This is a genomic window from Streptomyces litchfieldiae (assembly GCF_031845365.1).
GTDB lineage: Bacteria > Actinomycetota > Actinomycetes > Streptomycetales > Streptomycetaceae > Streptomyces > Streptomyces litchfieldiae.
On record NZ_JAVREL010000008.1, the window covers coordinates 115,344 to 170,149 of the forward strand.

A 54,806-nucleotide genomic window follows, 5' to 3' on the forward strand; every position below is an offset into this window, starting at 1 on the left:
TCGTGGCCGTACAGCCACTCCTGGTCGTCGCGGTGCCGGCGGTCCAGGGCGAGGTCGCGCTCGTGCTGGCCCTGCCCGTCGCCGAGGTGGAAGGTCCGCGCGTTGGCCCGGGACATCCGCTGGATCCGGTCGGTGCGCGGCTTGCGCAGCCGCTCGTAACGGGCCAGCGCGGCCGGGACGTTCCGCGGACCGGCCGCGGCCAGGCAGCCGGCGAGCACCACCGCGTCCTCGACCGCCTGATTGGCGCCCTGCGCCATGAAGGGGAGCATCGGGTGGGCCGAGTCCCCGGCCACCGCGATCGCCCGGCCCCGCCAGCGCGGCAGCGGGTCGCGGTCGTGCAGGGCCCAGTGGCCGACGGACCGCAGCGCCCCCAGCACCAGGCCCACCTCCTCGTGCCACCCCCGGTAGGCGCACAGCAGCTCCTCCGGCTTTCCCTCGGCCGTCCAGGACTCCACCGGCCAGTCGCCGGCCGGGGCGGTGGCGCCGACGCTGATCCACCGGCCGGCGGCCACCGGGTAGCAGACGCAGTGCTGTCCGGGGCCGAACCACAGCCGGACCTTCGGCTCGTCCAGCAGGAACGGCAGTTCCCCGGCGGGCACCAGGCCGCGGTAGATGGACTGCCCGGAGAAACGCGGCCGGTCGGTGGCGAGCGCGTCGCGCACCACCGAGCGGATCCCGTCGGCCCCCACCACCACGTCGGCCTCGCGCACCGAGCCGTCCGCGAAGTGCAGCCGGACGTCCTCGCCGTGCTCCTCGACCCGCAGGCACCTGCTGCCCAGGTGCAGGCGGCCGTCCTCGATCTCCGCCAGCAGCGCCCGGTGCAGATCGGCCCGGTGCACCAGGTAGTAGGGGGCTCCCCAGCGGGCCTCGCACGCGGCGCCCAGCTCGCCGCGGCTGAGCAGCCGGCCGTCGTCCCAGCGCCGCATCTCCACGGCCCGGGCCCGCACGGCGACCGCGTCCAGCCGCGGGGCGAGCCCCAGGCGCCGCAGCAGCCGGGCCGCGTTGGGCGCGATCTGCACCCCGGCGCCCACTTCCCGGAGCTGCCCGGCCTGTTCGTAGATCTCGCAGCGGATGCCGGCCCGGGCGAGGGCCAGCGCCAGGGTGAGGCCGGCGATCCCGGCGCCCACCACCGCTATCCGGCCGGGCCCTCCCGCGTGCGCGGTCATGCCCGTCTCAGTAGTAGAGGACGGCATTGTTCCAGTCCTCGTCGGGGCCGAACAGGCTTCTGGGCTTCACCACATCGGGCACCCGGGTCAGGATGTCGTGCGGAACGAGCGTTCCCGGGGCGACGCAGCCGACGCGGCAGGTGACGTCCAGCTCGCGCCGGAGCGCCGCGGCGAGTTCGGCGGAGGCGTCCGCCGCGTGCTCGGCGGGGACCTCGATCTCCACCCGCAGGTGGTCGCCGGCCGTCTGCGCCCGCCAGAACAGCACGCCGTACTCGTACGGCAGCCGGTAGACGATGTCCTCCAGCTCGTACTGGGTGATCAGGGTGGTGCCGACCCGGTGCCCGTAGACCGCGCGGCCCAGCACCTTGACCGTGGGCAACACCCAGCCGCAGGCGCACGGGTCGTAGGACACCTCGACGGAGTCCTCCAGGTTGTACCGCAGCAGCGGCATGGCCTGGCGGTACAGCGGGGTGACGACGAGCTGTCCCGCGCCCTCCCGGGTGATGCGGCCGGTCGCGGGGTCGCACACCTCGACCAGCAGCCGGTCGGCCCACAGGTGCAGGCGGCCCTCGGGGCACTCGCCGGCCAGCGTCCCGGTCTCGGTGGAGCCGTACTCCTCCACCACCGGAACGCCCCACAGGCGGCCGATCCGGGCCCGCCGGGCCGGGCTGAGCGGCTCGCCGCCGACGAACAGCGCGCGGAGCGCGGGGAAGTCGTGCTCGGGGCTGTGCCCCAGGGCCCTGGCCGCCGCGGCCCACAGCAGGCACTCGGTGGGCATCGACCAGGTCATCGTCACATCGAGGTCCGCGAGCGCCCTGACCACCCGGGCGTACGGCATGGCGAGCGAACGGTTGTCGCCCGGGACCACGGTGGCGCCCTTCAGCCGCGCGGCCGCGTGCGCGAGGTGCCCGGTGAGGAGCATCGCGTACGGGGTGCGGACGAGGAGGGTGTCGGAGGCGCCGATGCCGACCCACTTGCGCGCGAAGCGCTCGGCGAGGTCCAGCCAGTCGGCCTCGGTGTAGTAGGAGGGCGTGGGCCGGCCGGTGGAGCCGCTGGACTCGTGGTAGGTGGCCAGTTCGGTGGGCGGCACGGCGAGCATGCCGAACGGGTAGTTGTCGCGCAGCTCCGTCTTGACGGTGGTCGGCAGGGCGTCGAAACGCCCGGGGTCGGTGGGCGGTCCCGCCGGGCCCAGCTTGGCCTGGTAGAAGGGGGACTTCGCGGCCCATTGCAGGACCTGCGGCAGCCTTTCCCGTTGCAGCGCCGCCAGTTCGTCGTAGGTCGACCAGTCGCCCAGGTGGGGCATCCGGACCGTCATCACCACTCCATTCCCAGAAGCCGGCAGGCGTTCCGCCATGCGATCTTCTGCCAGTCGTCGTCGCCGATCCCCGCGTGCCGCAGCTTGGTCAGCTCCACGTCGGGGTGCTGGATGGGGGCCTCGGACCCGAAGAGCACGCGGTCACCGCCCAGTTGCTCCACCGCGGCACGCGCGACGCAGGTGTAGCCGCCCGACGTCTCCAGCAGGATGTTCTCCCGGCGGGCGATCAGCTCGATGGCGTACAGGTCGATGTTGCCGATGCCCGCGTGCCCCAGGACGAAGGTGACCTCCGGATGGGCCGCGGCGAGCGCGACGAGGTCGGCCACCCGGCTGCCGGGCCGGTCCAGGCAGACCGTGTACACGCTGTGGCCCGCCTCGCACGCGACCTCGGCGAGCCGGGCCGTGCGCGGGTCGTCCAGCGGCACCCCGTGCACGGCCGGTGAGATCTCCACGCCGCGGAACTCGGCCGCCCGGTCGCGGTAGATCTCGGGTGGGCGGTGCGGGTTGGCGAAGAAGAACGGGACGAGACGCCCGCCGGACTCCGAACAGGCTATGAGGACCGCGTCGTTGTCCGCGTCGGTCTCGATGTGCCCGCCCTCCACCAGGAACCGGGAGAGCCGCGCCAGCGGCATCGTGCCGCCGGCGCAGACCACCGCCCGGTCGATGCCGCACGCGTCCATCAGCTCCAGCAGGCGTGCGGGCGCGGCGGGCACGGGCGCGAGCCGGACATGGAAGTCGAACACCCGGGGGCGGACCCCTGTCATCTCACGGCTCACTTCTCGAGGCAGAACTCGTTGATGGGGTAGCCCACATGGCGGTCCTCGCTGGGCAGGTAGCCGAGCACCGTGTCACCGGGCTTCAGTTCGGTGCTGTTGAGCACGGCGCCGCCGGGGCCGAGCACGCGCACGTGCCAGTCGTCCTGGAGGATGAGGTTGACCTGTCGGCCGTCGGGCGCGACCGCGTCGATGGAGATCAGCGGGCGGGACTCGATCTTGACCCGGCCGACCGTGACCAGCCGGGTGTGGCCCTTGGTGTCCACGGCCATCACCTTGCTGCCCGACCGGAGTTCGCTCAGGTAGCTGGTGCGCTCGTCCCGGGACAGCGTGTAGGAGTGGATGGCGCCGGCGTTCACCCGGAACGGGCGGGTCGGCATGTAGGGCAGCGGGTGTGTCTCGCTGACGCAGAGGATCATGCCCTTGGAGTGCGAGCCGACCAGGATGCCCTCGTCCTTGCGCAGGTAGGTGCAGGTGTCGACGCAGGCCCGCTCCCCCATGCCGACGTGCGCGGTCTCCACGACCTCCAGCTCGACCAGCTCGAGCGGCGGGGTGTCGGCCTGGGCCGCCGCCTTGAGCCCGGCGGTCTCGCCGACCGCGGCGGGCGCCATCATCACGCCGTCCGAGCCGTGCTCCAGCACGCCGAAGATGATCCGCGCCTCCTCGACGTCCCGCGCGACCGTGATCAGGCTGCCGGTGGCGCGGTCCGCGGCGGCGATGACGATCTCCAGCGGGATCTTGGTGGGGTCGCGGAACAGCAGCAGGCTCCACTTCTCCGTGCGCGCCGACTCGCAGGCGTCCTCCAGGGTCGGCGCGTCCACGATCTCCACGAAGCGCCCGAACTCCACCCCGGGGTGCTTCGGCGCGAGTTCGGCCGGGGTCGTGCCGTGCGCGCGGGGGTCGACGATGACGATGGTGGAGTCCCCGAAGTCCTCGGGCAGCGGCTTGTCCTGGGGGAAGAGGACCTTGGAGAGGGTGGGCGGCAGGTCGGCGAAGTCGGCCGGGTCGTCCGCGACGACGCCCTCGACCCGGTAGTGCAGCGCCTCCTGGAGGATGGCGTCCTTGGTCTCGCCGAGACGGCGGACGTCCAACCAGCTCATCTTCATGGGACTACTCCTACGTGAGGTGACTGCTCGGGCAGCCCGGGAAAGTGGTGTGAGGTCCGCGCGGGGAAGCGCTCAGCCGAACAGCGGCTGGAGCCGGCCCGCGTCCGTGTGAACCAGTTCGGCGATCTGCCGTGTCATCTCGCCGGGGTCGGCGGACTGGAAGATGTTGCGGCCCATCGCCACCCCGGCGGCGCCGCCGCGCAGCGCCTCGTCCACCTGGGCCAGCACCTCGGGCACCGAGGTGCGGCGCGGACCGCCGGCCACGATGACGGGGATGGGCGCGTCCTTGACCACGTCGGCCATCTCGGCGGGGGTGCCGGCGTAGGGCGTCTTGACGATGTCCGCGCCCAGCTCGGCCGCGATCGTGACGGCGTGGGCGACGAGTTGTGGATCGCGGGGGTTGGTGACCTTGGGGCCTCTGGGGTACGCCATGGCGAGCAGCGGAACGTTCCACCGGTCGCACAGGTCGGACACCCGGCCCAGGTCGGCGATTTGCTCCCGCTCCTGGCAGGAGCCGAGGTTGACGTGGACGCTCACCGCGTCCGCGCCGTGGCGCAGCGCCTCCTCCACGCCGCTCACCAGGTACTTGGCGTCCGGGTCCGGGGCCTGCGCGGTGCTCGCGCTCAGGTGGAGGATCAACGAGATCCGGGCGAACCGGTCCGGGTCCACGCGCCGGAGGGCGCCCTTGTGCAGCACCACCGCGTCCGCGCCGTTGTCGGCGAGCTCCCCCACCAGGGCGTCGAGGCCGCCCTTGCGCACGCCGAGCGGACCGTCGCTGATGGGGTGGTCCAGCGGAACGACGAGCAGGCGCGCGTCGCTGTCGCCGTACAGCCGTCTCAGCCGGAGCCGCCGGCCGAATGAGAGATTCGGGAACATCAGCCTGTCCCTCCTACGGGTGTCGGGCACGGGCCTTCGATACGAGGGCTGCCCATAGCCCGTTGACAGGCAATGCTTGTGGCGGGCGGGAGGGAAGACATCGCCCGATCACGTGATCCCACGCCGGAGGGCACGGGAGATTTTCTCGAACGGCTCACTCTGCAACGGCAGTTGCAGGACTGCTCGTCAGCAGTTCGTCGACCGGTTGAGGTAGTTGTAGACCGTGAAACGGCTGACCCCGAGCGCGCTCGCGACCGTTTCCACGCCGTGGCGCATGGCGAACGCCCCGCGCGTCTCCAGGCCGCGCACGATCTGCTGTTTTGTCTTGCGGTCCAGCTCGGCCAGCGGCATCCCGTGCCGCCGCCGGAGCTCGCCGAGGATGTGGTCCAGCGAGGCCGAGAGGTGGGGCAGCCGCACGGCGGCCACCTCCGCGCCCGCCCAGCTCAGCAGGACGTCGTCGGGCCCGGCGCGCTCCGGCGCTATCAGCTCCCCGCCGATGGCGTCCACCAGCGGCTTGACCGCCTCTATGAACAGGTCGTCGGCCCCGCTCATGTCCCCGTCTCCTCCCCGACGTCCGGCCCGAGGGCGTTGACCTGGAGCGATATGCGGGTGGCGCCCACCGCCAGGGCCCGGCGCAGCAGCGTGTCCACGGTGGCGAGCACGGCGTCCGCCGGGCCCTCCGCCGTATTGCCGAAGGGCCCCACGTCCACGGCGTCCAGCGCCGCGTTCTGCACCACCTCCCGGGCGGCCACGGCGTGCGCCGGCGGCTCCTCCAGGTCGAACGGCTCGGTGGTGAATTCGAGTCTCAGTCGCACTCGGTCAACCTAACGCCCCGCGCCGGCCCGTCGAGCGGCTAGTTGTAGTGCGCGGCCGACCAGCCGGTCTCGGTGGGGTGGTGGGGGACGCCGAAGAGCTCGACCGCCTGGCGGAGTTGATGGACTCCGGCCGCGAGCGCGCTGACCGAGCCCGCCGCGGCGGCGATGAGCAGCAGCGCGTGCCCCAGGACGGCCGTGTCGGGCACTCCGGCGGCCAGGGCGCAGTCCAGCGTGGCCAGCTCCCGGTCGGCGACCTCGCGGTCGGCGAGGGTCGCGGGATACGCGCGCAGGTCCCGGCGCAGCCGGTCCACCGCAGCGCGCAAGGTCAGCACTCGGGGGTCCATCCCGCCGGTCGGGACGCTCCGCACCCCCGGGGCGGTTTCAGCTTCTCCAGCCGCCACTCGGCCCTCCCCTGCCGTCTTCATTGACGCCGGCCGCGTCCGCCCGAACACGCCCCGCGATCGGGAACGGTCGGCGGACCGAACAAGGAAAGTAAATATCACTGTCCGCGCATCCCGCCACACAGAGGGCGAGATTTACTGTCACATTCCGGTGAACAAATACGGTGAACGCGGCACAACTAGAGAATGCCAGCATATTGCTGCGCCCGCACCCGCCCGTCGGCGAGACTGTGAGAATCTCGTCGAGAAGTTCCGTCCCTGGAGCGTCAGATGACGAAAAGCGTGCCCGTGCGGTGTCCCACCTGCCGACGGGAGCACACCTACGTCCCGCCGCAGTATCCGTGCGCCTGCGGGGTTCCGGTCACCGTCCCCCTGCCGCGGGAGAGTTCACCCGTATCGGTGCGTCACCGATCGTGGGACGCGGCGTGGACCGAGGTGCCGTGTCCCGCGTGCGGGCGCACGGGTCAATGGCCGCAGCCGGAATTCGACTGCCCCTGTGGGGTGACGGTGCGGCTCGCCGCTGACGAGGGGGAGCGCGTGCCGTCGCCGCGGGAGGGCGGCGGGCGTCCGCCGTTCCAGCCGCTCACCATCAGAACGGCCTATGACGCGATGGCCTGCGCGGCCCAGTTCCTGCGCTGGCTGGGCTTTCTGGACGTGCGCACCGCCGTGCCGCGGCCGGCGTCCGGGATCGATCTGCGCGGCCCCTCGGTGATCGGGCTGGTCAACCCGGCGACCACGCCCACCGCGGTCCGGGAGATCGAGACGCTGTGGCTGCACGGGCTGGTGGAGACGGCGGTCACGGTCGCGTTCTCGCTGTCCGGTTACGACCGGGGCGCCCGCGCTCGCGCGGACAAGCTGCGGCTGCCGTTGTTCGTCCTCGATCTGACGGGCACGCCGCAGCCGGTGAACGACCCGGCCGACGCGCTGCTGCGGCACGGGGCGGACGGGGTCTGACGCCCCGCCCCCGGTCAGAGCGTTTCGGCCCAGCGCAGGTGGTGGGCCGCGTCCGGCGCGTGGAAGGCGAGCAGCCGCGCGCCCTCCTCGGCGAGGTCGGTGCGTTCGGCCGTGGTCAGCGGGTCGAACGGCGCGAGCACGAGCGTGGCGGAGGTGGTCGCGCGGTCGGTCTCGACACGCCAGACGCCGCGCGCGAAGCCGTCGGCGAGGAACACGGGGAAGGCCCGGTTGCCCTGCCAGGTGCGGGCCTTGGCGGCGTCCGAGATGACGCGGGTGCGGTCGGCGTGGCCGATCAGGACGTTGTCGTACTCGGGCAGAAAACGCACCGGTGCGGACACGCCCTCGCCCGGGCGGGAGGCGTCGGGCAGGTCGAACAATTCCGTTCCGCTCGCGTCGCGAAAGCGCGTCAGACGGGGCAGCAGCCGATCGAAGACCTCCCGCAGCCTGGTCAGTCCTGACCAGGTCTGCGCGTCCTTGACCGACGCGGGCCCGAACGCGGCGAGGTAGCGCAGCACCAGCGCGTCGGGTGCCGTCTCGGCGGCCAGTTCGGCGCCGATCCAGGACTCGGCCGTGGTGTGCCGGGCGGCGCCGCCGCGCTGCCACAGGCCGCGCGGCGGGACCTGCACCAGGGCCAGGTGGTGGCGCGCGACCTGGCCCAGCGCCTGCGGGTCGGCCCCGGGCCACTCCCCCGCCAGCAGGGTGCCCAGCTCGGCGAACGTACGCGGCCGCTCCTCTGCCAGCTCCCGCGCGCGCCGGGCCACCGCCGCCTGGTCCACGCCCGGCAGCCGCTTGGCCCAGTTGGAGCGGAACGGCCGCTCGTGGGCGGCGCGCAGCACCGGCCGCAGCGCCAGGCAGTCCCCGGCGGTGACCGTGTGGATGGTGGAGCGCAGCAGGCTGATCCGGACGAACTCCCGGGCCTCGAAGCGCCGGGAGAAGTCGTCCGGGTCGAAGGCCGCGAGCCGCGACCACAGCGCGGTGTAGTGGGTGCCCGGCACCTGGGTCTGGAGCCCGACCAGGTGCTCGACCGCGTCGTGTGCGGGCAGCGCGGCGCGGGAGAGCAGGAACTGCCGGTCAAGCAGCGCGCGGTTGAGGTCGCGCAGGGAGAGCAGGGGAGCCGCCGTCATGAGCCGACCCTACGGCGGGGCTGTGGTGGATGGGGACGGTGGTGCCGGTGAGCGGCGCGCCGGAGCCGCCGCGGCGGACGGCGACGATCTCGGCGGCGATGGACAGCGCGGTCTCCTCCGGGGTCACCGCGCCCAGGTCGAGCCCGACCGGCGAGCGCAGCCGGGCGAGTTGGTGCTCGGGAACGCCGGCCTCGCGCAGTCGCCGCAGCCGGTCGGCGTGCGTGCGGCGGGAACCCATGGCGCCGATGTAGGCGGCCGGCATGCGCAACGCCCGGGTGAGCAGCGGGATGTCGAACTTGGCGTCGTGGGTGAGCACGCAGATCACCGTGCGTTCGTCGGTGCGCTGTCGCTCCAAGTAGCGGTGCGGCCAGTCGACGACCACCTCGTGCGCCCCGGGGAAGCGCTCGGGGGTGGCGAAGACGGGCCGGGCGTCGCAGACGGTGACGCGGTGGCCGAGGAACGCGCCGGCCCGCACGAGGGCGGTGGCGAAGTCGACCGCGCCGAAGACAAGCATGCGCGGGGGCGGCGCGACGGACTCGACCAGCAGAGTGACGGGCCCGGTGGCGGTGGCGAGCCGGACGGTGCCGGTCCTGCCCTGGCGCAGTAGCGCCGCGGCCTCGGCCGCCGCCGGTCCGTCGAGCGTTCCGGCGTCGCCCAGCGTTCCGGAGCGGCTGCCGTCGGGGCCCAGCAGCAGGGCGCCGCCGAGGAGTTCGCGCGGCCCGGCGGCGATCCGGGCGAGCGCGGCGGGCGTCCCGTCGGCGGCGGCGCCGAGCGCGGCGGCGAACGGCGGCCGGGCGGGGGTGCCGGCCAGGACCGGGGTGATGAGGATCTCGATGGCGCCGCCGCAGGTCAGCCCGACGGCGAACGCGTCGGCGTCGCTGTAGCCGAAGCGCTCGGTGCGGGGCGTTCCGTCGGCGATGGCCTCGCGGCACAGCTCGTAGACCGCGCCCTCCACGCAGCCGCCGGAGACGCTGCCGAGCACGGTCCCGGCCCGGTCCACGGCGAGGGCGGCGCCCGGCGGGCGGGGCGCGCTGCCGTGCACGGCGACGACGGTGGCCACCGCGAAGTCGCGTCCGTCGCGGCACCAGGTCACCAGGTCGGCGGCGATGTCCAGCATGGCGGCTCCCCGTTACCGGTCCGGATCCCGGCCGCTGTCGGGGCCGAGGTCGATGAGGTGCTCGGGCCGCACGGGCACCCGGCGCAGGGCGCGGCCGGTGGCCTGGCGGATGGCGGCGACGACCGCGGGGGTCGAGGAGAGCGTGGGCGCCTCCCCGACGCCGCGCAGCCCGTAGGGGGCGTGCTCGTCGGCGAGTTCGAGGACGTCCACCGGCATGCTCGGGGTGTCCAGGATGGTGGGGATGAGGTAGTCGGTGAAGGAGGGGTTGCGGATCCGGCCGTCGTCGCCGACCACGATCTCCTCCAGCACCGCCAGGCCCAGGCCCTGCACGGAGCCGCCGTGGATCTGGCCGACGACCGAGCCGGGGTTGACGGCCTTGCCGACGTCCTGGGCGGCGGCCAGCTCGACGACCTTCACCAGGCCCAGCTCGGTGTCCACCTCGACGACGGCGCGGTGCGCGCAGAACGAGTACTGGACATGGCCGAAGCCCTGGCCGGTGACCAGGTCGAACGGCTGGGTGGGCCGGTGGCGGAACTCCAGCTCCAGATCGATGGCGTCCGTGCCGAGCACGTCGGCGAGGGCGGCCAGCACCTCACCGTCGGCGGCCACGACCTTGCCGCCCACCAGGCGCAGGCCCTCGGCGGGCCAGCCGTGGCGTTCCCGGCCGCGGCGCAGGACCTCGGCGCGGACGGCCTCGCAGGCCTGTTTCACCGCGCCGCCCGTCATATAGGTCTGGCGGGAGGCGGAGGTGGAACCGGCGGAGCCGACGCTGGTGTCGGCCGGGAGGATGGCGACCTGGGTGACGCCCAGTTCGGTGCGGGCGATCTGCGCGTGCACGGTGACGCCGCCCTGGCCGACCTCGGCCATCGCGGTGTGCACGGTGGCGACCGGTTCGCCGCCGGTCACCGCGAGCCGGACCCGGGCGGTGGAGTAGTCGTCGAACCCCTCGGAGAAGCCGACGTTCTTGATGCCGACCGCGTAGCCGACGCCGCGGACCACGCCCTCGCCGTGGCCGGCGTTGGACAGGCCGCCGGGCAGCGCGCGGATGTCGGGGCCCGGCGCGGCGCGCTCCCACTGGCGTTCGGGCGGCAGCGGGCGGTCCTTGACGCGGCGCAGCAGCTCGGCCACCGGGGCCGGGGAGTCGACGACCTGGCCGGTGGGCATGGTGGAGCCCTGGCTCATGGCGTTGCGCCGGCGCAGTTCGACGGGGTCGAGGTCCAGGGCGGCGGCGAGCTTGTCCATCTGTGCCTCGTAGGCGAAGCATGCCTGGACCGCGCCGAAGCCGCGCATCGCGCCGCAGGGCGGGTTGTTGGTGTAGAGGGCCAGCGCCTCGATCTCGGCGTTGGGCACCTCGTAGGGGCCGACGCCGAGCGAGGCGGCGTTGCCGACGACGGCCGGGGAGGAGGAGGCGTAGGCGCCGCCGTCCAGAACGATGCGGGCCCGCACGTAGAGCAGCTTTCCGTCGCGGGTCGCGCCGTGCTCGTAGGTGAGCCGGGCGGGGTGGCGGTGCACATGCCCGAAGAACGACTCGTGCCGGTTGTAGACGATCTTGACGGGGCGGGCGGTGCGCAGGGCCAGCAGGCAGGCGTGGGCCTGCATGGACAGGTCCTCGCGGGCGCCGAACGCGCCGCCGACGCCGGCGAGGGTGAGGCGCACCTTCTCGGGCGGCAGGCCGAGCACGGGGGCGAGCTGCCGGTGGTCGACGTGCAGCCACTGGGTGGCGATGTAGAGGTCGACGCCGCCGTCGTCGGCGGGCACGGCGAGCCCGGACTCGGGGCCGAGGAACGCCTGGTCCTGCATGCCGACCTCGTAAGTGCCGGTGACGACGACGTCGGCCGCGGCGGCGGCGCGGGCGACGTCGCCGGTGACGACGGGCTGGCGGTGCACGATGTTGGGGTGGGCGACGTGCGCCGCGTGGCGGTCGGTGCGGCCGGGGTGCAGGACGGGCGCGCCGGGCGCGGTGGCGGTGGCCTCGTCGGTGACGGCGGGCAGTTCGGCGTAGTCGACGCGGATGCGGGCGGCGGCGCGGCGGGCGGTCTCGGGGTGGTCGGCGGCGACCAGCGCGACCGGCTCGCCCTCGTAGCGCACCAGGTCGCCGGCCAGCACGGGCTGGTCCTGGATCTCCAGGCCATAGGTGGTGGTGGCGGGCAGGTCGGCGGCGGTGAGGACGGCGTGCACGCCGGGCAGCGCGAGGGCGGCGGAGGTGTCGATCTCGGTGATCCGGGCGTGCGGGTGCGGGCTGCGCAGGGTGTGGCCCCACAGCATGTCCTCGTGCCACAGGTCGGAGGAGAACGCGAACTCGCCGGTGACCTTGAGGATTCCGTCGGGGCGCGGTGTGGACTCGCCGACGCCGCCGGTGGCGTTCCCGGTGGTGTCGCCGCGCTGGGTCAGCCGCGCGGGGGCGGGTGTCACGCCCATGGTCAGGCCGTCCCTTCGGGGGCGGCGGGCGTCTCGGCGAGGCGGTGGGGGTACCTCCCGCTTGCGGGGGAGGCCGCGAGGCGGACGGCGTCGAGAATCTTCTCGTAGCCGGTGCACCGGCACAGATTCCCCGACAGCGCCTCGCGGATGTCGGCGTCGGAGGGCTCGGGCTCGCGGGCCAGCAGTTCGTCGGCGGCCATCAGCAGCCCAGGGGTGCAGAAGCCGCACTGCACGGCGCCCGCGTCGACGAACGCCCGCTGCACGGGGGCGAGTTGGGCTCCATCGCCGGCCAGGCCCTCGACGGTGACGACCTCGCGGCCCTCGGCCTGGCCGGCCGCCACCAGGCAGGCGCACACCAGGTCGCCGTCCAGCCGGACCGTGCAGGAGCCGCACTCCCCCTGCTCGCAGGCGTTCTTGGCGCCGGGCAGGCCGAGCCGCTCGCGCAGCACGTAGAGCAGGCTCTCGCCCTCCCAGACGTCGTCGGCCGTGCGGGGCCGCCCGTTGACGGTGAGGTTCACGCGCACGATGCGCCTCCTTGGGGGGCCGTGTGTGCCGTCCAGGTCCAGTCGAGGGTGCGGCGGGCCAGCACCGCGATCGCGCGCCGGCGGTAGGCGGCGCTGCCGCGGACGTCGTCGATGGGCGCGCAGGCGGCCGCGGCCAGCTCGGCGAACCGGGCGGCGGCGGCCGGGGGAACGGGCCGGCCGTGATCCCAGTGCCCGCCCTCGGCCAGCACGCCGGTGAGGAAGTCCTCGGCGGCCCGCGCCCGCACCGGCGTCGGGGCGGCGGAGCCGATGCCGGTGCGCACGGTGCGGGTGCGGGGGTGCAGCGCGAGGGCGAACGCGCAGACGGCGATGACCATGGCGTTGCGCGTGCCGACCTTGGCGAACTGCTGCGGCCCGGTCGCGGTGTCGATGTGCACGGCGCGGATCAGCTCGTCGGGGGCGAGCGCGTTGCGCTTGGGCCCGGTGAAGAACTCCTCGGCGGGGATGAGCCGGGTGCCGCGCAGCGACGCGGCCTCCACGCGGGCGCCGGCGGCGAGCAGCGCGGGGTGCGCGTCGCCGGCCGGCGAGGCGGTGCCGAGGTTGCCGCCGACGCTGCCGCGGTTGCGGATCTGCGGCGAGCCGACGGTGTGCGCGGCCAGTGCGAGCCCGGGCAGGCGGGACCGGAGCCGTTCGATGATGACGCGGTAGGGGACGCTCGCGCCGAGGCGGACGGTGTCCTCGCCGGCCTCCCACGTGTGCAGCTCCTCGATCCGGCCGAGGTCGAGGATCCGCTCCGGGCGGCGCCGGTCGAAGTTGAGCTCGACCATCAGGTCGGTGCCGCCGGCCAGCGGCACGGCGTCGGGGTACGCGGCCTTGGCGGCGAGCGCCTCCTCCCAGCTTGCCGGGCGAAGGAAGTCCATCAGGTGCACTCCGGGGGTCGAACCGTGGAGGGGGTACCTCCAGTACAGCCGGGGCGGGGCCGGGCGGGGAGTCACGGAAGGGCCGAAGCGCCGGTCGCCGCCGCCGCCCATTCTTGTAGATTCGTACGAAGAACGGGGGCTGGCAACGACACGGCATCCGGTGGGCAACACCGGCGACATCTGCGGACGGGCATGCGACTGCGCACACTCCTGGCGACCGAGTCCCTGGGCCTGCGGCTGCTGAGCGGCGACGGGCCGGAGCTGGACCGGCCCGTGCGCGGTGTGATGACGACGGACCTGCGCGACCCGAGCCGCTACCTGCACGGCGGGGAGCTGGTGCTGACCGGGCTGGCGTGGTGGCGCGGGCCGGGGGACGCCGAACCGTTCGTGCGGGTGCTGACGGAGGCGGGGGTGGCCGGACTCGCCGCGGGCGAGGCCGAGTTCGGGGCCGTTCCGGACGATCTGACGGCGGCCTGCGCGCGGCACCGGCTGCCGCTGTTCGCGGTGGCCGAGGAGGTCGGCTTCGCGGAGATCACCGAGCACGTGGTGCGGCAGGTCTCCGGGGACCGGGCCGCGGATCTGGCCGCCGTGGTGGACCGGCACCGGCGGCTGATGTCGGCCGGGCCCGCCAGCGGCGGCCCGCGGGCGGTGCTGGATCTGCTGGCCGCCGATCTGGACCTGCGCGCCTGGGTGCTGACGGCCACCGGGCGGCCGGTCGCCGCCGCGCGGCAGGAGCCGCTGCCCGAGGGGCTGGGCGCGGCGCTGGCCGGGCACCGGATGACGGCGGCGGTGACCGGCCGCCCCGGGCCGTACCGGGTGGTCGAGGACGGCGTCGTCCACTCCCTCTTCCCGGTGCCCGGCGAGGGCGGCGACCCGGTGGGCGCGCGGCTGACCGACTGGCTGCTCGCGGTGCGCGCCGACGCGGGCGAGTGGCCGGCGCGGCACCTCGATCTGCTGGACGGCGTCACCCAGTTGATCGCCGCGGAACGCGACCGGCGGGACGCCGCCCGGTCGGTGCCCCGGCGGCTGGCGCAGGAGGTGCTGCACCTGCTGGCCGGTGGCGCGCCCGCCGCCGAGACGGCCGCCCGGCTGCGGGTGGCCGCGCCGGTGCTGGTGCCCGAACTGCCCGAGGCCGCCGGGGCGGGGCGGGGTGCCGTCCCGTATCCGCACTGGCAGGTCGCGGTGGCCCGGGTGGCGTGGCCGGACGCGGCACCCGGCGCCGGGCCGGTGGCCCGGGCGCTGCTGGAGGAGCTGCTCGCGCCGTTCACCGACGCTGCGGTGGCGCACGCCGACGGGGAGGCCGTGGCGCTGGTGCCGGCCCCGGCCGACGGGGAGCCACTGGCCGCCGAGGCCGTGCTCGGCCCGGTGCGCGAGGTACTGGCGGCCGGTCTGGGACCCGGCGGCCGGCTGACGCTCGGGATGTCCGCGGTGGTGCCGTCGGCCGAGGGGCTGCGCGGCGCGCTGGAGGAGGCGCGGCACGCCCGCCGGGTGGCCGCGGCCCGGCCGGGGCCGGTGTCCGGCGCGGGTCACGAGGAGCTGGCCTCGCATGTGCTGCTGCTGCCCTTCGTTCCCGACGACGTGCGGCGCGCGTTCACCGCCCGGCTGCTGGAGCCGCTGCGCGACTACGACCGGCGGCACCGCGCCGGGCTGGTGGCCACGCTGGAGGCGTTCCTGGCGGCGGACGGCTCCTGGACCAAGTGCGCGGCCCGGCTGCATGTGCACGTGAACACGCTGCGGTACCGCGTCGGCCGCATCGAGCAACTGACGGGCCGTGACCTGGGACGGCTGGAGGACAAAGTGGACTTCTTCCTGGCGCTGCGCATGAACTGAGCCCGGCCGCGCATGAACCGACCTCAGACGAAGCTCAGTTCGTCCAGCGGGGAGCGCGCGGGGGTGCGCAGCCCGGCGAGGAAGAGGGTGAGCGCCGTACCGGCCGCCGCCCACAGGGCCAGCACCAGCAGCGGTCCGAGCACCGCCTGTCCGTCGAAGTAGGCCAGTGAGCGCGCGGTCCAGGTGCCTGCGCCGGGGATCAGGGCCGGGCCGATGGTCTGCCAGAACGACGGCAGCAGCGGATAGGGGTAGGCGCCGCCCGCACCGGGGTTGCCCAGCACGACGATGACGAGCAGCGCCAGCCCGACGCCGACGATGCCGAACAGCCCCTGCATGGCCAGGGTGAACGCGCCCGTCGCGAACACCACCAGCGCGCCCAGGCCGGCCAGCGCGATCACCCGGCCGGGCAGCGCGTCCAGCACCGGTCCGGCGATCACGGCCCCGGCCAGCCCGGCGGCCAGGGAGTAGCCGCCGAGCACCACCAGGCGGCGCACCGCGCGGGCGACCGTGGCCGGCCGCGCGCCGGCGCTGATGGCCAGCGCGGCGGCGCACAGGTAACCGCCGACGCACCAGCCGACGACGAGGTAGAACGCGGACAGACCGCGGTTGTCGCCCGCCGAGGCGGGGGCCACGTCCTCGACGCGCAACGACCGTTCCTCGGCGGCCTCGGCGTCCCCGACGACCTCGGTCAGCGCCTGGGCGAGCGCGCCCCCGCCGCCGGAGGCGACATAGAGGGTGTCGGTGGTACCCGAGTCGCCCACGATCAACGCGCCGTCGATGTCGCGGCGCGCCACGCGCGCCCGGGCGTCGTCGGCGTCCTCGGCGGCGTGCGAGGCGTCCAGCGGGCGCCCGGGCAGCGCGTCGAGCCGGGCCACCGTCCGGGCCCGCGCCTCGCCGGAGGCGACGACGGCGATGGGGATCCGGTCCGGCTCGGGGTCGTGCAGCGCGCCGAGGTAGGAGGTGATGAACGCCAGGTGCAGCAGCAGCACGCCGAGGACCAGCAGCGCGGCCCGGGGGGTGACGGCGCCGCGCGCCTCGCCGATTGCGTATCCGGATATCCGGTCCATACCCCGCATCGTCGGCCGCGCGCCGGGGGCACGCACCCGCGACAAGGCCGTTCGGCTGACGCGCGGGCGTTCGCGCGGACTTGTGAACTGATTCACGCAGCCCCCTTGGCCGGGCCGCGTTCCTCATGCTGAGATGCACTCACATCTCTGACGATCAACGGCTCGACGACGCGCTGGGGAGGGCGATGTGACGGAGATTGCCGCACCACATCCGGTCCGGACCGCGGGCGGTGATCCGCCCCCGGTCTGGCAGCCCGGAGGTGCCCCGACGGGCACCGCGGTGTGGCGGCTGCGCTCCCGGGGCTGTTGGGAGGACGCGGCGGCGCTGCTCGACCCGCTGGCGGCCACGCAGCCGCCGGCCGCCCTGCTCCGGGCCGAACTGCTCGTGGAGCGCTGCATGTTCACCTCGGAGGGGTGGGGTCGCGCCGAGGAGGCGCTGCGCGCGGCGGAGTCGCTGTCGCTGGACGACGAGGAACGGGGCGCGGCGGCCTGTGAGCGCGGCTATCTCGCTTACGCGTCCACGCTGTTGCGGGTGCGTGACCGGGCGGACGAGGCGCGCGCTGCGCTGGGGCGGGCGGCGGCGCTGCTCGCCCCCGACTCCCCCGGCCGCGCCCTGCTGGACTTCCGGCGCGGGCTGATGGCGCAGCACATCGGCGGCAATCCGCAGGCGGCCGAGGCCGCGTACCGGCGCGCGCACAACACGGCGCTCGCCCGGGAGGACGCGCTGCTCGGCTCCTACACCTGGCGGCATCTGGCGGCGCTGGCGCTGGACGCGGGCGATGTGCAGGAGGCGCGGCACGGCTTCGCCGAGTCGCTGCGGCTGCGCGAGGAGACCGGCTTCCTGGTGGGGATCGCGCCCGCGCTGGTGGCGCTGGCCGAGGCGCACCCGGAGCCGGAGGCGGGCCGGCTGCGCGCCGAGGCGACCCGGCTGTACCGCCTGCTGGGCGGCGTGCCGCGCTGGCTGGCCGGCCAACTGCCGGCCACGGCCTGACCGCGCCGGGGCTCGTTTTTCGCGAGGTCCTGTTTCGCTAGGGCCTGTCCGGCCGGTCGGGCAGGCCCGTGAGGTGCTCGGTGGCGAGCTGTTCGGCGGTGGCCAGGTCGCCGTCGCGCAGCGCGTCCAGGAGGGCCGTGTGCTCCAGGGCGTCCGCGAGCAGTTCGGCCGTGCCGGGCAGCGTGCCGTGCGCGGCGGGGCACTGGGCCTTGCGGTGCAGGTCCTCCGCGACGGCCGCCAGGTGACGGTTTCCGGTCAATCGCAGCAGGGCGCGGTGGAAGCAGCGGTCGGCCTCCGCGTAGGCGGCCCGGTCGCCGACGGAGGCGGCGGTCACGGTGGCCTCGGCCAGCGGGCGCAGCTCGTCCCAGCGCTCCGGCGGCAGCGTGCGGGCCAGCCGCAGCACGGCCGGGACCTCCAGGGCGGCGCGGACCTCGGCCAGCTCGGCCATGTCGCGCGCGCTGCGGCCGGTGACGCGGAACCCGCGGTTGGGCAGCGTCTCCACCACGCCCTCGCCGGCCAGCCGCTGCATCGCCTCCCGCACGGGCGTCGCCGACACCCCGTACCGCTCGGCCAGCGCGGGGGCCGAATACGTCTCGCCGGGGGCGAGCTCTCCGCTGGCCAGCGCGTCGCGCAGCGCGGCGAGGACCTGGGCGCGGACCGAGTGGCGTTCGGGCAGCGAGCGGGGTCTGACGGGCAGCGGCGGCCGCTCCGGCGCCGGGGCAGGTCTGACCGCCGACACGACCACCGATATGGCCGATTCCGTTCGGGTGGGCTCCATCCGTCCGCTCCGTCCGCTCCTGCCCCCGATTCCATGCGGTTTCAGCACCCTAGGGCCAGTTGACGCCTCAGCAAACCCCTAACCTTGATCCGGTAAGGTAAGGCTTACCTGTCTAAGACCTGCCTCAGATCGAGATTCGGTGGCTCCATGACCGTGCCCGCGTCCGCGCTGACATCCGCCGGCCCGCTCGCACCCGCCTATCAGCGGGTCAACGAGGTGCTGCCCTCGATGCGCATCACCGAGGAGGCGCCGCGCAGCGGCGACGGCTGGGTACGGGCCGACGAGCTTGCGGCCGGCGGCGCGGCACTGGAGGCGTTCCTGAAGCTGGACGAGGAGCGGATCCTGGCCGACTACGGACAGCCCGGGCGACCCGACGTGGTGGCGAGCTTCGCGCTGCACCGCTACGCCTGGCCCGCCGCCGTGCTGTTCACCATCCCCTACTTCCTGCTGCGCCGGGTGCCCTGGCTGGCCCCCGGGGACGTCTCCTTCCACCGCGGCGAGGGGCGGCTGACCGTGCGCGCCACGGCGTTCGGCTGCCTGCCCGACGACCCGGCCGCCGATCACCCGCGGGCCCGGGTGGTGGCCGGCGAGGAGGAGCTGCGGGCGGCCGTCCGGCAGGCCGCGGCCGATCATCTAAAGCCCGTGCTGGCCGCGTTCGGGCCGCGCATGCGGCGCCGGCAGCGGGGACTGTGGGGCGCGGCGACGGACGAGCTGGTCGAGTCGCTGTGGTACGTCGGCTCGCTGCTGGGCGAGGAGGAGCGGGCGATCGAGGAGGCCGGGCTGCTGCTGCCGGGGTCCACCACGCCGTACACGCAGGGCGCCTCGTTCCGCGAGCTGACTGGTCCGGCCGGTGAACAACTGGTGACGAGGGACCGGGCGAGCTGCTGCATGTTCTACACGCTGCGCCCCGAGGACACCTGTGTGACGTGCCCACGCACGTGCGATACCGAACGGGTGACAAGACTGGCGGCAAGCCGATAACAGATTCGGACAACGGGCGGGAACTCTCCCTGAATTTCCACCCGTTGGGGTGATTCGACCCGAAATCCGGCTGACGGCGCCTCCGCTAGCATCAAGATGCTCGCGGAAGCACGCCCGCCACGAAATCACCACGCGCGTTCGCGATTTCGGCAACACCCACACAGGGGGCACCCCATGACGCTGACGGACATAGAGTTCACCTGGGTGCTGGCCGCGGCCGTGCTACTGGGTGGCGCTCTGGTCGCGGTCGCGCTCCTGACGCGGGCCCGCAAGGCCCCCGCCGAGGGCGCCGACACCGACTCCTGGGAGCGGCTGGAGGCCGCCCGGCGGCGCCGGGAGCGGGTGTACGCCTCCGCCTCCTACACGTTGCTGTTCTGCTGCGCGGGCGTGGCCGCCGCGCTGTCGTTCCAGGGGCTGGTCGGCTTCGGCCGGGAGAACCTGGACCTGTCCGGCGGCTGGGAGTACCTGGTGCCGTTCGGCCTGGACGGGGCCGCGATGTTCTGCGCCGTGATCGCGGTGCGCGAGGCCAGCCACGGCGACTCCTCGATGGGCTCGCGGATGCTGGTGTGGCTGTTCGCCGGGGCCGCGGCCTGGTTCAACTGGGTGCACGCGCCGCGCGGTACCGGCCACGCGGGCGCCCCGCACTTCTTCGCCGGCATGTCGCTGTCCGCCGCCGTCCTCTTCGACCGGGCCCTCAAGCAGACCCGCCGCGCCGCCCTGCGCGAACAGGGCCTGGTGCCGCGGCCGTTGCCGCAGATCCGCTTCGTCCGCTGGCTGCGCGCGCCGCGCGAGACGTACGGCGCCTGGTCGCTGATGCTCCTGGAGAACGTGCGCTCGCTGGACGAGGCCGTCGAGGAAGTCCGCGAGGAGCGCCGCTCCAAGGAGGACAAGCGCGCCCGGCGGCGCGACCAGCGGAAGCTGGAGCGGGCCCGGATCAAGGCGCTGGGCCGCCAGCACCGCGCGCTCGGCCGGGGCGGCGAGCACATGGACGTGGCCGTCACCCAGACCAGTGAGCCCGCGGCGCTGGAGCCGGCGGCACCGCGCCGGGCGCTGCACGCCTCGGCGGACACCGACGAGCCGCTGGACAGCCCGCGCCTTGACTCGCTGGAGGAGAAACTCGCCCGGATCGAGCGGCAGTTCGGCTAGACGGATCGGCTAGGCGGCGAGGAGCGCGCCCTCCAGGGCGAGCAGGTGACGCTTGCGGTCCAGGCCGCCCGCGTAGCCGGTCAGCGAGCCGTTCGCGCCGATGACGCGGTGGCAGGGCCGGATCACCGACAGCGGGTTGGCGCCGACGGCCCCGCCGACCGCGCGCACCGCGCGGGGTGACAGGCCGGCCAGCGTGGCGAGTTCGCCATAGGTGACGGTGGAGCCGTAGCCGACCAGGTCCAGCGCCTGCCACACGCGCTGCCGGAACGGGGTGCCGGCCGGGGCCAGTGCCACGTCGAACTCCTTGGGCTCGCCCGCGAAATACGCCTCGAACTGCCGGACGGCGGCGGCGAACGCGGCGTCGTCACGCCTCCAGTCGGGGCCGACGCGGGCGCCCCCCCGCTGGCCGGGCACCGTGACGGAGGCGAGCGTGCCGGGCCGGGGCCCGGCGATCAGCAGGTCGCCCAGCGGGCTGGGCGCGATCGTGTACAGCATCAGGTGGTCTCCAGGGTCGTCGCGTTCCACAGGTGGTGCAGGGCGTATGAGCGCCAGGGGCGCCAGGACTCGGCCGCCGCGAGGCCCGCGCCGACCAGGCGCAGGCCGTGCCGGACGCCGGCGTCGCCCGGCAGGAAGACATCGGGGTCGCCCAGGGCCCGCATCCGGATGTAGCCCGCCGTCCAGGGCCCGATGCCGCGCAGCGCGAGCAGCGCCCGCTCGGCCTCCGCGCGGTCCGCGCCCGGGTCGAGGGTGACGGTGCCGTCGGCCAGGGCGGCGCACACCGTGCGGATCGTGGCGCGCCGGGACTCGGGCATGCCCAGCTCGGTGAGCGCCGCCGCCGCCAGCGCGCCGGACTCGGGGAAGACGTGGGTGAGCGCGCCGTCTGGCGCCGGCAGCGGCTTGCCGTACGCGGCGACGAGCGTGGACGTGAGGGTGCGGGCGGAGGCGACCGTGACCTGCTGGCCGAGGACCGCGCGCACGGCCAGCTCGTCCGGGGCCGCGGCGCCCGGCGAGCGCAGCCCGGGCCGGGCCGCGACCAGGTGCCCGAGAACGGGGTCGGCGCCGAGGCGTTCGGCCACCGCGTAGGGGTCGGCGTCCAGGTCGAACAGGCACCGGACGCGCTGCACGGCGGCCGTCAGGTCGCGCTGGTCGGTCAGCCGCAGCCGGCAGTCCAGCCAGCGGGCGCCGGGCGCGCCGGGTGCCTCGTCGACCTCCGCCACGCCGGTGCCGTGCGGCAGGGCGAGCGAGCGGCGGTAGGTCCGGGCGCCCGGGGCGCCGGTCATCTCCTCGATGCCGGCGATGGCCCGGCGCTGAAGGAAGTCGAAGACCTGCCGGGAGTCGTAGGCGCCCCGGTGCGCCAGCCGCAGCGGGATGCCGCCGCTGGGCACGTCCGGCTCGCCGGGGCCGGGCCGGGCGCCGCGCCGGCCGGAGGAGCGCAGCTCACTGGGGGTGCTCGCGTACGCGTCCCGCACCGTGTCGTTGAACTGCCGGACGCTGGAGAAACCGGCCGCAAACGCGATCTCGGTGACCGGGAGTTCGGTCGTCTGGAGCAGGATGCGGGCGGTGTGCGCGCGCTGGGCCCGGGCCAGCGCGACCGGGCCCGCGCCCAGCTCGGCGGTCAACTGCCGCTGCACCTGGCGGGCGCTGTAGCCGAGCCGCCGGGCGAGCCCGGCCACGCCCTCGCGGTCCACCACGCCGTCGGCGATCATCCGCATCGCGCGGCCGACCGCGTCGGCCCGGGCGTTCCACTCGGCGGAGCCGGGCACCGCGTCGGGGCGGCACCGGCGGCAGGCCCGGAAGCCCGCCGCCTGGGCGGCGGCGGCCGAGGGGTGGAACCGCACGTTGTGCCGCTTCGGCGTGGTCGCCGGGCAGCTCGGCCGGCAGTAGATGCCGGTGGTCAGCACGGCTGTGAAGAACACCCCGTCGAAGCGCTCGTCACGGCTGCGCACCGCCTCGTACCTGCTGTCATCGTCCATCACGCCCTCCAGTGTGCCGGGGCGGAACCCCGATCACTGGCGGAAATCGGACATGGCGGTGGGGCGGGGACGGGCGGGTCAGCGGGGGGCGAGCCGGGCGGGGAAGCCACCCGTCGCGACGGGGCCCCAGCGACGGGGCGTGATCCGGATCAGCGACTTGCCCTGGCGGACCATCGCGGCGCGGTACTCGTCCCAGTCCGGGTGCTCACCGGCGATGTTGCGGTAGTACTCGACGAGCGGCTCCACGGAGTCCGGCACGTCGAGCACCTCGGCGGTACCGTCGATCTGCACCCAGGGGCCGTCCCACTCGTCCGACAGGACGATGACGCTGACCTCGGGGTCGCGCCGCGCGTTGTGGGTCTTCGCGCGCTCGGGGTAGGTCGAGACGACGATGCGCCCGCTGTCGTCCACGCCGCAGGTGAGCGGCGATCCCTGCGGGGAGCCGTCGCCGCGGCGGGTCAGCAGGATGGCGCGGTGGCGGGGCCGCACGAAGTCGAGAAGCTGGGCGAGGTCGACGCTGGTGTTCGTCGCGATCGAAGGACTCATGGCGCAGCACCCTACGCCCGGCAGCCGCGCCCGGGCCGGGCGGCCCGGGCGCGGCGGGGACTAGTCGGCTCAGATGTTGACGCCGTAGTCGGTGGCGATTCCGGCCAGGCCCGAGGCGTACCCCTGGCCGACCGCGCGGAACTTCCACTCCGTGCCGTGCCGGTACAGCTCGCCGAAGATCATCGCCGTCTCGGTGGCGGCGTCCTCGCTGAGGTCGTAACGGGCGAGCTCCGCGCCGCCGTCCTGGTTGACCACGCGGATGAACGCGTTGCTGACCTGGCCGAAGCTCTGGCCCCGGTTCGCGGCGTCGTGGATGGACACCGGGAAGACGATGGTCGTGATGTCGGCGGGCACGGCCTCCAGGTTGACCTTGATGACCTCGTCGTCGCCCTCGCCCTCACCCGTGAGGTTGTCGCCGGTGTGCTCGACGGAACCGTCCGGGCTGGTGAGGTTGTTGTAGAAGACGAAGTGCTGGTCCGAGGCGACCTTCCCGGCGCTGGTGCACAGCAGGGCGCTGGCGTCCAGGTCGTAGTCGGCACCGGTCGTGGTGCGCACGTCCCAGCCGAGCCCCACCAGGACGGCGCGCAGGCCCGGCGCCTCCTTGCTGAGCGAGACGTTGCCGCCTTTGGACAGGGATACCCCCACGTTTTCCTCCTCCTGATCCGGTGACCGGTGAACGGACAACACTGTAGAAGACGCCGGGGGTTACGCCGTCGGCGCGGGACCGACGAGCGTGGTCAGGACGTCCTCCATGGTGACGAAGCCGAGCACGGTGCCCTTGCCGCCGGTGACGGCGGCCAGGTGCGTGCCGTCGGCGCGCATCGCGGTCAGGGTGTCGTCGAGCGGGGTGTCGATCTCGACGCGGGTGACCGTGTGCAGCGCGCCGCGCGGGAACGGCTTGTCGCGCTCGGTGAGTCCGAGGCCGTCCTTGATGTGCAGATAGCCGAGAACGGCCCCGCCCGGGCCGATGACCGGCAGCCGGGAGTATCCGGCGGAGGTCGCCACGTGCTCCAGCTCGGCCGGGGTGACTCGGTGGCCGACGGTCGTCATCTGGCTGAGCGGGACGAGGATTTCGCCGACCGGCCGGGTGCCCAGCTCCAGCGCGTCGCGCAACCGCTCGCCGTCCGCCGGCTCCAGCAGGCCGGCCTGGCTGGAGTCCGCGACGAGGCGGGCGAGTTCGTCGTCGGTGAAGACGGCCGCGACCTCGTCCTTCGGCTCGACCTTCAGCAGCCGCAGCAGCACGTTGGCGAAGGCGTTGATGCCGAAGACGACCGGGCGCAGCGCGCGGGTGAGCGCGACGAGCGGCGGGCCGAGCACCAGCGCGGTGGGGACGGGGGCGGCCAGCGCGATGTTCTTGGGGACCATCTCGCCGACGAGCATGTGGAGATAGGTGGCCGCGGCCAGCGCGATGAGGAACGCGATGGGGTGCACCAGGCCGTGCGGGACGTGCGCCGCCTCGAACGCGGGCTCCAGCAGATGGGCGATGGCGGGCTCCGCGACGGCGCCCAGGACCAGCGAGGAGACGGTGATGCCGAGCTGCGCGGTGGCCATCACCGTGGACAGGTGCTCGAGTCCCCACAGCGAGGCGCGGGCGCGCTTGTCGCCGGCCTGTGCGCGGGGCTCGATCTGGCTGCGGCGCACGGAGATCATCGCGAACTCGGCGCCGACGAAAAAGGCGTTGGTGAACAGCGTCAGAACGCCGATGGTGAGCTGCACGGCGGTCATCGGACCTCCTCCCGGTCCAGGGCCGGCGCGACGATCGCGACGCGGTCCGCGCGGTGGTGCTCGATGTCCAGGACGGCCAGCTCCCAGCCGTCGAGGCGGACGATGTCGCCTTGCTCGGGGATCCGCGCCAGGCGGGTGGCGAGCAGACCGGCCAGCGTCTCGTAGGGACCGTCCGGGGCGGCCAGGCCGATGGTGGCGAGCTGGTCCAGCCGGACGCCGCCGTCCGCCTCCCAGGCGGCGCGGCCGTCGTCGGTGGGCGGCGCGGGCAGCAGGTCGGGGACCTCCAGCGGGTCGTGCTCGTCGCGGACCTCGCCGACGACCTCCTCGACGATGTCCTCCATGGTGGCGACGCCCGCGGTGCCGCCGTACTCGTCGATGACCACGGCCATCGTCCGGGTGGCGCGCAGGCGCTCCAGCAGCCGGTCGACGGGGAGGCTGTCGGGGACCAGCAGGGGCGTGGAGAGCAGGTCGGTGACCGGCGTGGTCAGGCGCCGCTCCGGGTCCAGGGCGAGCACGTCGCGGATGTGCACGGTGCCGATGACCTCGTCCAGGCTGTCGCGGTAGACCGGGAAGCGGGACAGGCCGGTGGCGTGCGTGAGGTTGGCCGCGTCGGCGGCGGTGGCGTGGGCCTCCAGGGCCAGCACGTCCACGCGGGGCGTCATCACGTTCTCCGCGGTCAGCTCGCCGAGGTGCAGGGTGCGGACGAACAGCTCGGCCGAGTCGGCCTCCAGCGCGCCCTCCGCGGCGGAGTGCCGGGCCAGCGCCATCAGCTCCTCGGGGCCGCGGGCGGAGGCCAGCTCCTCGGTGGGCTCCAGGCCGAAGCGGCGCACCAGCCGGTTCGCGGTGTCGTTGAGGTGGCGGATCAGCGGGCCGAAGACCGCGGTGAAGCCGCGCTGCGGGCCGGCGACCACCTTGGCGACGGCCAGCGGGCGGGAGATCGCCCAGTTCTTGGGGACCAGCTCGCCGACCACCATCAGGACCACGGTGGAGAGCGCGACGCCCAGCACGGTGGCCACGGAGGAGGCGGCGCCGCCCAGGCCGAGGTCCCCCAGGGGACCGCGCAGCAGGGAGGCGAGCGAGGGCTCGGCGAGCATGCCGATCACCAGCGAGGTGACGGTGATGCCGAGCTGGGCGCCGGAGAGCTGGAACGTCAGCCGCCGGGCCGCCCGCAGCGCGCCCTCGGCGCCGCGTTCACCGGCCTGGGCCGCGCGTTCCAGCTCGCCGCGCTCGACGGTGGTCAGGGAGAACTCGGCCGCGACGAACACCGCGCAGGCCAGGGTGAGGGCAAGGGCGAACAGGAGAAGCACGATCTCGGTCACCGTGCCACCCCCCCACCCTGGCGCGCGGGTTTCCGGCGGGGGACGGCACGGCTGGTACTGGGAGGTTCACCCATGGGGGTCCCGGGGCTCCTTCTGGCTGATCGACTCGTGGGATCGGGTGGGCGGGGTGCCCGGCTTCCCAGCGTAAAGGGTTCATCAAGCCGGGCGGCGGGCCGGGCCGGGAAAATCCTGTCGACACAGGATCCGCCCGGCCCGGGGCCGCGGGGTCAGGCCGCGATGGAGACTTCCCGCGCGGCGGGGGTCAGGGCCAGGTCGAGGACCTGCCGGACGTCGGTGACCGGGTGGACGTCGAGCTTGGCCAGGATCTCGCCGGGGACGTCGTCCAGGTCGGGCTCGTTCCGCTTGGGGATGATCACAGTGGTCAGCCCCGCCCGGTGGGCGGCGAGCAGCTTCTGCTTGACGCCGCCGATGGGCAGCACCCGCCCGGTCAGCGAGACCTCGCCGGTCATCGCCACGTCGGGCCGCACCTGCCGGCCGCTGAGCAGCGAGGCCAGGGCGGTCGTCATGGTGATGCCCGCGCTGGGCCCGTCCTTGGGCACGGCGCCCGCCGGGACGTGCAGGTGGATGCCGCGCTCCTTCAGGTCGCCGACCGGCAGCTCCAGCTCGGCGCCCCGGGACCGCAGGTAGGACAGGGCGATCTGGCCCGACTCCTTCATCACGTCGCCGAGCTGACCGGTGAGGGTCAGGCCGGCGCCGCCGGTCTCCGGGTCGGCCAGGGACGCCTCGATGTAGAGGACGTCGCCGCCGGTGCCGGTGACCGCGAGGCCGGTGGCCACGCCGGGCACCGCCGTGCGCCGTTCGGCGGGCTCCTGCGCCGCCTCCGGGGTGTGGTGCGGGCGCCCGATGAGGTCCCGCAGTCCGGCCTCGGCGACGGTGAACGGCAGGCTGAGCTCGTTCAGCTCGGCGCGGGCCGCCACCTTCCGCAGCAACTGGGCGATGGTCCGCTCCAGGCTCCGCACCCCGGCCTCGCGGGTGTACTCGCCGGCCAGCTTGCGCAGCACGCCGTCCTCGACGACGACCTCGTCGCCGGCCAGGCCGGTGCGCTCGAGCTGCCGGGGAACGAGGTGGTCCCGGGCGATGATGACCTTCTCGTCCTCGGTGTAGCCGTCGAGCCGCACGAGCTCCATCCGGTCCAGCAGCGGCTGGGGGATGGCCTCCAGCACGTTGGCCGTGGCCAGGAACACCACGTCGGACAGGTCGAGTTCGACCTCCAGGTAGTGGTCGCGGAACGTGTGGTTCTGCGCGGGGTCGAGGACCTCCAGCAGCGCGGCGGCGGGGTCGCCCCGGTAGTCGCTGCCGACCTTGTCGATCTCGTCCAGCAGCACGACCGGGTTCATCGAGCCGGCCTCCTTGATGGCCCGCACGACGCGGCCGGGCAGCGCGCCGACGTAGGTGCGCCGGTGGCCGCGGATCTCGGCCTCGTCGCGGACGCCGCCGAGCGCCACCCGGACGAACTTGCGGCCCATGGCCCGGGCGACCGACTCGCCGAGGCTCGTCTTTCCGACGCCGGGCGGGCCGACCAGGGCCAGCACGGCGCCGCCGCGCCGGCCGCCGATGACGCCGAGGCCGCGGTCGCCGCGCCGCTTGCGCACGGCCAGGTACTCGGTGATCCGCTCCTTGACGTCCGCGAGCCCGGCGTGGTCGGCGTCGAGCACGGCCTTGGCGCCGGCGATGTCGTAGGCGTCCTCGGTGCGGGTGTTCCAGGGCAGCTCCAGCACGGTGTCGAGCCAGGTGCGGATCCAGCTCCCCTCGGGGCTCGCGTCGGAGGACCGCTCCAGCTTGTCGACCTCCTTGAGCGCGGCCTCGCGCACCTTCTCCGGCAGGTCGGCGGCCTCCACCCGGGCGCGGTAGTCCTCGCCCTCGTCGGCGGCGTCGCCGTTCAGCTCGGCGAGCTCCTTGCGGACGGCGTCCAACTGGCGGCGCAGCAGGAACTCGCGCTGCTGCTTGTCGACGCCCTCCTGGACGTCCTTGGCGATGGACTCGGCCACGTCCTGCTCGGCCAGGTGGCCGCCGAGCAGCGCGATGGCGAGCTTCAGGCGCTCGACGGGGTCGGTGGCCTCCAGCAGCGTGACCCGCTGCTCGGTCTTGAGGAACGGCAGGTAGCCGGCGTTGTCCGCGAGCAGGCCCACGTCCTCGATCTGCTCCACGCGGTCCACGATCTGCCAGGCGCCGCGCTTGCGGAGCCAGGTCGTGGTCAGTGCCTTGTACTCCTTGACCAGCTCGGCGACGGCGCCGGGCAGCGGGGTGGGCACGGTCTCCTCGATGCGCGTGCTCTCGACCCACAGCGCGGCACCGGGGCCGGTGGTCCCGGATCCGATCCGGACCCGGCGCAGTCCGCGCACCAGGGCTCCCGGATCACCGTCGGCGAGCCGCCCGACCTGCTCGACGCGGCCCTCGACGCCGATCCCGGCGTAGGTGCCGTCGATACGCGGAACGAGCAGCAGCCGGGGCTTCTCCCCCCGGCCGGCCGCGGCCTGCGCGGCCTCCACGGCGGCCCGCACGTCGGAGTCGGAGAGCTCCAGCGGCACCACCATCCCTGGCAGCACCACTTCGTCATCGAGCGGCAGCACGGGCAGGGTGAGTACATCGAACGACGAAGTCATGACCTCTCCCTCGGCAGGCAAATTGAGCTTCGTCGGCTCAATGCCGGGAGGGGGTGGAGATGTTCCCCGGCCTCCGCGCTGTTCGCTCACAGCGATACGCGGCGGCGCATGCCCGCCCGCTCAGGTGTCGCGGCGCACCCGGTACAGGAAGTCGCGGGTCGCGCTCGGCGGGTGGGCCTCCACCACGAGGCGGTTCATCATGTGCCGGTACTGCTCGATCTCGGCCGGCTTGTCGGGGTAGACGCCGCCCGTGAGCTGCTCCAGATAGACCACGTCGGGCAGCTCCCCGCCGGGCGGACGCAGCACCGTGACCGGGCCCGCGATCGCCGCGTGGCCGCCCACCGCGAACGGGACCACCTGGATCGTCACGTGCGGCAGCTCGGAGACGTCCAGCAGGTGGTCGAGCTGCCGCCGCATCAGCCCCGCGTCGCCCATCGAGCGGCGCAGGGCCGCCTCGTCGATCACCACCCACAGGTGCGGCGGGCGCTCCCGGTGCAGGATCCGCTGCCGGCCCATCCGCAGCTCGACGCGGCGCTCGATCCGGTCCTCGGTGTCCTCGGGGCCCAGCAGGACCACGGCCCGGGCGTACTCCTCGGTCTGGAGGAGGCCGGGGACGAACTGGAGTTCGTAGCCGCGGATGACCACGGCGGTCTGCTCCAGGCCCAGGTACACGTTGAGCCAGGTCGGCACGACGTCGTAGTAGAGGTGCCACCAGCCCGGCGTGTTCGACTGGAGCGCCAGCGCCAGCATGGTGGCGATCTCGGCCTCGTCGGTGACGCCGTACAACGTCAGCAGGTCCCGCACGTCGCGGGCCTTGAAGCCGGTCCGGCCCATCTCCAGCCGGCTGATCTTGGAGTGCGAGGCGCGGATCCGCTCCCCCGCGTCCGCGCCCGTGATGCCCCTGGCCTCGCGGAGCTGGCGCAGCCGGGCGCCGAGGACCATGCGGGGCACGGTGGGCCCGGTCTGCCGGTAGTCAATGGTACGAGCGGCACTGCGCTCGCTGACGGCTTCCCCATGGTTCAGCACGCCCATGACCGCTCCCATCGCAGTAACCGCGAACGCCCAACTGTACTAAGGTTCCCCGCTCGTTCGGTTAGGGCGGTCACAACTTTCGTCCGACGCCGCAGACGATGTGCACCTCCTCCGGCTCCCCCCAGGGAGTCGCCTCCGGGCGCCAGTGCGAGCAGGCGACCACCCCGGGCTCCACCAGCTCCAGGCCGGTGAACAGCTCGGCGACCTGGGCCTTGGTGCGCTGGGTAAGCTTCGGGGTGCCGTGCTGGTTCCAGTGCTCGACCGCCTCGTCCGTGCCGGGACCGACGGAGGTGTGGGACAGCACCAGGTGGCTGCCGGACGGTACGGCGTCCAGCAGCCGCTTGACAATGGAGTGGGCCTCGCCGTCGTCGGCGACGTAGTTGACGACGCCCAGCAGCATGATGGCGACCGGCCGGCCGAAGTCCAGGGTCCGGGCCGCGGCGTCCAGGATCAGGTCCGGGTCCTCCAGATCCGCGTGGAGGTAGTCCGTGGCGCCCTCCGGGGTGCTGGTCAGCAGGGCGCGGGCGTGGGCGAGGACCAGCGGGTCGTTGTCCACGTAGACGACGCGGGAGTCCGGGGCCACCCGCTGGGCCACCTCATGGGTGTTGTCCACGGTGGGCAGGCCCGTTCCGATGTCCAGGAACTGGCGTATCCCCGCCTCTTCCGCCACGTAGCGGACGGCGCGGCCGAGGAACGCGCGGTCGGCGCGGGCGTAGGTGATCATGCCGGGGGCGATCCGCAGGATCTCGTCGCCGGTCTCGCGGTCGATCGCGTAGTGGTCCTTGCCGCCCAGCCAGTAGTTCCAGATGCGGGCCGAGTGCGGCACGGAAGTGTCCAGTGCCAGCGCCTCGTTGGTGGTGGGATCGGTCACGGCGTCCTCCTCCGGCGGCGGTCGGAGCGCCTCAGCGTAGCGGGCCCGGAACGGGCCGCACCCGGCAGGTGGTGACGGGGAGCGTCCGCCGCCCTACGGTAGCGGCATGACGTCCAGCACCCACTCGGTGACCAATCAGGTTCCGCCCCTGGTGGAGCACGACGTGTTCGGCGGCGACGCGGCGCTCGCCGAGGCGTTCGCGCGGCACATCGCGCCGGAGGTGGCCGAGGAGGCCACCGCCGAGCTGACCGCGCTGGGCCGGGCGGCGGGTTCGGCCGAGGCCCAGGAGTGGGGGACGCTGGCCAACGCCAACCCGCCGGTGCTGCGCACCCACGACCGGTACGGGCACCGCGTCGACGAGGTGGACTTCCACCCGGCGTGGCACCACCTGCTTCGCAGGGCCGTCTCGGCGGGGCTGACCGACGCCTGGTCCCGGCCCGGCGGGCATCTGCGGCGCGCGGCCGGTTTCCTGGTGTGGTCGCAGGTCGAGGCCGGGCACGGGTGCCCGGTGTCCATGACGCACTCGGCGGTGCCGGCGCTGCGCGCCGAGCCGGAGCTGGCGCGCGTCTGGGAGCCGCTGCTGACCTCGCGCCGCTACGACCCGGGCCTGCGGCCGGCGGCCGGCAAGGCGGGCGTGCTGGCCGGGATGGGGATGACCGAGAAGCAGGGCGGCTCGGACGTGCGGGCCAACACGACGCGCGCGGAGCCCCTTTCCGAGCCGGGGGCGTACGCGCTGACCGGGCACAAGTGGTTCTGCTCGGCGCCGATGTCCGACGCCTTCCTGGTGCTGGCCCAGGCGCCGGGCGGGCTGACGTGCTTCCTGCTGCCCCGGGTGCTGCCGGACGGCGAGCGGAACGCGTTCCGGATCCAGCGGCTGAAGGACAAGCTGGGGAACCGCTCCAACGCCTCGGCCGAGGTGGAGTTCGACGGCACCACGCTGGCGTGGCGGGTCGGCGAGGAGGGGCGCGGGGTGCCCACGATCATCGAGATGGTCGGCGCGACGCGGCTGGACTGCGTGGCCGGCTCGGCGGCGATCATGCGGCAGGCGGTGGCGCAGGCGGTCCATCACGCGGCGCACCGGGAGGCGTTCGGCGGGAAACTGATCGACAAGCCGCTGATGCGGAACGTGCTGGCCGACCTGGCGCTGGAGTCCGAGGCCGCCACCGCGCTGACGCTGCGGCTGGCCGCGGCGAGCGACGCCGCGGCGGCCGGCAGCGCCCAGGAGCGGCATCTGCTGCGGCTGGCGGTGCCCGCCGCGAAGTACTGGGTCACCAAGCGCTGCACGCCGGTGGCCGCCGAGGCGCTGGAGTGCCTGGGGGGCAACGGCTATGTCGAGGAGTCGGGCATGCCGCGGCTGCTGCGCGAGTCGCCGCTCAACTCCATCTGGGAGGGCTCGGGCAACATCCAGGCGCTGGACGTGCTGCGCGCGCTGCAACGGGAGCCGGGCGCGCTGAACGCGTTCCTCGCGGAGGTCGGGCGGGCGGCCGGGGCGGACGCCCGGCTGGACGCCGCGATCAAGGAGCTGCTGACCCAGATGTCCGACCTGGACGGGATCGAGAGCCGGGCCCGGCGTCTGGTGGAACGACTGGCGCTGGTGCTCCAGGGCGCGCTGCTGGTGCGGTACGCGCCGCCGGCGGTGGCCGACGCGTTCTGCGCCTCGCGGCTGGGCGGCGACTGGGGCGGCGCGTTCGGCACGCTGCCGGGCGGCGACCTGGAGAGCGTCGTCGAGCGGGCCCGCCCGGTTAACGGCATGTAACGCGGAGAGGTTTGGGCCCCGCCCACCAGGTAAGACCCACTGCATGACACCCGTCGGAGAAGTCCTCCTCGACGGCGAGTCATGAGCACCTCGGCGTCCGCTCCGCCGGCCGTGGCCGTCCTGGCCGGCCGCGCGGGCGGGCACGACGACAAGGGTGGTGCGTCATGGAAGGCATGTGGACCGGGTCCGGGATCGAGGCCCAGCTCGCGGAGGCGCTGGGCGCCAGGGGACGCGAGCCGTACGACGACGGGCGGGGCACCGAGCGCCAGCGCGTGCTGATGCTGGACTACCGCGAGTTGGTGGAACGCCTGCTGGGCGGCTGACCTCCGTGCCCCACCGGTCCCGGGGGCCGGTGGGGCCACGGGTGTCGATGTGATGAAATGCCCGGATGAACGACGCCCCCACGTTCCGGGTGACCACCTGGTCACTGGAGCAGACATCCCCCGGTGACCTCACCGCCCCCGCCGCCCGCGCGGATGCCGGGGCGCCCGGCGTCCGGACGCTCCGGGCGGAGGTGCCCAGCCCCGAGTTCAGCCGCTTCTTGTATACGGCGGTGGGCGGCGACGTGCACTGGACGGACCGGCTCGGCTGGCCCCACGAGCAGTGGCGGGCCTTCCTGGAGCGGCCAGGCGTGGAGACGTGGGTGACCTACGACCGCGGCACGCCCGCGGGCTTCATCGAACTGGAGGCGCAGGCCGCGGGCGCCGTGCTGATCAGCTACTTCGGGCTGCTGCCCGCGGCGCGCGGCCGGGGGCTCGGCGGCGCGCTGCTGACGTTCGGCACGGCCCGCGCCTGGGATCTCGCCACGCGCTGGCCGGACCGGGAGGCGACCCGCCGGGTCTGGGTCAAAACCTGCAGCAAGGACGGCCCGCACGCCCTGGACAACTACCGGCGGCGCGGCTTCCGGGTGTTCGACACCTCGGTCACCGACGAGCCAGCGGCGCCCGCTCCCGGCCCCTGGCCAGGCGCCTGCGACCGAATGTGACCGAGCTCTCACTCGTCTCGCATATTGGGACCACAATGTCCACATGCTGGATCTCAGTGGACGCGGACGTCACCGCGTGCCACGCTTCCGTCATGTCACAAGCTGGAACCATCCTGGTGAGTCGGCGCCACGTCGACCTCGGTCGAATGTCCAGCGCCATCTGTCCGGCCCGCTGAGAGCCGCCGCAGCGCGAGCCGGTCCCCGACACTTTCCCGAAACCCGCGGGTGTCCACCCGCACCGACCGTTCACTCTGCCCTGACGCCCGCAGCGCCGCGGGTGCCCCCGGGCAGAGCCGCCCTGCTGCCCGCAGAAGGATCGCGTGACGATGTCCGACCCCGGCAAGAAGCCCGTCGCCCCGACCCGCCGCAAGGCCGGCCGCCACCGCGGCGAAGGCCAGTGGGCCGCCGGGCACTTCACCCCGCTCAACGGCAACGAGCAGGTCAAGAAGGACGACGACGGTCTCAATGTACGGACACGCATTGAGACGATTTACGCGCACCGCGGTTTCGACTCGATCGACGGGCAGGACCTGCGCGGCCGGATGCGCTGGTGGGGGCTCTACACCCAGCGCCGCCCCGGCATCGACGGCGGCAAGACGGCGATCCTGGAGCCGGAGGAGCTGGACGACGAGTACTTCATGCTCCGGGTCCGCATCGACGGCGGCCGGCTGACCACCGCGCAACTGCGCGTGATCGGTGAGATCTCGCAGGAGTTCGCCCGCGGCACCGCCGACATCACCGACCGGCAGAACGTCCAGTACCACTGGATCCGCATCGAGGACATGCCGGAGATCTGGCGCCGCCTGGAGGCCGTGGGCCTGTCCACCACCGAGGCGTGCGGCGACACCCCGCGCGTGATCCTCGGCTCGCCCGTGGCGGGCATCGCGGAGGACGAGATCATCGACGGCACCCCGGCGATCGAGGAGATCCACCGCCGGGTCGTGGGCAACAAGGCGTACTCGAACCTGCCGCGCAAGTTCAAGACGGCGGTCTCCGGCTCGCCGCTGCTCGACGTGGCGCACGAGATCAACGACGTCGCGTTCGTCGGCGTCAACCACCCCGAGCACGGCCCCGGCTTCGACGTGTGGGTGGGCGGCGGGCTGTCGACCAACCCGAAGATCGGCGTGCGGCTGGGCGTCTGGGTGCCGCTGGAGGAGGTCGCCGACGTCCACGAGGGCATCGTCGGCATCTTCCGCGACTACGGCTACCGGCGGCTGCGCACCCGGGCCCGCATCAAGTTCCTGGTGGCGGACTGGGGCGCGGAGAAGTTCCGCCAAGTGCTGGAGGACGAGTACCTGCTGCGCAAGCTCGCCGACGGCCCGGCGCCCGAGCAGCCCCCGCACCACTGGCGCGACCACGTGGGCGTCCACCGCCAGCGGGACGGCCGTTACTACGTCGGCTTCGCCCCGCGCGTCGGGCGGGTGGACGGCACCACCCTGACCAAGATCGCGGACCTCGCCGAGGCGCACGGCTCGGGGCGGGTGCGCACCACGGTGCAGCAGAAGATGCTCATCCTCGACGTGCCCGAGGAGCGGGTGGCGGCGCTCACCGAGGGCCTGGCGGCGCTCGACCTCACGACCGCACCCTCGGCGTTCCGGCGCGGCACGATGGCCTGCACCGGCATCGAGTTCTGCAAGCTGGCCATCGTGGAGACCAAGGGCCGCGGCGCCTGGCTGATCGACGAGATGGAGCGCCGCCTGCCGGACTTCGACGAGCCGATCACGATCAACATCAACGGCTGCCCCAACTCCTGCGCCCGCATCCAGGTCGCGGACATCGGTCTCAAGGGCCAGCTCGTCACGGACGACGAGGGCAACCAGGTGGAGGGCTTCCAGGTCCACCTCGGCGGCGCCCTCGGCCTGGAGCCGGCCTTCGGCCGCAAGGTCCGCGGCCTGAAGGTCACCGCCGCCCAACTCGCCGACTACGTCGAGCGCGTGCTGCGCGCCTTCCAGGAACAACGCGAGCCCGGCGAGCGCTTCGCCCAGTGGGCCGCGCGTGCGGACGAGGGATCCCTGTCGTGAGCGAGAGGGCCGCCCCGTTCTACTGCCCGTACTGCGGCGACGAGGACCTGCGCCCCAGCGAGGCGGGGCACGGCGCCTGGGAGTGCGCGTCCTGCAACCGCGCCTTCCGGCTGTCGTTCCTCGGCCTGCTGGCCAGGGGCCTCGCGCGGCCCGCCGCCGACGACGGCGGCGCAGAAGCACGCTGACGCAACGGGAAGAGGCATCATGACCGCGATCACCACCGAGCCGACCAGGGCCGAGGAGCTGCGCGCGCTCGCCGAGCGGGCGGGCCGCGAGCTGGAGGACGCCCCGGCCCCGGACATCATGCGCTGGGCCGCCGACACCTTCGGCCCGCGGCTGTGCGTCACCTCGTCCATGGCCGACGCCGTCGTGGCGCACCTGGCGGCCACCGCGCGGCCGGGCATCGACGTGCTGTTCCTGGACACGGGCTACCACTTCCCCGAGACCATCGGCACCCGGGACGCGGTCGCCGCCGTGATGGACGTCAACGTCATCACCCTCACACCGCGGCTGACCGTCGCCGAGCAGGACGCCCAGTACGGGCCGCGGTTGCACGACCGGGACCCCGATCTGTGCTGCGCCATGCGGAAGGTTGAGGTGCTTGAGGCCGGTTTGGGGGCATACGATGCTTGGGCCACGGGACTTCGCCGCGACGAGTCGCCCACCCGCGCCAACACGCCGGTCGTCGGCTGGGACGCCAGGCGCGGCAAGGTGAAGATCGCTCCGATAGCCAGGTGGACGGAGGACGATGTGGCGGCCTACGCGGCCGAGCACGGGGTGCTCATGAATCCGCTCCTCCAGGACGGCTACGCCTCCATAGGCTGCGCGCCCTGCACGCGCCGCATAGCGGACGGCGAGGACGCGCGGGCCGGCCGGTGGGCCGGTCTGGGCAAGACCGAGTGCGGGCTGCACGGCTGACATGACGCCGACGACGAGGACACACGAGATGACCGGGACAGGGCAGGGCGCCACCATCTGGCTCACCGGCCTGCCCAGCGCGGGCAAGACCACCATCGCCCGGGCGCTGGCGTACCGACTGGCCGGCGAGGGCCACCGCGTCGAGGTGCTCGATGGCGACGAGATCCGCGAATTCCTCTCGGCCGGCCTGGGCTTCACGCGCGAGGACCGTCACACCAACGTGCAGCGCATCGGGTTCGTCGCCCAACTCCTCGCCTCGCACGGCGTGAAGACGCTGGTGCCGGTGATCGCCCCCTACGCGGACAGCCGCGAGGCGGTGCGCAAGCGCCACCAGGCGGCGGGCACCGGCTATGTCGAGGTGCATGTGGCCACGCCCGTCGAGGTCTGCTCGGTGCGGGACGTGAAGGGGCTGTACGCCAAGCAGGCCGCGGGCGAACTCTCCGGCCTGACCGGGGTGGACGACCCGTACGAGGAGCCGGCCGATCCCGACCTGCGGATCGCCGCCCACGAGCAGTCCGTCGAGGAGTCCGCCGCCGCGCTCTACGCGCTGCTGCGGGACCGGGGGCTGCTGTGAGCGGCGGACGCCCGGCCCCCGGCGGCACACCGGCCACCGGGGAAACCAGCGAGCGAGAGGAAGACAGCATGACCGTGACGGTCCGACGACCCGGACACACCGTCGGCGGCGCGCCGTTCGCCCTGCCGCACCTGGACGTGCTGGAGTCCGAGGCGGTGCACATCTTCCGCGAGGTGGCGGGCGAGTTCGAGCGGCCGGTGATCCTGTTCTCCGGCGGCAAGGACTCGATCGTCATGCTGCACCTGGCGCTCAAGGCGTTCGCGCCCGCGCCGCTGCCGTTCGCCCTGCTGCACGTGGACACCGGGCACAACTTCCCCGAGGTCATCGCCTATCGCGACCGCGTCGTCGCCCAGCACGGGCTGCGGCTGCACGTCGCCTCCGTCCAGGAGTTCATCGACCGCGGCGAGCTGCGCGAGCGGCCGGACGGCACCCGCAACCCGCTGCAGACCGTGCCGCTGCTGAGCGCCATCGAGACCCAGCGCTTCGACGCGGTGTTCGGCGGCGGCCGGCGCGACGAGGAGAAGGCCCGAGCCAAGGAGCGGGTGTTCTCGCTGCGCGACGAGTTCGGCGGCTGGGACCCGCGCCGCCAGCGCCCGGAGCTGTGGCAGCTCTACAACGGGCGGCACGCGCCCGGCGAGCACGTCCGCGTCTTCCCGCTGTCCAACTGGACCGAGCTGGACGTCTGGCAGTACATCGGCCGGGAGAAGATCGACATCCCGGAAATCTACTTCGCCCACGAGCGCGAGGTGTTCGCCCGCGACGGCATGTGGCTGGCGCCCGGCGAGTGGGGCGGTCCCAAGGACGGCGAGCGGACGGACCGGCGCCTGGTGCGTTACCGCACGGTGGGCGACATGTCCTGCACGGGCGCGGTCGATTCGGACGCGGCGACGGTCGAGCAGATCATCGCCGAGATCGCGGCCTCCCGGCTGACCGAGCGGGGCGCGACGCGGGCCGACGACAAGCTGTCCGAGGCCGCCATGGAGGACCGCAAGCGCGAGGGGTACTTCTGATGACCGCACCCGCGTCCGGCATCGAGCCGCTGACCACCACCGCGCTGCTGCGCTTCGCGACGGCCGGCTCGGTGGACGACGGCAAGTCCACCCTGGTCGGGCGGCTGCTGCACGACTCCAAGTCGGTGCTCGCCGATCAGTTGGAGGCCGTCGAGGCCGCCTCCCGCAACCGCGGCCAGGAGGCCGTCGACCTCGCGCTGCTGACCGACGGCCTGCGCGCGGAGCGCGAGCAGGGCATCACCATCGACGTGGCCTACCGCTACTTCGCCACGCCCCGCCGCCGGTTCATCCTGGCCGACACCCCCGGCCACGTGCAGTACACGCGGAACATGGTCACCGGCGCCTCCACCGCCGAGCTGGCCATCATCCTCGTGGACGCGCGCGCCGGGGTCGTCGAGCAGACCCGCCGCCACGCGGCCGTCGCCGCGCTGCTGCGGGTGCCCCATGTGGTGCTCGCCGTCAACAAGATGGATCTCGTCGACTATGCCGAACCGGTGTTCGCGCGGATCGCCGGGGAGTTCACCGCGTACGCGGCCTCCCTGGGCGTGCCCGAGGTCACCGCGATCCCGATCTCGGCCCTGGTCGGCGACAATGTGGTGACGGCGTCGGCCGCCATGGACTGGTACGGCGGCCCTACGGTGCTGGAGCACCTGGAGACCGTCCCGGTGACGCACGACCCGGCCGAGGACCCGGCGCGGTTCCCGGTGCAGTACGTCATCCGCCCGCAGACCGCCGAGCACCCGGACTTCCGCGGCTACGCGGGGAAGATCGCCTCCGGCGTGCTGCGCGTCGGCGAGCGGGTCGTCGTCCAGCCCTCGGGGCGGACCAGCACCATCGAGAAGATCGACGCGCTGGGCCAGTCCGTCGAGCTGGCCTTCGCGCCGCAGTCCGTGACGCTCACGCTCGCCGACGACCTGGACATCTCGCGCGGCGATCTCATCGCCCCGGCCGGCGGCGCGGCCGTCGCCACCCGGGACATCACCGCGACGGTCTGCCACCTGCACGACCGCCCGCTGACCCCGGGCGCCCGGGTGCTGCTCAAGCACGCGACGCGCACCGTCAAGGCGATCGTCAAGGAGATCCCCTCCCGGCTCACCCTGGCCGACCTGTCCCAGCACGCCGAGCCCGGCGAGCTGGTGGCCAACGACATCGGCCGCGTGGTGATCCGCACGTCCGAGCCGCTGGCGATGGACGACTACGCGGTCTCCCGCACCACCGGCTCGTTCCTGCTGATCGACCCCGCGGACGGCTCGACGCTGACGGCCGGCATGGCGGGCGACGCCTTCGCCGCCGCTGCCGCGGCCGGCGACGACGAGGCAGGCGCATGGGACTTCTGACCGGGGCGGCGGACGCCTTCGGGACGTTCGCCAAGGAGGGCGGGCGCGTCGGGAGCGGCGCGCTCGGCAGCGGCGAGGGCGGCATGGGGCGATGTGCGGGCCGCTGACGCCCGCCATGTCCGTTTGCCCACCGCTCGCACGCCGCTCCCCGGAAGGAACCGAGAACCCATGACCGCGATCCGTCTCCCGTCCCCCAGACGAGCCCGCCGCCTGCTGGCCGGCGCGGCGGCCCTGCCGCTCCTCGTCGGCACCCTGGCCGCCTGCGGCTACGGCTCCGAGGCCGAGGACGACACCCCGGCCCCGTCCGGCTCCGGGGACGCCCCCGCCCTGTCCACGGATCAGGTGAACATCGGCTACTTCGCCAACATCACCCACGCCACCGCCGTGGTCGGCCTCCAGGACGACGGCCTGATACGGCAGGCGCTCGGCGGCACCGAGGCCGTTCCGCAGATCTTCAACGCCGGCCCGTCCGCGATCGAGGCGCTGAACGCGGGCGACCTGGACGTGGCGTTCCTCGGCCCGAACCCGGCGATCAACGGCTGGGCCCAGTCGGGCGGCGAGAGCCTCCGCATCGTCTCGGGCGCGGCCTCCGGCGGCGCGGCGCTCGTGGTCAACCCGGACGCGGTGTCCAGCCTGGACGAGCTGGAGGGCGCGCGCATCGCCTCCCCCCAGCTCGGCAACACGCAGGACGTCGCGCTGCTCAACTACCTCGCCGGCCAGGGCTACGAGGTGAACCCGCAGGACGGCACGGGCGATGTCGAGGTGTTCCGCATCCCCAACGCGGAGATCCCGGCCACGTTCGACAACGGCGACATCGACGGGGCGTGGGTCCCGGAGCCCACCGCCGCGAACCTCGTCAGCCGCGGCGCCGAGACGCTGCTCGACGAGGGCGAGCTGTGGGAGAACGGCCAGTACGTCGTCACCCACGTGATCGCCTCGCAGGACTTCCTGGCCGAGCACGAGGACGTCGTCGAGGCCATCGTGCGCGGCGTCGTGCGCACCAACGCCTGGATCAACGAGCACCCGGACGAGGCGAAGAGCCAGTTCAACAGCGCGCTGGCCCAGTTGCCGGGCGGCAGCGAGCTGCCCCCGGAGGTGCTGGACCCGGCGTTCGACCACGTCGAGTTCCTCAACGACCCGCTGGCCCAGACCCTCAAGACCGGCGCGGAGAACGCGATCAACGCCGGCCTGCTGGAGGAGACCGACCTCACGGGCATCTACGACCTTTCCATCCTCAACCGGGTACTGGCGGAGGAAGGGCTTCCGGAGATCACTGAGGACGCCGGCCTCGGCGTCGAGTGACGGCCCCCCACACCACCCAGGAGGTGACACCGATGGCCCTCGCCCTCGACAAGGACAAGAAGGATAAGAAGGACAAGCCGGAGAGTGCCGATCAGGCCGGACCCGAGTACGCCGTCCGCCTCGACCACGTGTCGAAGTCCTTCGGCCGGCCCGGCCGCCAGCAGCTCGTGCTGGACGACATCAGTCTCGATGTCGCCCCCGGGGAGTTCGTCACCCTGCTCGGTGCCTCGGGCTGCGGCAAGTCGACGCTGCTGAACCTGACCGCCGGGCTGGACGCGGCGTCCGCCGGCACCATCTCGGTCCCCGGCGGGCGCCCCGCCCTGATGTTCCAGGACCACGCGCTCTTCCCATGGCTGACCGCCGGCCGGAACATCGAGCTGGCGCTGCGGCTGCGCGGCCTGCCGAAGAACGAGCGCCGGCCGGAGGCCGAGCGGCTGCTCGCGCTGGTCCGCCTGCAGGGCGCCTACGGCAAGCGCGTCCACGAACTGTCCGGCGGCATGCGGCAGCGCGTCGCGCTGGCCCGGGCGCTCGCCCAGGACAGCCAACTGCTGCTGATGGACGAGCCGTTCGCCGCGCTCGACGCGATCACCCGGGACGTGCTGCACGAGGAGCTGACCCGGATCTGGAACGAGACCGGCGTGTCGGTCCTGTTCGTCACGCACAACGTGCGCGAGGCGGTGCGCCTGGCCCAGCGGGTCGTTCTGCTGTCCTCGCGCCCGGGCCGGATCGTGCACGAGTGGGAGGTGCGGATCGACCAGCCGCGCCGCATCGAGGACGCCGAGGTGTCCGCGCTCTCCGTGGAAATCACCGAACGCCTCCGGGAGGAGATCCGCCGCCATGGCCAGCAGTGAGACCCGCGAGAAGCGCGCGGGCACGAACGACCTCGCCGGTCTGGAGGCGGGGCTCGACGCGCTGGAGACCGCCCCGGCGGCCGAGCGGCTGCCCATCGGCCGCATCCTGCTGACCAAGGTGCTGCCGCCGATCGTGGCCGTCGGCCTGGTGCTGTTCGTCTGGCAACTGGCCTACTGGGCCGAGGTCCAGCCGGACTATCTGCTGCCGAGCCCGGCGGACGTGGGCGCCGAGTTCAAGGAGATGTGGCTCCAGGGCACCCTGTTCGAGTACATCTGGACCAGCGTCTCGCGCGGCATCCTCGGCTTCCTCATCGCGGTGGCCGTCGGCACCCCGCTGGGCCTGGTGGTGGCCCGCGTCAAGCTGGTCCGGGCCGCGATCGGGCCGGTGCTGACCGGCCTCCAGTCGCTGCCGTCGATCGCCTGGGTGCCGGCCGCGATCATCTGGTTCGGCCTGACCAACGGCACCATCTACGCGGTGGTGCTGCTCGGTGCCGTGCCGTCCATCGCCAACGGCATCGTCGCGGGCGTCGACCAGATCCCGCCGCTGTATCTGCGGGCCGGCCGGATGCTGGGCGCCCGGGGCCTGACCAGCGTCCGGCACGTGCTGCTGCCGGCCGCGCTGCCCGGCTACCTGGCGGGGCTCAAGCAGGGCTGGGCGTTCTCCTGGCGGTCCCTGATGGCGGCGGAGCTGATCGTCCAGTCGCCCAGCCTGGGCACCGGCCTCGGCCAGCTCATGGAGGGCTTCCGGACCATGCAGAACATGTCCGGCGTGCTCGCCACGATCATCCTCATCCTGGTCGTCGGCGTCGCCATCGACCTGCTGTTCTTCTCGCCGCTGGAGCGCCGCGTGCTGCGCAGCCGCGGCCTGCTCGCCCGAGTGTCATGACCTCCCCCACCCTGCTGGTCATAGCCCACGGCAGCCGCGATCCCCGGCACGCCGCGACCGTGTCCGCGCTCACCGCGCGGGCCCGGTCGCTGGCGCCGGGGCTGCGCGTCGTCACCGGCTTCCTCGACTTCAACGTGCCGCGCGTCGACCAGGTCCTCGCCCGGCTGCACGCCGAGGGAGAACGCCACGTCGTCGCCGTCCCGCTGCTGCTGACCCGGGCCTTCCACGCCAAGACGGACATCCCCGCGGTCCTCGGCGAGCAGGCCGCCCGGCTGCCGGGACTGATCATCCGGCAGGCGGATGTCCTGGGGCTGGGGCAGACGCCGCGCCCGGAGGCGCCGCTGCTCGCCGCGCTGGAGCGGCGGCTGGCCGAGGCCGGGCTCGACCCGGCCGACCAGGCGGCGACCGGTGTCGTGCTGGCCGCGGCCGGCTCCACCGACCCCGAGGCGATCGCGGTGATCGGCCGGCTCGCCCGGCACTGGCGGCGCACCGGCGGCTGGTGCGCGGTGCGGCCGGCGTTCGCGTCCGCGTCGCGGCCCACGACGGCGGACGCCGTCCGCGCGCTGCGCGCGGACGGCGTCCGGCGGGTGGCCGTGGCCCCCTATGTCATCGCGCCGGGCCGGCTGCCCGACCGGATCCTGGCCGGCGCCCGGGAGGCGGGCGCCGACCTCGTGGCCCCGGTGCTGGGGGACGCACCCGAGCTGGCCCGGCTGCTGCTCGCCCGGTACGCGGCGGCGGCCCGCCCCCGGCTGCGCGCCCTGCTCGCGGGCTGAGCCCGGCACAGGACGCGCCACCGAACGGTCAGCTCCCGGGCGGCGTGTACTTGTAGCCCACCCGGCGGACCGTGACGATCCGCTCGCGGTGCGCCGCGCCCAGCTTGCGGCGCAGCCGCGCGACGTGGACGTCCACCGTGCGCTGGTCCCCCACCGGGCCGTAGCCCCAGATGGTGGCGACCAACTGCTCGCGCGTGTAGACCCGGTGGGGGTGCTTCACCAGGTGGGCGAGCAGCTCGAATTCGAGGTAGGTCAGGCGCAGCGGCCGGCCGTCCACGGTCGCGGTGCGTTCCTCGGTGTCGACCGTGATGCCCCGCCCGGTGGCCGGGGCCGGGGGCGGCGCCGCGGTGCGGGACGCGTTGATCAGCTCGGTGAGCTGGTTCGGCTGGGTCCCGGCCGGGGCCAGGACCAGATAACCGACGAGCGGCACGGTGCTGTTCGTGGCCTCGGGGCTTTCCGGCACGAGCGTCACGGTGAGGTCGGGCAGGTCGGGGAGAGCGGTGAGGTGCCGCATGGTCGGCTCCTTCCTGTGGAATCGGTCAGGCCGCCACGGCGGGCGTGTAATGCTGCGCGTCGTCGCCCTCGACGACGCGGCTGTGCTCTCCGTCGATGCCCACGGGCACGTCCCCGGCGACGGTGACCCGGTGCAGCAGGCGCGGCAGGTCGCCGTAGTCGTCGGGCGCGTAGTGCTGGGTGATGCGGTTGTCGAAGAGGACGAGGTCGCCCGGCGCCCAGCTCCACCGCACGACGTTCTCGGGGCGGGTCACATAGCTCTGGAGGATGCGCAGGATGTCGCGGGACTCGTCCGCGTTCAGGCCGACGATCCGCTGGGCGAACCCGCCGATGAACAGGCCGCGTTCACCGCTTTCCGGGTGCACGCGGACCACGGGGTGCGCGGTCTGGTACTTCCGGGAGACGCACTGCCGGCGGTGCTCGGCGGCCTTGGCGTTGCGCGGCTCGGCGTAGTCGTTGGTGTGCACGGCCCACAGCCCGTCGGCCAGTTCGCGCAGCGGCCGGGGCAGGTCGCGGTAGGCGGCGGCCGAGTTGGCGATCAGGGTGTTGCCGCCGAAGGGGGGCACGACGAGGCTGCGCAGCGTCGTCGCCTTGGGGGGTGTGCGGACGAACGTGACGTCGGTGTGCCAGCGGTTGGAGCGGATGCCCTCCGCGCCGTTGACCGGCAGGATGTGCGGCTGCCCCTCGGCGGCCGGCACGGTGGGGTGGGCGGTGGTGAGCTCGCCGAAGAGCGAGGCGAACCGGATCTGCGCGGCGTCGTCCAGGCGTTGGTTCCGGAAGAAGAGCGCTTTGTGCTCGATCAGCGCGGAGTTGATCTCGGAAACGACGCCGGATCCCAGGTCGCCGGCGATGTCGACGCCGGTGATTTCGGCGCCGATGCGCCCGCCGATCCTGCGAATGTCGAAACCGGTGGTGGTCATGCGGTGCTGCCTTTCGGGATTCTGTGCCGGAAAAGGGGTGCGAAGGCAGCCGAATTCGTCCCGCGCGCCGGGGCACACGCGAACAGACGCGTGGCGAAGGGCGGGAAAAGTGTGAGCGGGCGAACGTCGGCTGGCGCGGGTCAGCGACCGGCGGCACAGATGGCGCTGGCCTGCCGTCGGAGATCGACGTGCAGGCGCACTACGAGAAAGTCAGCCTGGCTCACGATAGGTGAGCATGCCAGCCGTTCTCTTGGCCGTCAAGGTATTTGTTTTCCCCGCCGGCCCCTTCGCCGGACCCCGGCTTGACCGGCGCCGCGCGCCGCTGTCACTGTGATTCCATGCCGACCAGCAAGCGCTTCTTTTCCCGATGGCACGTGGACCTCGTCCGCGTCGCCAGCGCGCTGTGTCGCCGCGGTCGTCGTTTCTGAACGACCGCGCTCTCGCCCGGTGTTCCGCCGTGGGCGCGGTGGTTTTCCCCGTCTCCGCCCGCCGACGACACCGTTGCGAGGTTCACCATGTCCCTGCCCACTCCTGTCGTGCTCTCCCCCGGCGAACTCGCCGACACCGTGCGCCGGTTCGCCGCCCGTCCCGCACTGTGGCGCCCGCTGGTGCGCTTCACCTCCCCCGGCCGCCACTACCGGCGGCTGGAGGTGACCGCCGACCACGAGGTGTGGCTGCTGACCTGGCTGCCGGGCCAGGGCACCGAGATCCATGACCACGGCGGCTCCGCCGGCTCGTTCGGCGTGGTGGAGGGCGCCCTGACCGAGCGCGCGTTCCACGCGCCCGCGCCGGCGCCCCGGCTGCTGGGCACCGGGGCCGTGCGGGCGTTCGGCCCGCGCCACATCCACCAGGTGACCAACCGGGGCGCGCGGCCCGCCGTGAGCATCCATGCCTACGCGCCGGCCCTGACGACCCAGTCCTACTACGCGCAGGACGCGGACGGCGGGCTCACGCTCGTGCGCACCGACGCGGTGACGGAGTAGCGCCATGCCGATCGACGAGCATCTGGCGGCCGTGCGCCGCGGCCTGAACCGGCTCGGCCCGCGGGAGGCGCACGCCGCGGTGCGGGCGGGTGCCGTACTGGTGGACACCCGCCCGGAGTTCCAGCGCTCGGCGGGCACGATCCCCGGCGCGCTGGTCATCGAGCGCAACCATCTGGAGTGGCGCCTGGACCCGGCCAGCGGCGCGTCCGTGCCGGAGGCGACCGGCCCGGACGTGCGCTGGATCGTGTTCTGCGACGAGGGCTACGCGTCCTCGCTGGCCGCGGCGTCGCTGGTGGCCATCGGGCTGCGCCGCGCCACCGACCTGGCCGGCGGCTTCCAGGCGTGGCGGCGGGCCGGCCTGCCGGTGACGCCGCCCCTTAGCGTGCGCTGAGGAGCCGCGTCTCGGCCTCCGCGTCCAGGCCGAGCGCGGCGCGCGGGGGCCGGTCCGGCAGGACGCCGTCGCGGCCGGCCAGCCAGGCCCAGGTGTCGGCGACCGTCTCGGCGGCGGGCCGGCAGCGCAGCCCGGCGGCCAGCGCCTTGGACACATCGGAGCCGTGCAGTGCGTCGTGGAACTCACCGGGCGGGGTCCACAGGGGCAGTTCCGTCCAGGGCGCGACCCCGGCGGCCTCGACCGCCTCCGGGTCCAGCCAGCGCAGCTCGGCGGCGGAGCCGGTGACGTGGACGCACAGGTCGAGCAGTTCGCCGATGCTGGTGTGCCCGGGCGGGCTGACCAGGTCGTAGGGGCCGGAAAGTTCGCGTTCGGCCGCGTCCAGGGTCCAGATCGCCAGGTCGCGGGCGTCGATGTACTGCAACGGCAGGTCGCGCGGGCCGGGCGCGGGCACCGTGCCGCCGCGGGCGGCGCGGTTGAGCCACCAGGGCAGCCGGCCGACGTTCTCCCAGGGGCCGAGGATGAGGCCGCAGCGGACGAGCAGCGTCCGTTCGGCACCGAACTCGGCCTGTGCGGCGAGCTCCCCGCCGCGCTTGTCGTTCGCGTACTCGGTCGGGCCGGCGTCGGGCGAGGCGTCCACCACCGGGCCGTCCTCGGTGAGGCCGGCGGGCATCGGCCAGCGGTAGACCGACCGGCTGGAGATGTAGGCGTAGTGGCGCGCCCGGCCGGCCAGCAGCCGGGCGGCGTCCCGGACGGCGACGGGCGCCGCGCTCCAGGTGTCGACGACGAGGTCCCAGGTGCCGCCGTCCAGCGCCGCCAGCCCGTCGGGATCCGCGCGGTCCCCGCGCAGCGCGGTGACGCCGGGCGGCGGTTCGGCGCGCCCCCGGTTGAACACGGTGACGTCCCAGCCGCGGGCCAGGGCCTCCTCGACGACGGCCCGGCCGACGAATTCCGTTCCGCCCAGGACCAGGAGATGTGTGCTGCCGCTCATGACGGCCAGCCTTCCCCCGCCCGGCCCGGAAGCGGAAGCCCGCCCTGCCGTCAGCAGATTCGCCGAGAGCGGACAACGCCCCCGGCGCGCCCGGTCACCCGGCCAGCTCCAGCAGCTTGGTGACCGTGCGCCAGTTGCGGCCGGTGGCCTTGCAGCCGCGCGGGGCGGCGGCCAGGGCGTCGCCGAGCTTGCTGCGGCCCATGCCATCGGGGAAGTGCGCGAAGATCTCCCGTTCCCCCAGCCGGAATTCGTCGGGGGCCAGGGCGACCGGGTCCAGGGCGGCGAACGGGGTGTCGGCCGGCGGCCGGTCCAGGAAGAGAACCAGCAGCCGGGCCGGGTCGATGGTGTCGGCGGGGAACGGGCAGCGCGCGGCGGTCGCGCGCAGCTCGTCGCGGGTCAGCACGAGGCAGTCGACGGGGAAGCCGAACCGTTCGGCGATGGCTTTCTCCAGCGCGGCGGTCAGCTCACCCGGGTCGGCCGCCGGCGCGGTGAAGACCGCGTTGCCGCTCGCCAGGAGGGTGCGGGCGGAGCCGTGCCCGAGCTCGGTCAGCAGCAGCCGCAGCTCGGCCATGGGCACCTTCTTGTGGCCGCCCACATTGATGCCGCGCAGGAGCGCCACATAGATGTTCGCATTCCCGTTCGAATCCATGGGGGCAGCCTACGGCGGCGGTAGGACAGTCACGAGACGGGCCGGGAGTCCTCCCACGCCCACTCGAACTCCTCGCGGTACGTCTCGTACAGGCTGAGCTCCCCGTCGGCCGCCGGGTCGTCGCGCTGCACTATCTCCCGCCCGGCCCGCCGCAGCACGAGCGCCGGGGTCTCCATGCCGCGGCTGCGCCTGAGGTAGGACTGGACGACGGCAACCCCGTCGGGACTGTCCGCGTCCACGAAGTAGGCGCTGAAACGGGGGGTGTCGTCGAACACGTGGATCTGGAACGCCTCGGGGTCCCGGACCTTGGCGCGCACCCGGCGCATATGGAGGATGTTCGTCTCCACGGTGCGGCCCAGCTCGCCGCGCTTGAGTCCGAGCTCGCGCTCGCGCCGCCGCATCGCGCCGCTGGCCGGGTTGAGGAAGAGGAGCCGCAGCCGGCAGCCGGACTGGCCCAGGCGCACCAGGCGGCGGCCGGGGTAGTTCTGCACGAGGAGCCCGAGCCCTATGCCGACCGCGTCCAGCCGCCGGGCACCGCCGAACAGATCCTCGGCCGGGAGCTGCCGTTGCAGCCGCACCCGGTCCGGGTGCACCCCGGCCACATCGGTGAACCGTTCGCCCACCAGCCGCTCCACCGCGTCGGCGGGCAGCCGCCCGGCCGAGGGCGGGGCCCCGGAGTCCAGCAGCCGCAGCAGCCGGGCGCAGCCGCGCTCGGCCTGGTCGAGGACGGCCCGGCTCATGCCGCGGTTGCGGCTGACGGCGCTGCGGGCGACCTCCAGCTCGTCGAGGGTGAGTTCGACCTCGCGCCTGTTGTCCAAATACGGCGCAAAGCACGGCCAGTGCTGCACCATGAGTTCACGCAGTTGCGGAAGGGTGAGAAAGGCGAGCACCGTGTCATCGGCAGGATCGAGCAGATGCCCCTTGCGGCGGCTGACCTCGCGCAGGGCCGCGGCCCGCTGCACCCACTCCTGCCCGGTGGGCCCGGCGGCGGCGATCTCCCACTCCTCGCCGTGCACCGGCTCGTACACCGGGCGCAGCACGGCGGCGACGACGGAGCGCAGCCGCTGCTCGACCAGATTGAGCCAGACATACGCGCGGCCCGCCCGTTCCACCCGGGTGCGGACCTCCGACCAGTCCTGGGCGCTCCACTCCAGGTCGGCCCCGATCTCCACCGGGCGCGGCACCGGGACCGCCCCGGCGGACACCTCGGCGGTCTCACCCCCGTTCCCCGAGGGCAGTTCCAGCCCCGAAGAGCTCACCGCCTGCACCGCCTTCCGCCCCGCTGATGGATCAAGGAAGCCTACTGCGGCACCGGCCGCAGCCGCAGCACAGTCGGGAATCAACTGCGCTTGTCGGCGCGGCCGTCGGGGCAGAGGGTCTGCATGACGCGAGCGCGCCACACGCCCACGGCTACGTACCGGCTGCAACTCCAGCCGGACTTCCCGTTCGCCGCGGCCGTCGAGATCGTGCCCTACGTGGCCTCCCTGGGCGTCTCCCACCTCCACCTCTCGCCCGTGCTGGAGGCCGTTCCCGGCTCGGCGCACGGGTACGACGTCACCGACCACGACCGGATCCGCGAGGAGCTGGGCGGCGAGGAGGGGCTGCGGCGGCTGGCCGCCGAGGCGCGCGCGCACGGTCTGGGACTGGTGCTGGACATCGTGCCCAACCACATGGCGGTGCCGGCGCGTACCGATCTCAACGGGCCGCTGTGGGAGGTGCTGCGGGACGGCCCGGCGGCGGAGCGCGCCGGCTGGTTCGACATCGACTGGGCCGCGGGCGGCGGGCGGGTGCTGCTGCCGGTGCTCGGCGGGCCGCTGGGCGGGGAGCTGGACCGGCTGTCGGTCGTGGACGGCACGCTGCGCTACGCCGACCACCGCTTCCCGCTGCGCCCGGGCACCGAGGAGCTGTCGCTGCCGGAGCTGCTGGACGCGCAGCACTACCGGCTGGCGTGGTGGCGGCTGGGCCGAACCGAGGTCAACTACCGTCGTTTCTTCGCCATTTCCGAGCTGATCGGGCTGCGGGTGGAGGACCCCGCCGTCTTCGAGGCCACGCACGCCACCGTGCTGCGGCTGCTGGACGAGGGCGTCGTGGACGGGCTGCGGGTGGACCACCCCGACGGCCTGGCCGATCCCGGCGGCTATCTGCAGCGGCTGCACCGGCGGACCGGCGGGGCCTGGATCGTCGCGGAGAAGATCCTGGGCCCGGGCGAGCAGGTGCCCACCGGCTGGCCCATCGCCGGCACCACGGGGTACGACGCGCTGCGGCACATCGACGCGATGTTCACCGACTGCGACGGCGCCGCCGAACTCACCGAGCACTACCGGGCGTTCACCGGCGCGCCGCCGGACCTGGGCGGCGAGTGGACGGCCACCGTGCGGCGCGCGGCCTACAAGATGATCAGCCATGAGCTGGCGGCCGAGTGCGACCGGCTCACGCGCACGGCCGTTCATGTGTGCGCGGCGGTACCCGAGCTGCGGCTGCGCGACCACGCGCCCTGGACCCTCCGCTCGGCCCTGATGGAGCTGCTGGTGCGGCTGCCGGTCTACCGGCCCTATGTCACGGGCGACGCGCCGCCCGCGCCGGTGGACGAGGCGATGCTGGTCACGGCCGCGGACGGGGCGCGCACGGCGTTCGCGGTACCGGCCGAGGCCACGGCGGTGGACACGGTGCGGGAGCTGGCGCTGGGGCGGTTCGGCGAGGGCGAGGGGCTGACCGATTTCCGCGTGCGCTTCGCCCAGGTGTCGTCCGCGCTGCGCGCCAAGGCGATGGAGGACACGGCCTGTTACCGGTACGCGCCGCTGCTGTCCGCCGCCGAGGTCGGCGGGGACCCGGGGGTGCCCGCGCTGCCGCCGGCCGCGTTCCACGCGTTCTGCGCCCGGATCCAGCGGGACTGGCCGCTGACCGGCACGGTGCTGTCCACCCATGACACCAAGCGCAGCGGAGACGTCCGCGCCACCGTCGCCGCGCTGAGCGAACACCCGCGGGCCTGGGCGGAGTTGGTGACCAGACTCACCGAGGACACGGCCCGCGCCGGGGCGCGCGCGCCCGATCCGCATCTGGCGTGGACGACCTGGCAGACGGCGTTCGCGCTGGGCTTCCCCGACCGGGAGCGGCTGCTGGCCGCGCTGCTGAAGACGGTGCGCGAGACCGGGCTGCACACGAGCTGGACCGAGCAGGACGGCGCGTACGAGGCCGCGGTGGAACGTTTCGTGCTGGCCGGCCCGTGCGGTCCGCCGCTGTATCCGCTCACGGAGTTCGCGCGCGAACTGGCACCCCAGGTGCGGGCGAACATCCTGGGCGCGGCCCTGCTCCATCTGACGATGCCGGGCGTGCCGGACGTCTACCGGGGCAGCGAGCGGCACTACCTGGCCCTGGTCGATCCGGACAACCGGCGGCTGCCGCAGTTGCCCATCGCCCAACTGGCGGCGCTGGACGACGCGTTGAGCACGGGATACGACCTGGCCACCGAGAAGCTGCGGCTGACGGCGACGGCGCTGCGGCTGCGCCGGGACCACGCCGAGTGGTTCGGCGAGCTGGGCGCCTACGAGCCGCTGGCCGCCGACGGGCCGGCCGCCGACCACTGCCTGGCGTTCGCGCGCGCCGGGCGCGTCATCACGGTGGTCACCCGCCTCACCCGGCGGCTGACCGCGGCCGGCGGCTGGGAGACCACGCGACTCCCGCTGCCGCCGGGCACCTGGCACGACGCGCTGAGCGGCCGTTCCGCGTCCGGCACGGTCCGCCTCGGCCAGCTCCTGACCTCCGACCCCGTCGCGCTGCTCGTCCGGGAGGGCTAAGTCCTGTCCGGCCAGATCGGCCGGACAGGGCCTATGCGCCGGAGTAGCCTCGGGGGACGTGGACGAACACACGCTGGAACGCGTCGACCTGGGCGAGGTCCCCTACGAGGAGGCCATCGCGCGCATGACGGAGTGGGTACGGCAGCGCCGGGAGGGCCTGATCGGCGACCGGCTGGTCCTGCTCCACCACCCACCGGTGATCACCTACGGCGCCCGCACCCCGCCGGAGGAACTGCCGCGCGGCACCACGATCCCGCTGGTCGAGGTGGACCGCGGCGGCCAGGCGACCTACCACGGCCCCGGTCAGCTCATCGGCTACCTCGTGATCAACCTCCGCGAGCGCGGCCCCGGGGACATCGTGCGCTGGGTGGAGAACGGCCTGATCCGCGCCCTGGACTCGCTCGGCTTCCCGGCCGTGCGCCGCGACACCCCACCAGGCGCCCAGAGCCTGGTCGGCGTCTGGACCCCCGACCACCGGAAGATCGCCTCGATCGGCATGCGCATCCGCGGCGGCGTGACCAGCCACGGCTTCGCCCTGAACGTGTCCCCGGACCTGAGCGCGTTCACGTCCTTCACCGCCTGCGGGCTCCCGGACGTCGAGATGACCTCCCTGGCCCACCTGGCCACCGCCCGCGGCACGCCCGCACCCGACGACGCGGAGGTGCGCGGCGCGGTGGCGAAGGCGCTGGGCGCCACCGACTGAGACGGCTCGCGGGAACTACCCGGCCGCCGCGCCGATGTCGGCCGCGGCCCCGGCGGGGGTGACCGTTCCCGTGAACAGGCCCACGGTGCTGTCACCGATCCGGCCGGCCAGCCCGGCGCTGTGGAACTGTTCCGGGGCGAGCTGAACGGCGGTGGCCCGGGACAGCTCTTCCGCGGGCAGCCGGATCGGGCCGGCGGGCACCAGGTCCACGGAGTCGCGGAGCACGGGCAGATAGCCGCCCTCCGCCAGGAGGGTGGCGTGCCGGGCGCGTTGGGCGACGAACAGCGCGAAGTCCACGGCCTCCGGCGGGGCACCGGCCGCGACCGCCAGGCCCTCGCAGAAACACAGCGCCTCGGTCACCTCGCCGACGCCGCCGTCGACCGCCGGGAAGGCGAAGAAGCCGGGGCGGCCCCGCACGTCCTCGATCGGTCGGCCACCGCGTCCGAACGCCGGCGCTGCCGGGACAAGCGTATGGGCACCAACGTGCCGCGACGACCGCACAGCGGCGCGCGGCCGCGGTGGAGCCGCCGCCTCCGTTGACGAGGACGGCGGCCCGAGCGCCGCCCACCCGCTCAGCCGAGGCTCGGACCCGTCAACACCCGCCGCAGCGCCGCCGCTTGTTCCGCGCGCACGGAGCGAGGGCCTTCGAAGAGCGCCGGTTCGGGCACCCGGTAGCCGTCGTCCGGGAAGCGCGGGATCACGCCCACGTGCAGGTGGTGGAGGACCTGGCCGGGCGCGTCGTTGTTCTGCACGATCGTGCTGCCCACCGCCCCGAAGGCCGCCCGGACCCCGGCGACGACCGCCGCGGTGACGTTGAACACCTCGCCCAGGAGAGCCGGACCGGCCGTGTCCAGGCCGGTGACGTGCTCGACCGGCAGGACCAGCGTGTGTCCGGGGTTGTTGGCGCGCTGCATCAGCGCGGGGACGACGAAGACGTTCGGTGACCGGTGGGCCACGAGGTCACCGTCCACCTCGCCGCGGCCGATGAGGCAAAAAGGGCAGTCACTCATCGCGCAGTCCTTCCGTATCGGTCACCGGCCGGCGATCCCGCGCCGATCCCAGCACGCGACTCCCGGGGCGGACAACCGATTTCGGACACCGCTGCCGCCGGAGACAGGGCCGCAGCGCGGCCCGGCGATTGGTCGGGTGTATCTCTCCGAAGTAGGCGATAAAACCTACAGTGCAACGTATAGACGCGTCAGACATCCGATCTATAGCCTCCGAGGTGGCCAATGTCACCAGCGACTTCGAAGGCGAGGGGCCGTGATGACCCATCGGGGCGTCCCCAGACGTGTGTTCATGGCCGGCGTGTCGGGCGCGGCGGCGGCTTTCGGGCTGGCTCCGCCGGCGGTCGCGTCGGCGGCGGCCGGTGATCGGGCCGGTGTGCCGGGATCGGCCGCCGGCCTGACGCTCTGGTACGACGAGCCGGCGACGAGCTGGGAGTCGGAGACCCTTCCGCTGGGCAACGGCGCCCTGGGCATGTGCGTCTTCGGCGGAGTCGCGAAGGAACAGCTTCAGTTCAACGAGAAGACGCTCTGGCTGGGCGGACCCGGCGCGCCGGGCTACGACTTCGGGAACTGGACCGCTCCCCGTCCCGGCGCCATCGCGGGGGTGCGGCGGCGGATCGACGACGAGCTGCGGGCCGACCCCGAGTGGGTCGCCGGCGAACTCGGCCAGCCCAAGACGCACTTCGGCGCCTACCAGATCTTCGGCGACGTCTGGATAGAGATGACGGGGCAGCCGGCGGACGTGAGCGGCTACCGGCGTCATCTGGACATCGCGGAGGCTGTCGCGGGCGTCGCCTACGTGTCGGGCGGCGTGACCCACACCCGCGAGTACTTCGCCTCCGCCCCGGACAACGTGATCGTCGCCCGGTTCGCGGCGGACCGGCCCGGCTCGGTCGGACTCACCGTCTCGGTCACCACCGCGGCCAACCGGTCGCGGCGGATCACCGCGAGCGGCGGCCGGATCACGCTCTCCGGCGCGCTGAACGACAACGGGCTGCGCTACGAGGCCCAGATCCAGATCCTCAACCAGGGCGGCACACGCACGGACAACGCAGACGGTTCGGTGACCGTGGCCGGCGCGGACTCGGTGACCCTCATCCTCGCGGCCGGGACCGACTACGCCCCCCAATACCCGGCCTACCGCACGGGCGCCGACCCGCACGGCCCGGTCACCGAGCGGGTCGACGGCGCGGCCAGCCAGGACTTCGGCGCCCTGCGGTCGGCGCATGTCGCCGACTACCGCGAGCTGTTCGACCGGGTGGAGCTGCACCTCGGCGCGGAAGACCCCGGCGTCCCCACCGACGAGTTGCTCAGCGCGTATCAGGAGGCGACCGCCGAGCCGGCGGCGCGCAGGGCGCTGGAGGTGCTCTACTTCCAGTACGGCCGGTATCTGCTGATCTCCTCCTCCCGACCGGGCTCTCTGCCGGCGAACCTGCAAGGCGTGTGGAACAACTCGACGAGCCCGCCGTGGAGCGCGGACTACCACGTCAACATCAACCTGCAGATGAACTACTGGCCCGCCGAGACCACCAACCTCTCCGAGACCACCGGACCGTTGTTCGACTACGTCGATTCGATGGTGCCCCCGGGGGAGGTCACGGCGCGTGAGATGTTCGGCAGTCGCGGCTGGGTGGTGCACAACGAGACGAATCCGTACGGCTTCACCGGTGTGCACGACTGGCCGACCGCGTTCTGGTTCCCCGAGGCCGGCGCCTGGCTGGCGCAGCACTACTACGAGCACTACCTGTTCACGCGTGACGAGACGTTCCTGCGGGAGCGCGCCTACCCGGTGATGAAGGCGCTGTCGCAGTTCTGGATCGACCAACTCGTCCCCGACCCCAGGGACGGCGCGCTCGTGGTGTCGCCGAGCTTCTCGCCGGAGCAGGGCGACTTCTCCGCCGGCGCGTCGATGTCCCAGCAGATCGTGTGGGACCTCCTCACCGGCACCGCGGAGGCCGCCCGGGCCGTCGACGACCGCGGACCGTTCGTCACCGAGCTGACCGACACGCTCGCCCGGCTCGACCCGGGACTGCGCATCGGCTCGTGGGGCCAGTTGCAGGAGTGGAAGGAGGACTGGGACGACCCGGAGAACACC

56 protein-coding genes and 1 pseudogene (2 of these 57 cut by a window edge) are annotated in these 54,806 nt (G+C 73.7%); 25 read left to right on the top strand and 32 right to left on the bottom strand.

What is annotated here, in order from left to right; genetic code table 11:
* The 8 genes from RM590_RS15735 to RM590_RS15770 form a co-directional block, all read right to left on the bottom strand.
* Positions 1–1,166, bottom strand: partial view of an FAD-dependent monooxygenase gene (locus tag RM590_RS15735; RefSeq protein WP_311705189.1) — the 5' portion only. Its footprint begins 22 nt before the window's first position; the window shows 1,166 of its 1,188 coding nt (coding positions 1–1,166); its start codon is at positions 1,164–1,166; its stop codon lies beyond the left edge, outside the window.
* A 7-nt stretch (positions 1,167–1,173) separates the two neighbouring features.
* Positions 1,174–2,481 carry a phenylacetate--CoA ligase family protein gene (locus RM590_RS15740; protein ID WP_311705190.1) on the bottom strand — a complete coding sequence of 436 codons (1,308 nt, stop codon included), beginning with the start codon at positions 2,479–2,481 and terminating at the stop codon, positions 1,174–1,176.
* The gene (locus RM590_RS15745) at positions 2,481–3,245 is read right to left on the bottom strand and encodes an amidohydrolase family protein (protein ID WP_311705191.1); all 765 of its coding nucleotides are present in this window, start codon (positions 3,243–3,245) and stop codon (positions 2,481–2,483) included. Before RM590_RS15745 ends, RM590_RS15740 begins: the two co-directional genes overlap by 1 nt.
* Positions 3,246–3,253: 8 nt before the next feature.
* Positions 3,254–4,360 carry a 3-dehydroquinate synthase II family protein gene (locus RM590_RS15750; protein ID WP_311705192.1) on the bottom strand — a complete coding sequence of 369 codons (1,107 nt, stop codon included), beginning with the start codon at positions 4,358–4,360 and terminating at the stop codon, positions 3,254–3,256.
* Between the two features lie 72 nt (positions 4,361–4,432).
* Positions 4,433–5,236, bottom strand: coding sequence for a 2-amino-3,7-dideoxy-D-threo-hept-6-ulosonate synthase (locus tag RM590_RS15755; protein ID WP_311705193.1), 804 nt, complete (start codon positions 5,234–5,236; stop codon positions 4,433–4,435).
* A 186-nt stretch (positions 5,237–5,422) separates the two neighbouring features.
* Positions 5,423–5,788, bottom strand: a complete 366-nt coding sequence (locus tag RM590_RS15760) for a helix-turn-helix domain-containing protein (protein ID WP_311705194.1) — start codon at positions 5,786–5,788, stop codon at positions 5,423–5,425.
* Positions 5,785–6,051, bottom strand: coding sequence for a hypothetical protein (locus RM590_RS15765; protein WP_311705195.1), 267 nt, complete (start codon positions 6,049–6,051; stop codon positions 5,785–5,787). The genes RM590_RS15760 and RM590_RS15765 overlap by 4 nt, the downstream gene beginning before the upstream one ends.
* Before the next feature lie 38 nt (positions 6,052–6,089).
* Positions 6,090–6,476 carry a DUF5955 family protein gene (locus tag RM590_RS15770; RefSeq protein WP_394813869.1) on the bottom strand — a complete coding sequence of 129 codons (387 nt, stop codon included), beginning with the start codon at positions 6,474–6,476 and terminating at the stop codon, positions 6,090–6,092.
* 483 nt (positions 6,477–6,959) lie between these two features.
* Between RM590_RS15770 and RM590_RS15775 the strand changes: the two genes are divergently transcribed.
* Complete coding sequence (locus tag RM590_RS15775) at positions 6,960–7,406, top strand: hypothetical protein (RefSeq protein WP_311705197.1); 447 nt, start codon at positions 6,960–6,962, stop codon at positions 7,404–7,406.
* A 14-nt stretch (positions 7,407–7,420) separates the two neighbouring features.
* Here the strand turns inward: RM590_RS15775 and RM590_RS15780 are convergent, their stop codons facing one another.
* The 5 genes from RM590_RS15780 to RM590_RS15800 are packed head-to-tail and all read right to left on the bottom strand — an operon-like array spanning position 7,421 to position 13,467.
* Positions 7,421–8,530, bottom strand: a complete 1,110-nt coding sequence (locus tag RM590_RS15780) for a winged helix DNA-binding domain-containing protein (RefSeq protein ID WP_311705198.1) — start codon at positions 8,528–8,530, stop codon at positions 7,421–7,423.
* On the bottom strand, positions 8,478–9,647 hold the full coding sequence (locus tag RM590_RS15785) for an XdhC family protein (protein WP_311705199.1): 1,170 nt from the start codon (positions 9,645–9,647) through the stop codon (positions 8,478–8,480). The genes RM590_RS15780 and RM590_RS15785 overlap by 53 nt, the downstream gene beginning before the upstream one ends.
* 12 nt (positions 9,648–9,659) lie before the next feature.
* Complete coding sequence (pucD, locus tag RM590_RS15790; protein WP_311705200.1) at positions 9,660–12,065, bottom strand: xanthine dehydrogenase subunit D; 2,406 nt, start codon at positions 12,063–12,065, stop codon at positions 9,660–9,662.
* A 2-nt stretch (positions 12,066–12,067) separates the two neighbouring features.
* Positions 12,068–12,589 (bottom strand): (2Fe-2S)-binding protein, encoded by a 522-nt coding sequence (locus RM590_RS15795; protein WP_311705201.1) that lies wholly within the window; start codon positions 12,587–12,589, stop codon positions 12,068–12,070.
* The gene (locus tag RM590_RS15800) at positions 12,580–13,467 is read right to left on the bottom strand and encodes an FAD binding domain-containing protein (RefSeq protein ID WP_311705202.1); all 888 of its coding nucleotides are present in this window, start codon (positions 13,465–13,467) and stop codon (positions 12,580–12,582) included. Before RM590_RS15800 ends, RM590_RS15795 begins: the two co-directional genes overlap by 10 nt.
* A gap of 192 nt (positions 13,468–13,659) precedes the next feature.
* On the opposite strand from RM590_RS15800, the gene RM590_RS15805 reads away from it, so the two are divergent.
* Entirely contained in the window at positions 13,660–15,297 is a 1,638-nt protein-coding gene (locus RM590_RS15805) for a PucR family transcriptional regulator (RefSeq protein WP_311705203.1), read from the top strand.
* A 23-nt stretch (positions 15,298–15,320) separates the two neighbouring features.
* Here the strand turns inward: RM590_RS15805 and RM590_RS15810 are convergent, their stop codons facing one another.
* Positions 15,321–16,364: an ABC-2 transporter permease gene (locus tag RM590_RS15810; protein ID WP_311705204.1), complete on the bottom strand. Its 1,044-nt coding sequence runs from the start codon at positions 16,362–16,364 to the stop codon at positions 15,321–15,323.
* Positions 16,365–16,560: 196 nt separating this feature from the next.
* Between RM590_RS15810 and RM590_RS15815 the strand changes: the two genes are divergently transcribed.
* Positions 16,561–17,355 carry a hypothetical protein gene (locus tag RM590_RS15815; RefSeq protein ID WP_394813879.1) on the top strand — a complete coding sequence of 265 codons (795 nt, stop codon included), beginning with the start codon at positions 16,561–16,563 and terminating at the stop codon, positions 17,353–17,355.
* A 37-nt stretch (positions 17,356–17,392) separates the two neighbouring features.
* Here RM590_RS15815 and RM590_RS15820 read toward each other — a convergent pair whose 3' ends face one another.
* Positions 17,393–18,133, bottom strand: coding sequence for a GntR family transcriptional regulator (locus RM590_RS15820; RefSeq protein ID WP_311705205.1), 741 nt, complete (start codon positions 18,131–18,133; stop codon positions 17,393–17,395).
* A 147-nt stretch (positions 18,134–18,280) separates the two neighbouring features.
* Here RM590_RS15820 and RM590_RS15825 point away from each other — a divergent pair, with 147 nt between their 5' ends.
* The gene (locus tag RM590_RS15825) at positions 18,281–19,114 is read left to right on the top strand and encodes a (2Fe-2S)-binding protein (protein WP_311705206.1); all 834 of its coding nucleotides are present in this window, start codon (positions 18,281–18,283) and stop codon (positions 19,112–19,114) included.
* 174 nt (positions 19,115–19,288) lie between these two features.
* The gene (locus RM590_RS15830; RefSeq protein ID WP_311705207.1) at positions 19,289–20,260 is read left to right on the top strand and encodes a DUF2637 domain-containing protein; all 972 of its coding nucleotides are present in this window, start codon (positions 19,289–19,291) and stop codon (positions 20,258–20,260) included.
* Between the two features lie 9 nt (positions 20,261–20,269).
* On the opposite strand, the gene RM590_RS15835 is transcribed toward RM590_RS15830, so the two are convergent.
* From RM590_RS15835 to RM590_RS15875, 9 genes are all read right to left on the bottom strand, one after another.
* Positions 20,270–20,755 carry a methylated-DNA--[protein]-cysteine S-methyltransferase gene (locus RM590_RS15835; RefSeq protein ID WP_311705208.1) on the bottom strand — a complete coding sequence of 162 codons (486 nt, stop codon included), beginning with the start codon at positions 20,753–20,755 and terminating at the stop codon, positions 20,270–20,272.
* Positions 20,755–22,233: an AlkA N-terminal domain-containing protein gene (locus tag RM590_RS15840; RefSeq protein ID WP_311705347.1), complete on the bottom strand. Its 1,479-nt coding sequence runs from the start codon at positions 22,231–22,233 to the stop codon at positions 20,755–20,757. Before RM590_RS15840 ends, RM590_RS15835 begins: the two co-directional genes overlap by 1 nt.
* A gap of 78 nt (positions 22,234–22,311) precedes the next feature.
* Positions 22,312–22,779 carry a PPOX class F420-dependent oxidoreductase gene (locus tag RM590_RS15845; RefSeq protein WP_311705209.1) on the bottom strand — a complete coding sequence of 156 codons (468 nt, stop codon included), beginning with the start codon at positions 22,777–22,779 and terminating at the stop codon, positions 22,312–22,314.
* 69 nt (positions 22,780–22,848) lie between these two features.
* Positions 22,849–23,424: a TerD family protein gene (locus tag RM590_RS15850; RefSeq protein ID WP_311705210.1), complete on the bottom strand. Its 576-nt coding sequence runs from the start codon at positions 23,422–23,424 to the stop codon at positions 22,849–22,851.
* Positions 23,425–23,484: 60 nt separating this feature from the next.
* Complete coding sequence (locus RM590_RS15855; protein WP_311705211.1) at positions 23,485–24,504, bottom strand: hemolysin family protein; 1,020 nt, start codon at positions 24,502–24,504, stop codon at positions 23,485–23,487.
* Complete coding sequence (locus RM590_RS15860) at positions 24,501–25,823, bottom strand: hemolysin family protein (protein ID WP_311705212.1); 1,323 nt, start codon at positions 25,821–25,823, stop codon at positions 24,501–24,503. The genes RM590_RS15855 and RM590_RS15860 overlap by 4 nt, the downstream gene beginning before the upstream one ends.
* Positions 25,824–26,050: 227 nt before the next feature.
* Positions 26,051–28,447, bottom strand: coding sequence for an endopeptidase La (gene lon / locus RM590_RS15865; RefSeq protein ID WP_311705213.1), 2,397 nt, complete (start codon positions 28,445–28,447; stop codon positions 26,051–26,053).
* 120 nt (positions 28,448–28,567) lie between these two features.
* Positions 28,568–29,479: a helix-turn-helix domain-containing protein gene (locus tag RM590_RS15870; RefSeq protein WP_311705214.1), complete on the bottom strand. Its 912-nt coding sequence runs from the start codon at positions 29,477–29,479 to the stop codon at positions 28,568–28,570.
* A 70-nt stretch (positions 29,480–29,549) separates the two neighbouring features.
* Positions 29,550–30,350, bottom strand: coding sequence for an SAM-dependent methyltransferase (locus tag RM590_RS15875; RefSeq protein WP_311705215.1), 801 nt, complete (start codon positions 30,348–30,350; stop codon positions 29,550–29,552).
* A 106-nt stretch (positions 30,351–30,456) separates the two neighbouring features.
* Between RM590_RS15875 and RM590_RS15880 the strand changes: the two genes are divergently transcribed.
* The 14 genes from RM590_RS15880 to RM590_RS15940 all read left to right on the top strand — a co-directional run bounded on the left by RM590_RS15880 (position 30,457) and on the right by RM590_RS15940 (position 42,763).
* Positions 30,457–32,106, top strand: coding sequence for an isovaleryl-CoA dehydrogenase (locus tag RM590_RS15880; protein ID WP_311705216.1), 1,650 nt, complete (start codon positions 30,457–30,459; stop codon positions 32,104–32,106).
* 164 nt (positions 32,107–32,270) lie between these two features.
* Positions 32,271–32,429: a hypothetical protein gene (locus RM590_RS15885; RefSeq protein ID WP_311705217.1), complete on the top strand. Its 159-nt coding sequence runs from the start codon at positions 32,271–32,273 to the stop codon at positions 32,427–32,429.
* A gap of 65 nt (positions 32,430–32,494) precedes the next feature.
* Complete coding sequence (locus RM590_RS15890; RefSeq protein WP_311705218.1) at positions 32,495–33,091, top strand: GNAT family N-acetyltransferase; 597 nt, start codon at positions 32,495–32,497, stop codon at positions 33,089–33,091.
* 92 nt (positions 33,092–33,183) lie between these two features.
* On the top strand, positions 33,184–33,267 hold the full coding sequence (locus RM590_RS36020; RefSeq protein ID WP_394813880.1) for a putative leader peptide: 84 nt from the start codon (positions 33,184–33,186) through the stop codon (positions 33,265–33,267).
* A 150-nt stretch (positions 33,268–33,417) separates the two neighbouring features.
* Positions 33,418–35,112 carry a nitrite/sulfite reductase gene (locus RM590_RS15895; protein ID WP_311705219.1) on the top strand — a complete coding sequence of 565 codons (1,695 nt, stop codon included), beginning with the start codon at positions 33,418–33,420 and terminating at the stop codon, positions 35,110–35,112.
* The gene (locus RM590_RS15900; RefSeq protein WP_311705220.1) at positions 35,109–35,297 is read left to right on the top strand and encodes a hypothetical protein; all 189 of its coding nucleotides are present in this window, start codon (positions 35,109–35,111) and stop codon (positions 35,295–35,297) included. The genes RM590_RS15895 and RM590_RS15900 overlap by 4 nt, the downstream gene beginning before the upstream one ends.
* Before the next feature lie 19 nt (positions 35,298–35,316).
* On the top strand, positions 35,317–36,030 hold the full coding sequence (locus tag RM590_RS15905) for a phosphoadenylyl-sulfate reductase (protein WP_311705221.1): 714 nt from the start codon (positions 35,317–35,319) through the stop codon (positions 36,028–36,030).
* Between the two features lie 28 nt (positions 36,031–36,058).
* The gene (gene cysC, locus RM590_RS15910; protein WP_311705222.1) at positions 36,059–36,604 is read left to right on the top strand and encodes an adenylyl-sulfate kinase; all 546 of its coding nucleotides are present in this window, start codon (positions 36,059–36,061) and stop codon (positions 36,602–36,604) included.
* Between the two features lie 68 nt (positions 36,605–36,672).
* Positions 36,673–37,614: a sulfate adenylyltransferase subunit CysD gene (gene cysD, locus RM590_RS15915; protein WP_311705223.1), complete on the top strand. Its 942-nt coding sequence runs from the start codon at positions 36,673–36,675 to the stop codon at positions 37,612–37,614.
* Positions 37,614–38,951, top strand: a complete 1,338-nt coding sequence (locus RM590_RS15920; RefSeq protein WP_311705224.1) for a sulfate adenylyltransferase subunit 1 — start codon at positions 37,614–37,616, stop codon at positions 38,949–38,951. Before cysD ends, RM590_RS15920 begins: the two co-directional genes overlap by 1 nt.
* Before the next feature lie 168 nt (positions 38,952–39,119).
* Positions 39,120–40,253, top strand: coding sequence for an ABC transporter substrate-binding protein (locus RM590_RS15925; protein ID WP_311705225.1), 1,134 nt, complete (start codon positions 39,120–39,122; stop codon positions 40,251–40,253).
* A gap of 32 nt (positions 40,254–40,285) precedes the next feature.
* Complete coding sequence (locus tag RM590_RS15930; protein ID WP_311705226.1) at positions 40,286–41,104, top strand: ABC transporter ATP-binding protein; 819 nt, start codon at positions 40,286–40,288, stop codon at positions 41,102–41,104.
* On the top strand, positions 41,091–41,990 hold the full coding sequence (locus RM590_RS15935) for an ABC transporter permease (protein WP_311705227.1): 900 nt from the start codon (positions 41,091–41,093) through the stop codon (positions 41,988–41,990). Before RM590_RS15930 ends, RM590_RS15935 begins: the two co-directional genes overlap by 14 nt.
* Positions 41,987–42,763 (top strand): sirohydrochlorin chelatase, encoded by a 777-nt coding sequence (locus RM590_RS15940; protein WP_311705228.1) that lies wholly within the window; start codon positions 41,987–41,989, stop codon positions 42,761–42,763. Before RM590_RS15935 ends, RM590_RS15940 begins: the two co-directional genes overlap by 4 nt.
* Positions 42,764–42,791: 28 nt before the next feature.
* Here the strand turns inward: RM590_RS15940 and RM590_RS15945 are convergent, their stop codons facing one another.
* The 3 genes from RM590_RS15945 to RM590_RS36025 form a co-directional block, all read right to left on the bottom strand.
* Positions 42,792–43,277: a winged helix-turn-helix domain-containing protein gene (locus RM590_RS15945; RefSeq protein ID WP_394813870.1), complete on the bottom strand. Its 486-nt coding sequence runs from the start codon at positions 43,275–43,277 to the stop codon at positions 42,792–42,794.
* Between the two features lie 25 nt (positions 43,278–43,302).
* Positions 43,303–44,196, bottom strand: a complete 894-nt coding sequence (locus RM590_RS15950) for a TauD/TfdA dioxygenase family protein (RefSeq protein WP_311705229.1) — start codon at positions 44,194–44,196, stop codon at positions 43,303–43,305.
* A 140-nt stretch (positions 44,197–44,336) separates the two neighbouring features.
* Positions 44,337–44,420, bottom strand: coding sequence for a putative leader peptide (locus tag RM590_RS36025; protein ID WP_107484989.1), 84 nt, complete (start codon positions 44,418–44,420; stop codon positions 44,337–44,339).
* 114 nt (positions 44,421–44,534) lie between these two features.
* Between RM590_RS36025 and RM590_RS36030 the strand changes: the two genes are divergently transcribed.
* The 3 genes from RM590_RS36030 to RM590_RS15960 all read left to right on the top strand — a co-directional run bounded on the left by RM590_RS36030 (position 44,535) and on the right by RM590_RS15960 (position 45,570).
* The gene (locus tag RM590_RS36030; protein WP_394813871.1) at positions 44,535–44,624 is read left to right on the top strand and encodes a putative leader peptide; all 90 of its coding nucleotides are present in this window, start codon (positions 44,535–44,537) and stop codon (positions 44,622–44,624) included.
* An 87-nt stretch (positions 44,625–44,711) separates the two neighbouring features.
* A complete protein-coding gene (locus RM590_RS15955) occupies positions 44,712–45,179 on the top strand; it encodes a cysteine dioxygenase (protein WP_311705230.1) in 468 nt (155 codons plus the stop codon).
* Between the two features lie 4 nt (positions 45,180–45,183).
* Positions 45,184–45,570 (top strand): rhodanese-like domain-containing protein, encoded by a 387-nt coding sequence (locus RM590_RS15960; RefSeq protein WP_311705231.1) that lies wholly within the window; start codon positions 45,184–45,186, stop codon positions 45,568–45,570.
* Here RM590_RS15960 and RM590_RS15965 read toward each other — a convergent pair.
* From RM590_RS15965 to RM590_RS15975, 3 genes are all read right to left on the bottom strand, one after another.
* Positions 45,557–46,558, bottom strand: coding sequence for an NAD-dependent epimerase/dehydratase family protein (locus tag RM590_RS15965; RefSeq protein ID WP_311705232.1), 1,002 nt, complete (start codon positions 46,556–46,558; stop codon positions 45,557–45,559). The two genes, RM590_RS15960 and RM590_RS15965, sit on opposite strands and share 14 nt — an antisense overlap.
* 94 nt (positions 46,559–46,652) lie before the next feature.
* Positions 46,653–47,207, bottom strand: a complete 555-nt coding sequence (locus RM590_RS15970; RefSeq protein WP_311705233.1) for a DUF1697 domain-containing protein — start codon at positions 47,205–47,207, stop codon at positions 46,653–46,655.
* Between the two features lie 29 nt (positions 47,208–47,236).
* A complete protein-coding gene (locus RM590_RS15975; protein WP_311705234.1) occupies positions 47,237–48,466 on the bottom strand; it encodes an SAV2148 family HEPN domain-containing protein in 1,230 nt (409 codons plus the stop codon).
* 123 nt (positions 48,467–48,589) lie between these two features.
* Here RM590_RS15975 and treY point away from each other — a divergent pair, with 123 nt between their 5' ends.
* Positions 48,590–51,001 carry a malto-oligosyltrehalose synthase gene (gene treY / locus RM590_RS15980; RefSeq protein WP_311705235.1) on the top strand — a complete coding sequence of 804 codons (2,412 nt, stop codon included), beginning with the start codon at positions 48,590–48,592 and terminating at the stop codon, positions 50,999–51,001.
* A gap of 58 nt (positions 51,002–51,059) precedes the next feature.
* Positions 51,060–51,704: a lipoyl(octanoyl) transferase LipB gene (gene lipB, locus RM590_RS15985; RefSeq protein WP_311705236.1), complete on the top strand. Its 645-nt coding sequence runs from the start codon at positions 51,060–51,062 to the stop codon at positions 51,702–51,704.
* Between the two features lie 15 nt (positions 51,705–51,719).
* On the opposite strand, the gene RM590_RS15990 is transcribed toward lipB, so the two are convergent.
* Together RM590_RS15990 and RM590_RS15995 are read right to left on the bottom strand one after the other, a co-directional pair.
* Complete coding sequence (locus RM590_RS15990; protein ID WP_311705237.1) at positions 51,720–52,121, bottom strand: hypothetical protein; 402 nt, start codon at positions 52,119–52,121, stop codon at positions 51,720–51,722.
* A gap of 155 nt (positions 52,122–52,276) precedes the next feature.
* On the bottom strand, positions 52,277–52,714 hold the full coding sequence (locus RM590_RS15995; protein WP_311705238.1) for an HIT family protein: 438 nt from the start codon (positions 52,712–52,714) through the stop codon (positions 52,277–52,279).
* 289 nt (positions 52,715–53,003) lie between these two features.
* Between RM590_RS15995 and RM590_RS16000 the strand changes: the two are divergent.
* A pseudogene (locus RM590_RS16000) lies at positions 53,004–54,806 on the top strand (glycoside hydrolase family 95 protein); its annotated part runs 603 nt beyond the window's last position; the annotation flags it as partial.

Bases quoted from the DNA above. Each gene is read 5' to 3' on its own strand.
- RM590_RS15740 (WP_311705190.1), bottom strand. From the start codon at position 2,481: ATGACGGTCCGGATGCCCCACCTGGGCGACTGGTCGACCTACGACGAA.
- RM590_RS15745 (WP_311705191.1), bottom strand. From the start codon at position 3,245: ATGACAGGGGTCCGCCCCCGGGTGTTCGACTTCCATGTCCGGCTCGCG.
- RM590_RS15750 (WP_311705192.1), bottom strand. From the start codon at position 4,360: ATGAAGATGAGCTGGTTGGACGTCCGCCGTCTCGGCGAGACCAAGGAC.
- RM590_RS15755 (WP_311705193.1), bottom strand. From the start codon at position 5,236: ATGTTCCCGAATCTCTCATTCGGCCGGCGGCTCCGGCTGAGACGGCTG.
- RM590_RS15760 (WP_311705194.1), bottom strand. From the start codon at position 5,788: ATGAGCGGGGCCGACGACCTGTTCATAGAGGCGGTCAAGCCGCTGGTG.
- RM590_RS15770 (WP_394813869.1), bottom strand. From the start codon at position 6,476: ATGAAGACGGCAGGGGAGGGCCGAGTGGCGGCTGGAGAAGCTGAAACC.
- RM590_RS15780 (WP_311705198.1), bottom strand. From the start codon at position 8,530: ATGACGGCGGCTCCCCTGCTCTCCCTGCGCGACCTCAACCGCGCGCTG.
- RM590_RS15785 (WP_311705199.1), bottom strand. From the start codon at position 9,647: ATGCTGGACATCGCCGCCGACCTGGTGACCTGGTGCCGCGACGGACGC.
- pucD (WP_311705200.1), bottom strand. From the start codon at position 12,065: ATGGGCGTGACACCCGCCCCCGCGCGGCTGACCCAGCGCGGCGACACC.
- RM590_RS15800 (WP_311705202.1), bottom strand. From the start codon at position 13,467: ATGGACTTCCTTCGCCCGGCAAGCTGGGAGGAGGCGCTCGCCGCCAAG.
- RM590_RS15805 (WP_311705203.1), top strand. From the start codon at position 13,660: ATGCGACTGCGCACACTCCTGGCGACCGAGTCCCTGGGCCTGCGGCTG.
- RM590_RS15810 (WP_311705204.1), bottom strand. From the start codon at position 16,364: ATGGACCGGATATCCGGATACGCAATCGGCGAGGCGCGCGGCGCCGTC.
- RM590_RS15820 (WP_311705205.1), bottom strand. From the start codon at position 18,133: ATGGAGCCCACCCGAACGGAATCGGCCATATCGGTGGTCGTGTCGGCG.
- RM590_RS15825 (WP_311705206.1), top strand. From the start codon at position 18,281: ATGACCGTGCCCGCGTCCGCGCTGACATCCGCCGGCCCGCTCGCACCC.
- RM590_RS15830 (WP_311705207.1), top strand. From the start codon at position 19,289: ATGACGCTGACGGACATAGAGTTCACCTGGGTGCTGGCCGCGGCCGTG.
- RM590_RS15835 (WP_311705208.1), bottom strand. From the start codon at position 20,755: ATGCTGTACACGATCGCGCCCAGCCCGCTGGGCGACCTGCTGATCGCC.
- RM590_RS15840 (WP_311705347.1), bottom strand. From the start codon at position 22,233: ATGGACGATGACAGCAGGTACGAGGCGGTGCGCAGCCGTGACGAGCGC.
- RM590_RS15845 (WP_311705209.1), bottom strand. From the start codon at position 22,779: ATGAGTCCTTCGATCGCGACGAACACCAGCGTCGACCTCGCCCAGCTT.
- RM590_RS15855 (WP_311705211.1), bottom strand. From the start codon at position 24,504: ATGACCGCCGTGCAGCTCACCATCGGCGTTCTGACGCTGTTCACCAAC.
- lon (WP_311705213.1), bottom strand. From the start codon at position 28,447: ATGACTTCGTCGTTCGATGTACTCACCCTGCCCGTGCTGCCGCTCGAT.
- RM590_RS15870 (WP_311705214.1), bottom strand. From the start codon at position 29,479: ATGGGCGTGCTGAACCATGGGGAAGCCGTCAGCGAGCGCAGTGCCGCT.
- RM590_RS15880 (WP_311705216.1), top strand. From the start codon at position 30,457: ATGACGTCCAGCACCCACTCGGTGACCAATCAGGTTCCGCCCCTGGTG.
- RM590_RS15885 (WP_311705217.1), top strand. From the start codon at position 32,271: ATGGAAGGCATGTGGACCGGGTCCGGGATCGAGGCCCAGCTCGCGGAG.
- RM590_RS15890 (WP_311705218.1), top strand. From the start codon at position 32,495: ATGAACGACGCCCCCACGTTCCGGGTGACCACCTGGTCACTGGAGCAG.
- RM590_RS36020 (WP_394813880.1), top strand. From the start codon at position 33,184: ATGTCACAAGCTGGAACCATCCTGGTGAGTCGGCGCCACGTCGACCTC.
- RM590_RS15895 (WP_311705219.1), top strand. From the start codon at position 33,418: ATGTCCGACCCCGGCAAGAAGCCCGTCGCCCCGACCCGCCGCAAGGCC.
- RM590_RS15905 (WP_311705221.1), top strand. From the start codon at position 35,317: ATGACCGCGATCACCACCGAGCCGACCAGGGCCGAGGAGCTGCGCGCG.
- cysC (WP_311705222.1), top strand. From the start codon at position 36,059: ATGACCGGGACAGGGCAGGGCGCCACCATCTGGCTCACCGGCCTGCCC.
- cysD (WP_311705223.1), top strand. From the start codon at position 36,673: ATGACCGTGACGGTCCGACGACCCGGACACACCGTCGGCGGCGCGCCG.
- RM590_RS15920 (WP_311705224.1), top strand. From the start codon at position 37,614: ATGACCGCACCCGCGTCCGGCATCGAGCCGCTGACCACCACCGCGCTG.
- RM590_RS15925 (WP_311705225.1), top strand. From the start codon at position 39,120: ATGACCGCGATCCGTCTCCCGTCCCCCAGACGAGCCCGCCGCCTGCTG.
- RM590_RS15930 (WP_311705226.1), top strand. From the start codon at position 40,286: ATGGCCCTCGCCCTCGACAAGGACAAGAAGGATAAGAAGGACAAGCCG.
- RM590_RS15935 (WP_311705227.1), top strand. From the start codon at position 41,091: ATGGCCAGCAGTGAGACCCGCGAGAAGCGCGCGGGCACGAACGACCTC.
- RM590_RS15940 (WP_311705228.1), top strand. From the start codon at position 41,987: ATGACCTCCCCCACCCTGCTGGTCATAGCCCACGGCAGCCGCGATCCC.
- RM590_RS15945 (WP_394813870.1), bottom strand. From the start codon at position 43,277: ATGCGGCACCTCACCGCTCTCCCCGACCTGCCCGACCTCACCGTGACG.
- RM590_RS15950 (WP_311705229.1), bottom strand. From the start codon at position 44,196: ATGACCACCACCGGTTTCGACATTCGCAGGATCGGCGGGCGCATCGGC.
- RM590_RS36030 (WP_394813871.1), top strand. From the start codon at position 44,535: ATGCCGACCAGCAAGCGCTTCTTTTCCCGATGGCACGTGGACCTCGTC.
- RM590_RS15955 (WP_311705230.1), top strand. From the start codon at position 44,712: ATGTCCCTGCCCACTCCTGTCGTGCTCTCCCCCGGCGAACTCGCCGAC.
- RM590_RS15960 (WP_311705231.1), top strand. From the start codon at position 45,184: ATGCCGATCGACGAGCATCTGGCGGCCGTGCGCCGCGGCCTGAACCGG.
- RM590_RS15965 (WP_311705232.1), bottom strand. From the start codon at position 46,558: ATGAGCGGCAGCACACATCTCCTGGTCCTGGGCGGAACGGAATTCGTC.
- RM590_RS15970 (WP_311705233.1), bottom strand. From the start codon at position 47,207: ATGGATTCGAACGGGAATGCGAACATCTATGTGGCGCTCCTGCGCGGC.
- treY (WP_311705235.1), top strand. From the start codon at position 48,590: ATGACGCGAGCGCGCCACACGCCCACGGCTACGTACCGGCTGCAACTC.
- RM590_RS15995 (WP_311705238.1), bottom strand. From the start codon at position 52,714: ATGAGTGACTGCCCTTTTTGCCTCATCGGCCGCGGCGAGGTGGACGGT.